The 57,671-nt window shown below is 46.1% G+C and carries 56 protein-coding genes, 3 tRNA genes and 1 other annotated feature (2 of these 60 running past the window's edge); of the genes, 7 read left to right on the forward strand and 52 right to left on the reverse strand.

Annotation, left to right across the window (positions count from 1 at the left end):
* Positions 1-274: the start of an iron ABC transporter permease gene (locus MHI55_RS21510; protein WP_036614761.1), read on the reverse strand. 782 nt of this gene lie to the left of the window's left edge; only the first 274 of its 1,056 coding nucleotides appear in the window; the start codon lies at positions 272-274; its stop codon lies beyond the left edge, outside the window.
* A 272-nt stretch (positions 275-546) separates the two neighbouring features.
* Positions 547-1,284, reverse strand: a complete 738-nt coding sequence (locus tag MHI55_RS21515) for a glycerophosphodiester phosphodiesterase (protein WP_340386852.1) — start codon at positions 1,282-1,284, stop codon at positions 547-549.
* Between the two features lie 231 nt (positions 1,285-1,515).
* Between MHI55_RS21515 and MHI55_RS21520 the strand changes: the two genes are divergently transcribed.
* The gene (locus tag MHI55_RS21520) at positions 1,516-1,782 is read left to right on the forward strand and encodes a hypothetical protein (protein ID WP_036674861.1); all 267 of its coding nucleotides are present in this window, start codon (positions 1,516-1,518) and stop codon (positions 1,780-1,782) included.
* 217 nt (positions 1,783-1,999) lie between these two features.
* Here the strand turns inward: MHI55_RS21520 and MHI55_RS21525 are convergent, their stop codons facing one another.
* From MHI55_RS21525 to MHI55_RS21545, 5 genes are all read right to left on the reverse strand, one after another.
* Positions 2,000-2,128 (reverse strand): hypothetical protein, encoded by a 129-nt coding sequence (locus tag MHI55_RS21525; protein ID WP_255319930.1) that lies wholly within the window; start codon positions 2,126-2,128, stop codon positions 2,000-2,002.
* A gap of 120 nt (positions 2,129-2,248) precedes the next feature.
* Positions 2,249-2,833, reverse strand: coding sequence for a TIGR00730 family Rossman fold protein (locus MHI55_RS21530; RefSeq protein WP_017687370.1), 585 nt, complete (start codon positions 2,831-2,833; stop codon positions 2,249-2,251).
* Between the two features lie 461 nt (positions 2,834-3,294).
* Positions 3,295-3,714 carry a hypothetical protein gene (locus MHI55_RS21535; protein ID WP_017687369.1) on the reverse strand — a complete coding sequence of 140 codons (420 nt, stop codon included), beginning with the start codon at positions 3,712-3,714 and terminating at the stop codon, positions 3,295-3,297.
* Positions 3,715-3,733: 19 nt separating this feature from the next.
* Complete coding sequence (gene ung / locus MHI55_RS21540; protein ID WP_017687368.1) at positions 3,734-4,402, reverse strand: uracil-DNA glycosylase; 669 nt, start codon at positions 4,400-4,402, stop codon at positions 3,734-3,736.
* Between the two features lie 241 nt (positions 4,403-4,643).
* Positions 4,644-5,864, reverse strand: coding sequence for a MalY/PatB family protein (locus MHI55_RS21545; RefSeq protein ID WP_340386854.1), 1,221 nt, complete (start codon positions 5,862-5,864; stop codon positions 4,644-4,646).
* A gap of 251 nt (positions 5,865-6,115) precedes the next feature.
* On the opposite strand from MHI55_RS21545, the gene MHI55_RS21550 reads away from it, so the two are divergent.
* Positions 6,116-6,823 (forward strand): helix-turn-helix transcriptional regulator, encoded by a 708-nt coding sequence (locus MHI55_RS21550; RefSeq protein ID WP_017687366.1) that lies wholly within the window; start codon positions 6,116-6,118, stop codon positions 6,821-6,823.
* Between the two features lie 150 nt (positions 6,824-6,973).
* On the opposite strand, the gene MHI55_RS21555 is transcribed toward MHI55_RS21550, so the two are convergent.
* The 3 genes from MHI55_RS21555 to MHI55_RS21565 all read right to left on the reverse strand — a co-directional run bounded on the left by MHI55_RS21555 (position 6,974) and on the right by MHI55_RS21565 (position 11,227).
* Complete coding sequence (locus MHI55_RS21555; protein ID WP_340386856.1) at positions 6,974-9,895, reverse strand: insulinase family protein; 2,922 nt, start codon at positions 9,893-9,895, stop codon at positions 6,974-6,976.
* 371 nt (positions 9,896-10,266) lie between these two features.
* A tRNA-Leu gene (locus MHI55_RS21560) sits at positions 10,267-10,352 on the reverse strand.
* A gap of 416 nt (positions 10,353-10,768) precedes the next feature.
* Positions 10,769-11,227: a general stress protein gene (locus MHI55_RS21565; protein ID WP_076250801.1), complete on the reverse strand. Its 459-nt coding sequence runs from the start codon at positions 11,225-11,227 to the stop codon at positions 10,769-10,771.
* A gap of 207 nt (positions 11,228-11,434) precedes the next feature.
* Here MHI55_RS21565 and MHI55_RS21570 point away from each other — a divergent pair, with 207 nt between their 5' ends.
* Positions 11,435-11,659 carry a hypothetical protein gene (locus MHI55_RS21570; RefSeq protein WP_017687353.1) on the forward strand — a complete coding sequence of 75 codons (225 nt, stop codon included), beginning with the start codon at positions 11,435-11,437 and terminating at the stop codon, positions 11,657-11,659.
* 194 nt (positions 11,660-11,853) lie between these two features.
* Here the strand turns inward: MHI55_RS21570 and MHI55_RS21575 are convergent, their stop codons facing one another.
* Positions 11,854-12,336 carry a NucA/NucB deoxyribonuclease domain-containing protein gene (locus MHI55_RS21575; protein ID WP_076250799.1) on the reverse strand — a complete coding sequence of 161 codons (483 nt, stop codon included), beginning with the start codon at positions 12,334-12,336 and terminating at the stop codon, positions 11,854-11,856.
* 109 nt (positions 12,337-12,445) lie between these two features.
* Entirely contained in the window at positions 12,446-13,594 is a 1,149-nt protein-coding gene (locus tag MHI55_RS21580) for an ATP-binding protein (protein ID WP_076250797.1), read from the reverse strand.
* A gap of 337 nt (positions 13,595-13,931) precedes the next feature.
* Here MHI55_RS21580 and MHI55_RS21585 point away from each other — a divergent pair, with 337 nt between their 5' ends.
* A complete protein-coding gene (locus tag MHI55_RS21585) occupies positions 13,932-14,096 on the forward strand; it encodes a hypothetical protein (RefSeq protein ID WP_340390624.1) in 165 nt (54 codons plus the stop codon).
* Between the two features lie 140 nt (positions 14,097-14,236).
* Complete coding sequence (locus MHI55_RS21590; protein WP_076250796.1) at positions 14,237-15,460, forward strand: MFS transporter; 1,224 nt, start codon at positions 14,237-14,239, stop codon at positions 15,458-15,460.
* Between the two features lie 41 nt (positions 15,461-15,501).
* Here the strand turns inward: MHI55_RS21590 and MHI55_RS21595 are convergent, their stop codons facing one another.
* The 22 genes from MHI55_RS21595 to pyrR form a co-directional block, all read right to left on the reverse strand.
* The gene (locus tag MHI55_RS21595) at positions 15,502-15,831 is read right to left on the reverse strand and encodes a DUF1904 family protein (protein ID WP_036614785.1); all 330 of its coding nucleotides are present in this window, start codon (positions 15,829-15,831) and stop codon (positions 15,502-15,504) included.
* A 159-nt stretch (positions 15,832-15,990) separates the two neighbouring features.
* Positions 15,991-16,104 carry a YjcZ family sporulation protein gene (locus tag MHI55_RS21600; RefSeq protein ID WP_081746033.1) on the reverse strand — a complete coding sequence of 38 codons (114 nt, stop codon included), beginning with the start codon at positions 16,102-16,104 and terminating at the stop codon, positions 15,991-15,993.
* Positions 16,105-16,220: 116 nt separating this feature from the next.
* Positions 16,221-16,895 carry a hypothetical protein gene (locus MHI55_RS21605; protein WP_340386858.1) on the reverse strand — a complete coding sequence of 225 codons (675 nt, stop codon included), beginning with the start codon at positions 16,893-16,895 and terminating at the stop codon, positions 16,221-16,223.
* A gap of 162 nt (positions 16,896-17,057) precedes the next feature.
* Positions 17,058-17,531, reverse strand: a complete 474-nt coding sequence (gene tnpA / locus MHI55_RS21610) for an IS200/IS605 family transposase (protein WP_340386860.1) — start codon at positions 17,529-17,531, stop codon at positions 17,058-17,060.
* Positions 17,532-17,811: 280 nt separating this feature from the next.
* Positions 17,812-17,979, reverse strand: a complete 168-nt coding sequence (locus MHI55_RS21615; RefSeq protein ID WP_340386862.1) for a hypothetical protein — start codon at positions 17,977-17,979, stop codon at positions 17,812-17,814.
* Between the two features lie 138 nt (positions 17,980-18,117).
* Positions 18,118-19,674 (reverse strand): tetratricopeptide repeat protein, encoded by a 1,557-nt coding sequence (locus MHI55_RS21620; RefSeq protein ID WP_340386864.1) that lies wholly within the window; start codon positions 19,672-19,674, stop codon positions 18,118-18,120.
* 236 nt (positions 19,675-19,910) lie between these two features.
* Positions 19,911-20,333 (reverse strand): hypothetical protein, encoded by a 423-nt coding sequence (locus tag MHI55_RS21625; protein WP_036614795.1) that lies wholly within the window; start codon positions 20,331-20,333, stop codon positions 19,911-19,913.
* A 181-nt stretch (positions 20,334-20,514) separates the two neighbouring features.
* A tRNA-Ile gene (locus MHI55_RS21630) sits at positions 20,515-20,588 on the reverse strand.
* A gap of 56 nt (positions 20,589-20,644) precedes the next feature.
* Positions 20,645-20,718: transfer RNA gene (locus MHI55_RS21635), tRNA-Met, on the reverse strand.
* A gap of 71 nt (positions 20,719-20,789) precedes the next feature.
* A complete protein-coding gene (locus tag MHI55_RS21640; RefSeq protein ID WP_017687342.1) occupies positions 20,790-20,954 on the reverse strand; it encodes a hypothetical protein in 165 nt (54 codons plus the stop codon).
* 133 nt (positions 20,955-21,087) lie between these two features.
* Positions 21,088-22,539 (reverse strand): extracellular solute-binding protein, encoded by a 1,452-nt coding sequence (locus MHI55_RS21645; RefSeq protein ID WP_047843731.1) that lies wholly within the window; start codon positions 22,537-22,539, stop codon positions 21,088-21,090.
* A gap of 20 nt (positions 22,540-22,559) precedes the next feature.
* Positions 22,560-23,423 carry an ABC transporter ATP-binding protein gene (locus tag MHI55_RS21650; protein WP_036614799.1) on the reverse strand — a complete coding sequence of 288 codons (864 nt, stop codon included), beginning with the start codon at positions 23,421-23,423 and terminating at the stop codon, positions 22,560-22,562.
* A gap of 2 nt (positions 23,424-23,425) precedes the next feature.
* Positions 23,426-26,344 (reverse strand): FtsX-like permease family protein, encoded by a 2,919-nt coding sequence (locus MHI55_RS21655; protein ID WP_340386866.1) that lies wholly within the window; start codon positions 26,342-26,344, stop codon positions 23,426-23,428.
* Complete coding sequence (locus MHI55_RS21660) at positions 26,344-27,453, reverse strand: efflux RND transporter periplasmic adaptor subunit (protein ID WP_047843733.1); 1,110 nt, start codon at positions 27,451-27,453, stop codon at positions 26,344-26,346. The genes MHI55_RS21655 and MHI55_RS21660 overlap by 1 nt, the downstream gene beginning before the upstream one ends.
* Entirely contained in the window at positions 27,416-28,363 is a 948-nt protein-coding gene (locus MHI55_RS21665) for an ABC transporter ATP-binding protein (protein ID WP_081746034.1), read from the reverse strand. Before MHI55_RS21665 ends, MHI55_RS21660 begins: the two co-directional genes overlap by 38 nt.
* Positions 28,364-28,635: 272 nt before the next feature.
* Positions 28,636-29,277, reverse strand: a complete 642-nt coding sequence (gene pyrE, locus MHI55_RS21670) for an orotate phosphoribosyltransferase (RefSeq protein WP_036614805.1) — start codon at positions 29,275-29,277, stop codon at positions 28,636-28,638.
* A complete protein-coding gene (pyrF, locus tag MHI55_RS21675; RefSeq protein WP_036614806.1) occupies positions 29,274-30,014 on the reverse strand; it encodes an orotidine-5'-phosphate decarboxylase in 741 nt (246 codons plus the stop codon). Before pyrF ends, pyrE begins: the two co-directional genes overlap by 4 nt.
* A 103-nt stretch (positions 30,015-30,117) precedes the next feature.
* Complete coding sequence (gene carB / locus MHI55_RS21680) at positions 30,118-33,336, reverse strand: carbamoyl-phosphate synthase large subunit (protein ID WP_047843734.1); 3,219 nt, start codon at positions 33,334-33,336, stop codon at positions 30,118-30,120.
* 1 nt (position 33,337) lies between these two features.
* Positions 33,338-34,480: a glutamine-hydrolyzing carbamoyl-phosphate synthase small subunit gene (carA, locus tag MHI55_RS21685; protein WP_047843735.1), complete on the reverse strand. Its 1,143-nt coding sequence runs from the start codon at positions 34,478-34,480 to the stop codon at positions 33,338-33,340.
* Between the two features lie 436 nt (positions 34,481-34,916).
* Positions 34,917-36,221, reverse strand: a complete 1,305-nt coding sequence (locus tag MHI55_RS21690; protein ID WP_036674849.1) for a dihydroorotase — start codon at positions 36,219-36,221, stop codon at positions 34,917-34,919.
* A gap of 126 nt (positions 36,222-36,347) precedes the next feature.
* Positions 36,348-37,262 (reverse strand): aspartate carbamoyltransferase catalytic subunit, encoded by a 915-nt coding sequence (locus tag MHI55_RS21695; RefSeq protein ID WP_276314456.1) that lies wholly within the window; start codon positions 37,260-37,262, stop codon positions 36,348-36,350.
* Positions 37,259-37,822: a bifunctional pyr operon transcriptional regulator/uracil phosphoribosyltransferase PyrR gene (pyrR, locus tag MHI55_RS21700; protein ID WP_017687330.1), complete on the reverse strand. Its 564-nt coding sequence runs from the start codon at positions 37,820-37,822 to the stop codon at positions 37,259-37,261. Before pyrR ends, MHI55_RS21695 begins: the two co-directional genes overlap by 4 nt.
* Positions 37,823-38,531: 709 nt before the next feature.
* On the opposite strand from pyrR, the gene MHI55_RS21705 reads away from it, so the two are divergent.
* Positions 38,532-41,207, forward strand: coding sequence for a YhgE/Pip domain-containing protein (locus tag MHI55_RS21705; RefSeq protein ID WP_340386868.1), 2,676 nt, complete (start codon positions 38,532-38,534; stop codon positions 41,205-41,207).
* 98 nt (positions 41,208-41,305) lie between these two features.
* Here the strand turns inward: MHI55_RS21705 and MHI55_RS21710 are convergent, their stop codons facing one another.
* From MHI55_RS21710 to lspA, 8 genes are all read right to left on the reverse strand, one after another.
* Positions 41,306-42,610 (reverse strand): DUF6080 domain-containing protein, encoded by a 1,305-nt coding sequence (locus MHI55_RS21710; RefSeq protein ID WP_340386870.1) that lies wholly within the window; start codon positions 42,608-42,610, stop codon positions 41,306-41,308.
* 31 nt (positions 42,611-42,641) lie between these two features.
* A complete protein-coding gene (locus MHI55_RS21715; protein ID WP_340386872.1) occupies positions 42,642-42,962 on the reverse strand; it encodes an EamA family transporter in 321 nt (106 codons plus the stop codon).
* Complete coding sequence (locus MHI55_RS21720) at positions 42,949-43,278, reverse strand: EamA family transporter (protein ID WP_017687326.1); 330 nt, start codon at positions 43,276-43,278, stop codon at positions 42,949-42,951. Before MHI55_RS21720 ends, MHI55_RS21715 begins: the two co-directional genes overlap by 14 nt.
* Positions 43,266-43,898: an HAD-IB family hydrolase gene (locus tag MHI55_RS21725; protein ID WP_340386874.1), complete on the reverse strand. Its 633-nt coding sequence runs from the start codon at positions 43,896-43,898 to the stop codon at positions 43,266-43,268. The genes MHI55_RS21720 and MHI55_RS21725 overlap by 13 nt, the downstream gene beginning before the upstream one ends.
* 18 nt (positions 43,899-43,916) lie before the next feature.
* On the reverse strand, positions 43,917-44,807 hold the full coding sequence (locus tag MHI55_RS21730) for a decaprenyl-phosphate phosphoribosyltransferase (protein ID WP_340390625.1): 891 nt from the start codon (positions 44,805-44,807) through the stop codon (positions 43,917-43,919).
* Between the two features lie 203 nt (positions 44,808-45,010).
* On the reverse strand, positions 45,011-46,264 hold the full coding sequence (locus tag MHI55_RS21735) for an LL-diaminopimelate aminotransferase (protein WP_036674844.1): 1,254 nt from the start codon (positions 46,262-46,264) through the stop codon (positions 45,011-45,013).
* A 110-nt stretch (positions 46,265-46,374) separates the two neighbouring features.
* Positions 46,375-47,346 (reverse strand): RluA family pseudouridine synthase, encoded by a 972-nt coding sequence (locus MHI55_RS21740; protein ID WP_047843741.1) that lies wholly within the window; start codon positions 47,344-47,346, stop codon positions 46,375-46,377.
* On the reverse strand, positions 47,330-47,824 hold the full coding sequence (lspA, locus tag MHI55_RS21745; RefSeq protein ID WP_017687321.1) for a signal peptidase II: 495 nt from the start codon (positions 47,822-47,824) through the stop codon (positions 47,330-47,332). The genes MHI55_RS21740 and lspA overlap by 17 nt, the downstream gene beginning before the upstream one ends.
* A 221-nt stretch (positions 47,825-48,045) precedes the next feature.
* On the opposite strand from lspA, the gene MHI55_RS21750 reads away from it, so the two are divergent.
* Positions 48,046-48,783: a TraR/DksA C4-type zinc finger protein gene (locus MHI55_RS21750; RefSeq protein WP_047843742.1), complete on the forward strand. Its 738-nt coding sequence runs from the start codon at positions 48,046-48,048 to the stop codon at positions 48,781-48,783.
* A gap of 38 nt (positions 48,784-48,821) precedes the next feature.
* On the opposite strand, the gene MHI55_RS21755 is transcribed toward MHI55_RS21750, so the two are convergent.
* From MHI55_RS21755 to sigG, 10 genes are all read right to left on the reverse strand, one after another.
* Positions 48,822-49,181: a DUF5665 domain-containing protein gene (locus MHI55_RS21755; protein WP_017687319.1), complete on the reverse strand. Its 360-nt coding sequence runs from the start codon at positions 49,179-49,181 to the stop codon at positions 48,822-48,824.
* Positions 49,182-49,346: 165 nt separating this feature from the next.
* On the reverse strand, positions 49,347-52,445 hold the full coding sequence (gene ileS / locus MHI55_RS21760; RefSeq protein WP_340386876.1) for an isoleucine--tRNA ligase: 3,099 nt from the start codon (positions 52,443-52,445) through the stop codon (positions 49,347-49,349).
* Between the two features lie 340 nt (positions 52,446-52,785).
* Positions 52,786-53,078 (reverse strand) — a binding site (T-box leader).
* Positions 53,079-53,135: 57 nt separating this feature from the next.
* The gene (locus MHI55_RS21765; RefSeq protein WP_017687316.1) at positions 53,136-53,645 is read right to left on the reverse strand and encodes a DivIVA domain-containing protein; all 510 of its coding nucleotides are present in this window, start codon (positions 53,643-53,645) and stop codon (positions 53,136-53,138) included.
* Between the two features lie 240 nt (positions 53,646-53,885).
* Positions 53,886-54,668: a YlmH/Sll1252 family protein gene (locus MHI55_RS21770; RefSeq protein WP_338706577.1), complete on the reverse strand. Its 783-nt coding sequence runs from the start codon at positions 54,666-54,668 to the stop codon at positions 53,886-53,888.
* Between the two features lie 15 nt (positions 54,669-54,683).
* Positions 54,684-54,953 carry a YggT family protein gene (locus MHI55_RS21775; RefSeq protein ID WP_036674839.1) on the reverse strand — a complete coding sequence of 90 codons (270 nt, stop codon included), beginning with the start codon at positions 54,951-54,953 and terminating at the stop codon, positions 54,684-54,686.
* 7 nt (positions 54,954-54,960) lie between these two features.
* On the reverse strand, positions 54,961-55,428 hold the full coding sequence (locus MHI55_RS21780; RefSeq protein ID WP_036614853.1) for a cell division protein SepF: 468 nt from the start codon (positions 55,426-55,428) through the stop codon (positions 54,961-54,963).
* On the reverse strand, positions 55,419-56,120 hold the full coding sequence (locus MHI55_RS21785; protein ID WP_036614854.1) for a YggS family pyridoxal phosphate-dependent enzyme: 702 nt from the start codon (positions 56,118-56,120) through the stop codon (positions 55,419-55,421). Before MHI55_RS21785 ends, MHI55_RS21780 begins: the two co-directional genes overlap by 10 nt.
* Positions 56,121-56,126: 6 nt before the next feature.
* Positions 56,127-57,026 (reverse strand): peptidoglycan editing factor PgeF, encoded by a 900-nt coding sequence (gene pgeF / locus MHI55_RS21790; protein ID WP_340386879.1) that lies wholly within the window; start codon positions 57,024-57,026, stop codon positions 56,127-56,129.
* 51 nt (positions 57,027-57,077) lie between these two features.
* Positions 57,078-57,470 (reverse strand): YlmC/YmxH family sporulation protein, encoded by a 393-nt coding sequence (locus MHI55_RS21795; RefSeq protein WP_017687310.1) that lies wholly within the window; start codon positions 57,468-57,470, stop codon positions 57,078-57,080.
* Positions 57,471-57,644: 174 nt separating this feature from the next.
* Positions 57,645-57,671: the 3' portion of an RNA polymerase sporulation sigma factor SigG gene (gene sigG, locus MHI55_RS21800; RefSeq protein ID WP_017687309.1), read on the reverse strand. It continues 756 nt past the right edge of the window; only the last 27 of its 783 coding nucleotides appear in the window; its start codon lies beyond the right edge, outside the window — the gene reads right to left on this strand; it ends in the stop codon at positions 57,645-57,647.

Below are 57,671 nucleotides of genomic sequence, written 5' to 3' on the forward strand. Positions count from 1 at the left end.
AACATGCACCTACCATTGCTCCTCCAAGAATACGTGGCAACCGAATCTCCCATATGATCTGATGTGGAGTCAGCTCAGGATTGAAGTCAAAGATGGCCTTCCAGACTACACTAAGCTTAATATCAGCAGCGCCAAATGAAATGGACAATGCCATACCCAGAGCGAGTAGCAAAACTCCCCCTGTAAGAATAAGTGTGGCTGCCCACGGACGAGTGTGTATCTTCGCTGTGGGTGAATCCGGATTATGTTTTTCTGGTGAAGCTTGTGAACTCATACGCGCCCACCCTCGTTATGAGTGGAGCTGCTCAAACCTATGTACATAACAATCACCTCTCTATAAATACCGAACTTTAATGATATTGATTCTCATTCCCATAGACCATTGTAAGTGAATCCACGGGCTCTGGCAATGGACAAATAGGACATGTTTATTGCATATATGAAGATTTGCACACAATTTTACACGCAAAAAGGCTGCACAGGAGCCAAAAAGCTCGAACACAGCCTTATCATTGCATATGTAGAACATGTAAAATACAGACTCGTTTAACGGGCATGTACCGTAATTAAGGATGCCAGGACATCCGGAACATCGGTAATGATCCCTTGCACACCCATGTCAATCATGGCCTGCATCTCGGCAGGATCATTCACCGTAAATGGATAGGTAACAATGCCATGTGCCAATGCAGCAGCAACATCTTCTTGTGTGACTGCCAGCTTGTAGGGATGAAGGCTGGAAGCTTCGAGTTTGGCGGCATAATCATAAGGTCGATATAACTTTTCCATATATAGAAGTGCTGTACGAATCTCCGGGGCAAGACGTTTACACCTCACGAGCGAAGCATGATTGAAGCTCGACAGCACGACCTGTTGCTCCAGATTCCAGTCCCGGATCGCTTGTATAACCTTCTCTTCCATCCCGTTATAACTCACAATACCATTTTTCAATTCCAGATTAAGCAGGGTTCCTTTCCCCTGTACCAGCTTGAATAACTCCTCCAGAGAAGGAATACGTTCCCCGGTAAAATCAGCATGGAACCAGGACCCCGCATCCCGTGTGCGCAATTGATCGTAAGTCGTATCTTTAACCCAGCCTTCTGCGCCGCCAGTTCGGCTTAACGTCTCATCATGAATCAGTACCAGTCTGCCATCACTCGTCATCTGCACATCGGTTTCAATGCCTGTCGCTCCAAGCTCCAGACTCCGTTCAAATGCGCTCATCGTATTCTCCGGGCATACGGCAGATGCACCGCGGTGGGCAATAATCTCCAAGTTCCTCATTCCAGCGCCTCCTGTGTTCAAGCTTCACTCTATGATCCTTACTATAAACACCGTTTGTTAGACCTGTATTAACAGAGCGTATAATGGGTTACCTGCTTCGCTGATACTAGCGAACGGGTTCAACATCTAACGGGCTGGGGATTCACTCATTTTTGCGAACTCAATCTGAAAATCGACATAACATAGTATGAACGATGGAAGCACTGAACTCCGTTATAAGGAGGTTGACTATTGAATCCCTCAAAGAAAAAATCGATACCTACGCGTCCTCACACATCCCAGTTACAGTCGGCTTCCAGGCTTTCCAGAACATCTGTCCATATCAAAAACAAATCCGGTAAGACGGCTAATCAGCGTTCTCTTAACTCCAGTTCACCCAACACACTGGATCAGCTGGCTATTGTTGCAGCAATACTCTCCTTAATTGCAGCCGCCATCGGGCTATATATCGCCTGGAAATCGTTAAGTAATCCGGATCAAACTGCTGTTGTGGTGTAAGCTGCTTGTTGTGCAGCTAATGGCTCAGGAGGCTCTCTCCTGCTTCTGACCTTATTCAGGGGCAGGTTTTTGCTTTTTCAATTACTCAACGTATGCTGGAAACGTCAAAAAACCGTTCCCCTGAAACGCCGGCATATACCGGCGTCTCTTTGGAAAGGTCATTTTTTATTCGGGCGCTGCCTCTGCAGCATGATCCCCGTCCCGGGATTTGACCGAATTACAGAATGAATGTGCGAGAGATAATAACCAACAGAATGAACAATACCAGAATTGCACCTGTTGATGTCCATGCTCCACCACCGAAGCCTCCGCAATATCCGTAACCTGTACCTTTGAGTTCGCTCATCAGTGACACTCCCCTCTTCATCGAAGTACACTATAGACTATGTCCGATAGCGCAACTTGCTTGGGCAGATCAAAAATTCTCCCGAGGAACGAGTAGGTTCAGGCCCGTCTTCTTATGCACTCATTTCCCGTTGAGTTGTGACCACTTCTGAGTCAGCTCTGCAGGAATATAGGATGACATTTGTTTGATCAGCTCAGCCGGATCAGCTTCCAGACTCCATAGACTGAGATGCGAAGTGTTGGAGAATCCTTCCTGTACGCTATGTTCTACCATCTTCATTAACGGTCCATAATATCCGTTGACATTTAATAAGCCAACAGGCTTACGATGAATACCGATCTGTGCCCAGCATAGTACCTCGAATAGTTCTTCAAATGTACCCATACCTCCGGGAAGTGCAATGAATCCATCGGATAATTCAGCCATCGTAGCCTTCCGTTCATGCATGGTTCCCACTTCAATCAGTTGTGTGAGTCCTCCATGAACAACCTCGCCTCGGAACAATCCGGTAGGCATAACCCCGATTACCTCTCCCCCTTGCTCAAGAGCAGCATCGGCTACTGCACCCATCAAGCCCATACAAGAACCACCATAGACCAGTGCATAACCACTATCAGCAATCTGTTTGCCCAGTTGAACAGCCTTCTCTGTATAATCGGGGTGATTTCCCGGATTGGAGCCTGCAAAAACAGCTATACGTTTCATTGGGTTTCACTCCTTCTCATAATCTTTTTAGATTGAACTAAAGAATATTTACACTTGCCACTTCGATGACAGAACAACCTTCCGATCGCTGTTATCCCCAGATTTTTTAATTCAATTTTACAAAGGTGAAAATCTGTTGATAGCGCATGCTTCCGATGTAGCTTTCTTTCAGAAAGCTTTTAGGCGAACGCTCCGCTTCTTCAGGTTATTTCTGCCCTCTACGTTCTCGTGTAAATGTTTAGTTCAATTTTCTATTTTAATAGTATACAACATGAATGTAATGGGTATGTACAACATGTTAACAGAACCCATGTACAAAAAAAATACCCGACCGTTTGCAGCCGGCCGGGCTCCCATTTCAATACACATCAATTTAGAAGGGGTTGTTACTACCTAATATACAGACCAAACATTAAATCCGTATGATCTTTGCATGAAATGAATATTAAATCTTCGTATAACTAACGTATCCCACGGCGTGAACGTACGACAAACATATGCTTGTCTTTACGAAGAACCCGACCATCTGCAAGTTCAACCTGATCCTCGTCATGACGCAGAATCGTCGTGGATAACGCTACAATTTTGGCCCGGCGCCAGATCATCACCTGCGACTTGAAATAGATCGCATTTTCGAACTGAATCGCCTTTTTCATCACATATCCAACCTTGTGCACTTCAGAACGTGCTTTCTTTAAGGGAAGACTCTCTTCGGGAAGAGGTCTGATCATTGCGATATTGTCAAACGATACCTTAATCCGTTTCGGTCCGATCCGTACACATTCCGCTTCTTCATCCCACTCGACCAGCGTTCCCTTTAATGGCTCCCGTATGCCTGTTGCACGATATACCGCTACTTTTCGTCCTATCCAATGTCGCAATGTTCTCACCTCCATCTGTCTAGTTTTCAGGTATCTTCCAATCGATCGGTTCAATACCTTTGGAGGTCAAGAAATCATTGGCTTTGGAAAAGGGACGACTGCCGAGGAATCCACGATGCGCAGCCAGCGGACTGGGATGTGTAGACTCCAGTACCAGGTGCTTGTCCCTGTTAATAAAAGCACCTTTCTTTTGGGCATGACTGCCCCATAGCATATATACCATTGGCTCTGAACGTTCATTCAGCGCGCGAATGACAGCATCCGTAAACGTCTGCCAGCCCAATGCCTGATGGGAGTTCGGCTGACCTTCACGGACCGTCAGAACAGCATTTAATAGCAGGACTCCCTGCTGCGCCCAATGAACCAGAGATCCATGATTCGGAATTGGCAGGTCCAGATCGGCATGAAGTTCCTTATATATATTTTTCAGTGAAGGCGGTACACGTACCCCCGGTCTAACCGAAAAACTTAACCCATGAGCCTGACCCGCTCCGTGATAAGGGTCCTGACCAATAATAACGGCCTTAACCTGATGGTATGGCGTCAGCTTCAGTGCGGAGAACAGGTCTTCTTTGGGCGGAAAGACCGTCTGCGTTTTGTACTCGGCGGCGAGAGTGTAACGAATCTTGTTAAAATATTCGGCTTCCGTCTCTTCCTGAAGCACCTTGTCCCAATCGTTTCCAAACATATGTATAGGCTCCTTTCCCCTGATGAGTGCAGTTTCGTTCAGCCCAACTACTGGGCTCTTCCTTCTGAGAGCCGCATGTCATGCAACTCATAGACTATCCACCATTTTAACATAACCGGGGACAGCAGACCAGAATTGCGCATCAGGGTATACGTTCACCTCGGAATAAACCGTGTTCTTGCTACATTCCGTATACTCATACAAAAAAGTCACCTCGCTATTGCGTGGTGACTTGATGACTTTATACTTGAACGGGCACCTCTTCGACTTCTTTCACAAGCACACTACTGATTCTTCGTAACCCTTCCTGAAGGACAGAACGGGGGCAAGCCAGATTCAACCGAATGCAACCCTCACCATTGGCTACAAACATATGACCATCTTCGAGCAATACACCCGCTTGCTCAGCGAAGAATAAAGGTAAACTTACATTTTGGGGAGCATATGCCGAAATATCAATCCAGGCCAGATATGTTGCTTCCGGAATGTGAAAAACAGCTAGTGGTAGATGCTGCTTCACATACTGTTCTACGCAGGCGAAATTGGCGTCGAGATAACCTTTTAATTGTTTCAGCCATTCATCACCCGTTTCGTAAGCCGCTTGAGTGGCAGCGATGCTCAGTGGGTTTTTGAAACCATAATGGCGTGCCTGCCAGATGTCTCGAAGTTCCTTATTCGGAATGATGACATTAGAGAACATCAGACCAGCCATGTTAAATGTTTTGCTCGGGGACATACATGTAATGATTCGATCCGTATTCGGGAACAGCTTTGCAAGTGGCGTATGTCTTTTGCCAGTTCGCAGCAGATCACAGTGAATTTCATCCGAAATGACCCATACGTTGTTCCGCAGGCAGATCTCACCCACACGTTGTAACTCTTCCGTTGTCCAGACACGTCCAGATGGATTATGCGGGTTGCAGAAAATACATACCCTTACCTTCTCATCCTTCGCCTTGGCTTCAAAATCCTCAAAATCAATCGAGTAACGCCCCTTCTCGTTGATCATATCCGAACATACCAGTTCAAGATTGTTATGCTCCGCAGCTGACTTGAAGAAACCATAAGATGGGGTAACAATCAGTACTTTCTCATCCGACTGACAGATATATTCCACCAGTTCATACAAAGCGGGAATGATCCCGTTCGAGGTCTCCAAATGTTCCTTTGGGAAGGACCAGTCATAGTATCTCTTCATCCAATTCGAAACAGCTTCATAGTATGCCGGATCGAACACCTGGGAGTAACCCATAATTCTACGGTCTAGACGCTCCTTAACTGCATCCAGAATCTCGGGAGGTGTGGCAAATTCCATATCTGCAATCCACATGCGAATAAATTCTTCATCTTTAAATGGAAAAGTCATGTCTTCACTGGCGTTAAAAATATATTGACGGAAACCATCCGTATTCATGGCATTTGTTCCTGTGCGATCAATAATCTCATCAAAGTTATATTTCATAGCTTCTGCTCCTCTATCTGCTTTACTTTTTCAATTGTCGTTTCATGTCGTATTACACCTATTATTTCATGACGCAGGAATTGCATCAAATGTAATACAATCTATTCTGACGAAACAAATGAAGTTTATTGTTTCTCCAAAATAGGTATTTCCGTGAAAAAGTGATATATTTCTCATATAACATCATTTTTATGAATGACTTTCATCATTTTCACGTACTCTCAAGAAACATTGCATAAGGAGAACCGGTTATGAACAATATCAATCAGGAAGTTGGCAAGAAAATACGAAACTTTCGGAAGTGGCGGGGACTGACCATTCAACAGCTTGCGGATCAGATCTTCAAAAGCAAAGGAACCCTGTCCAAATATGAGAGCGGAGATATTACACTTGATCTGGTCACGTTACATCATATTGCTAATGCACTCAACATCCAGGTGGAGCAACTCTTGTACCAAGAACCAAGGCATGCATCTCCCCTGATGAATGCGGTCCCGTCCAGCTTTTTCAAGAACTCCACACGTTTCTATTCCTACTTCTATGACGGGCGTAACAACAGTCTCATTCGTTGTGTCATTGACATGATGGCTCAATCGGATGCCAACCGTTATCGCACCGTGATGTATATGAATGTGAAGGATTTTGAGAACTACCAGGAGTGCGAGAATATGTATTGGGGCCACACCGAGCATTATGATACACTCACCACGCTGATTTTGAAAAATCAGGCCACGCCGCTGGAGAATCTATATATTAATATTCTGGCGTCTTTTCAGGAATCAGAGAAAAAGTGGGGACTGATGGCTGGTGTCTCCTTCAGACCTTTCATGCCTATCGCGCTCAAAATGTTATTCTCCAGAACCCCGCTGCCCGAGAATCAGGAGTTATATAATGAATTAAAAATCTCAAAGGAAGATCTGCGGACCCTGAAAATATACAACATGCTCGCCGTCACCTGAACAACGCAGAGCGTCACACATTCTCATATCATATGGGATGGAGACAGTCCCTCCCCATTAGAAAAGGCACTTCTATAAGCTGTTGGAACCAGCTCATAAAAGTGCCTTTCGCTTTGACGCTATTCGATCAGGGAATAAGCGAGACTACGCTTAGTTTTTAATTAAATCAAGCGTTTCGTCAAACATTTGTTTCTGTTCCTCAATCTTGTTCTCATTACCGATCACGCAGCGCTGTTGCTGTTCAAGTATGGCCGATAAAAGCTCAGCAAAACCGATAATGTCGCTTTCCTTCGTGCTTAACACTTCGTCACGTTCCTGTTGCAGATCCGCTTCAGTCACATTCGACAGATAACACTCCAGAGAGAAAGCTCCTTCGCCATAAGGCGTTCTCGGCGTATCGAGATCCTGAATGGCACCAATGATATAACGCGTCATTTCCCGCTCGTCTGCCCGGAACTCGTTCAAATATTGCGGTATTTCTTCATATACTTTGTACGTTTTATCGAGGTTCGGATCACGATACGATGCAACGTAGCTGTCTCCGTTTCGTCTGAAGCCTGACATACAGCCATAGGCTCCGCCTTTGGCGCGGATATTGGTCCACAAGTAATCCAGAGACAGAATTCCCTGCAAGACCCGTAGTGAACCGGTGTATTGATATCCTTTGTCAATATAATTGCCCGTTTGCACCACGTACTGCACCTCCGAAGGAGAACGGAATCCTTCCTTATGAATAGCCGGTGTGAATGTAAATTCTTCCTTGGCAACTTCATGTGTGAACAGCTTCGCTTTCAGGTCGGATACCTGTTGTTCCAGTCCTTCATATCCCTGCTCATCGGCAGTGTAACTAACAAGCAAATTCTCCGGTCTGAAAATATACCCCGTCAACTCTTGCAGACTGGAAGATAACTCTTCTTTTCTCGCCTCAAAGTTCGCCTGAAGATCCTCAAGCCACTGGTAAAAGGCAATGCCACTTACAGCTTCTCTGAAATCCGCGACCGCTGAATGTTTGGACGAAGACCGACCAATTCCTGCAGAGTGTCCGCTATTGATCAGATTACGTTGCAGGTTGCCTTTCATCTGGGAGGTGATTTCATATAACCGCTTCGAATTATCGAATTGGGAAGTGAACACGATTTCTTTGATCATATCAAAGGCAAATCCAAGCTTGTCATACAACACTTTTGCGTTAAACTCATAGGTAGCCTTGAATTCATTGTGCTTATGCGCGTTGGCATAAGATCCAATCCCGCTATGAATACCGCCTGAATGGATATGGATTTCATTGGACAGTTCATTGAACGAGTAGTTTTGAGTATCCACGTAACCCAGTACATTCTTGAGCAATCCTGCATACGGCAGAAGATGACGTGGCACTTCTTTGATATCAAACAACAGTCTCAGATAACCAATTCCGTTGGTGTAAAGGTTATGATGGAGAATGGTTGTGCCATCGACCTGGTTCACCGTTTGATGCAACGTAGAGGCCTTCGGTTCAATATCTTCAATCGATAACGTCGGAATGACCTGCTGCTGCTCTTTGGTTGAAGGTGTATTCTGATACTCGGCGAGTGCCTCCGTTTTCTGAATCAACGTCTGAACTTCTTCCTCACTAAGACCAGCCTGAATAGTTTTCAGACGTTCTTTCAACGCTTCCTCCTTGCGTGAGTTCAGCCCCTTATCCGGGGTAAGCGCCACAAAAGAAGTATGTGTGTTTTGCAAAATATATTTCTCAATCAGTTGCTCGAAGTAACCTTCGTTCATTTTTGTCCGCAGTTCAGCAAATACGTCATTGGCTTCCAAATGAGTGAAAGGTGCTTCTTCATCGTACAACCAGCTTTGCAGGGAGGAGAATCCGTAGATCAGGCCTTTCGGCATTCTGCCATAGTCCGCTTCCCTGTGATTGAACTCATACGAGTTAATTCCAGCAAGCAGCGCTTTTGGATCAAAGCCTTCTTTTACCACACGCTCAAGCACTTCTTTGATCGTTCCCAGGAAATCCTCTTTGCTCTCCAGGTTGCTCTTCTTCAGTCCAACGGTGAATACAGGCTGATACAGACTGTCATCATAGGAACCGTAGACGTCCTTCGCAATGCCCTTATCCAGCAACGCCTGTTTCAATACCGCTCCCGGAGCGTTCAACAGTGCGTATAACAAAATTTGGAAGGAAATGTTCAGTTCCTTGTCCAGACTTGTGCCGATCACTGCATTGTAGGTCAAAAAGCTGTTATCCACTTCCGATTCCGTACTTCCAGCAGAGTAAGTCTTAACTGTGTCTACCCGTTCTGCAAAGGCAGGTTGAAGTTGAATGGCCGAATCAATCTCGATTCGATCATATGCACTCAGGTAGTTTTCATCCAGCCATTGCAGCTTCTCTTCCATATCCATATCCCCGTAGAGATAGATGTAACTGTTGGAAGGATGATAGTATCTCGTGTGGAAATCCAGCAACCCCTGATACGTTAGATCCAGGATAGCTTCCGGGAACCCGCCAGACTCGGAGGAGTATGTGGTATCCGGGAAAAGGGAGTTCAGCACTTCTCTGCGCACCATTCGTTCCGGTGAAGAAAAGGCCCCCTTCATCTCATTATATACAACTCCGTTGTAGGTTAACTCATCGTCAGCAGAGGTCAGGTTGTAGTTCCAGCCCTCTTGTAGAAATATCTTTTCATTCTCATAAATATTTGTATTCAATACTGCATCCAGGTAAATATCCATCAGGTTATGGAAGTCATGATCATTACGACTCGCGATCGGATAGATCGTCTTATCGGGATACGTCATGGCGTTAAGGAATGTATTTAATGAACCTTTCAGCAACTCAACAAAAGAATCCTTGGCCGGAAATTTCTTGGACCCACAGAGCACGGAGTGTTCGAGAATATGGGCTACCCCTGTATCATCTTCCGGAGGTGTGCGGAAACCGATACTGAATACTTTGTTGTCGTCCTGATTGGATAAAAGTACAATTTTGGCTCCGGATTTCTGATGTTCCAACAGATACGCATCCGATTTCAGTTCTTCGATTCTGCGCTCCTGTAACACCTTGTATGGCTTAAGCTGTTTCAACATAAACTTGAGTCCTCCGTCCATAAGATTGTTTTATTGGTTTTGTGACTCTACATAAGTTCAAATATGTTTATTTACACGGGCACTCCGATGACAGAACAACATCTGTCCTCTCCGTTATCGTGTACATGTGTAGTTGAACCTATATCGTTCAGCAAGGTAAAGGTAATATATGCCTACGGATAGTATACACCATTGTTCTCTCTCTTCATAAAAGTCAGGTAAATGTCCCTTCTGATATGTATTATGCAGGGTTTATGTTTATGAGCTGCATGGTGATGTGGTCTGCAATGAAGTGACGATCATATTAAAGAACACAAAAAAAGATCGCATGCAGCTTGGTTAACAAGCGTCATACGATCTTCTTTTTAAGATGCCGAGGACCGGGATCGAACCGGTACGGTAGTCACCTACCGCAGGATTTTAAGTCCTGTGCGTCTGCCAATTCCGCCACCCCGGCAGGATTATGTATTTCTTGGCGACAAGAAATATCTTACCATGAACTAATTAACTTTGCAACACTTTTTTATAAAATAATCTAACTATATAAGTTTAACTAATGATTTACACGATAACGGAGAGGACAGAAAAAACTGAAAAAGCGAAGCGTTCGCCTTTATCACCGGATTTCCCCTTGAGAAGAGGGAATCGAAAAAATCTGGGGATAACAGCGATTAGAAGGTTATTCTGTCATCGGAGTGTCAGTGTAAATAATCTTTAGTTCAACTTAAAAAAATGAAACAGGCACTGCAAGCGTCAGCTCACAGTGCCTAGGAAGTCCGAGTTGCGGTCCCGGACTTCCGGTAAACCAATCTATATTAAGGGAGGTGTGAGATAAGAATACCTCCCCAACATTAAAGAAACCTAAAATCAGCCTTAAATTAAACTAAAAAGTAAAATAGGTCGAACACGAGCCGCTTCTTCCTCACTGCACTCCACGATAACCAAGATATGGTCCTTTAACAGCCAATCTTCGTAATACCGCGCATCCTCCTCCGAGATTCCCGCTTCAGTCAGTGTAAGCACCAAATCATCGGTCTCACTTCCAATCTCATTACCAGCGAGTCTACGCACTGCATTTCCGATCGACATCGTCTGATCCATTCGCTTCCCCAGACCAGCCAATATGCCTTTCAGAGCGCCAAAGGCACCATCTGTTCCGGCACCCTTCAAAGGTTTGGGTAGCCCCGTCTTTTCGCTCACCAGCTCCAGATTAAGCTGCTCCTTGGCCACCGCTCCTAAATTTTTCTCCTTGACGCCTTCCTCTTTCACCTTATTCAGCATAATTATAGCCTCGTTCTCGGTACGGGCCAGCCCAATAATCAATTGTGTCATTCCGTTCCCCTCCTTTTACCCTAATATAACCCCTTAATCCCCATTCAAAAACGGTTCGTCCACAGCTAAGACAAATCACCTAGAAGAATGTTGATTTCTCTTCTGGAAATCTATACCTAGTTCTGATAGACTAGATAAAGAAGACAAATTAACCATTGAAAACATTGACATATGGATTTAACATCTCATAATCAGGAGCAATGACTTATGAAAAAAGAGGTAGAAATTGCCATCCGGCGCAAGCAACAGATCATGGTTCGTAATACAAGCGGTCAGACGGTAACCGGATTTCCCGAGCGTACCGCTGATACATCCATTCTTTCCTTACGTACGGTCCACGGCAGTCTGTGGATACCGTTTGATGAGGTGGAACATGTTACGCGTCTGTTAAGCATCCGGTCTCATCATTTAAGCGGAATGCAACTCGTTTAGTCGGCTCTGTAATCCTAGAAACTCCAGTTCCCGTATAGATACGTTAACTAGATCTATTTATGCCAGCACTTTACACCAAAAAACCAGACGCATGCACGTCTGGTTTTTCTCTTCTACTTATCCTGTACCACGCTGCCACTGACCTCACAACAAAGGCCTTACAATCCTTATTTCTGCCCAACCATATCCTGTTGTTACTTCACTACAAACTTCACTCGTGTTCCATCCGGATATGTACTTAACTGATTCCCTACCCATGAACCTGCACCACGATTATCCTTCGGGGTAATGTACTGGATATCTGCACCTGTTCCTCCCTCAGCACACATCGCCATGGGCCACTCGTCACGATCCTTACCTTTTTTGACCGGAACACCCTTAAGTGATAGATCCCGATTGCCTTCCGCTCCATTACGATTAATGGTGCATACATCCGAATGCCCTGCCTTGATAGCAGCTTTAATATGGTTGGCTGTTTCGGGGTAACGCTCTGAAGGGAACGTAATGGTATGGTCTACACTCTTATTAGTCCCACCGAATGGATTAGGTATCTCCTCGGGCCATTCTCCCCCAGCCCAGGCGTAGAGGGCTACCAGCAGCATCGCTACCAGCGTCAGAACCTGCTTTTTGAAACCTTGTTTACCTTTACGCTTTCTTCTTGTGCGTCTCTTACTCATGCTGTGTCTCCCCCATTCAACACTTGCATTATAACAGAACGCCCGTTCGCAAAACAATCCAATATAATAAAAAAACAGCCGAGACCGCCCGGCTGTCCTGCTTGATTGATTATCCTACATTGGGAATGGCCTGTTGGCGCAGCAAGGGCAGTGTCACCTCAAACTGTGTACCTTTCCCCTCTGTACTCTCCACCGAAATCTGACCATTCATCAGTTCCAGCAGTTCTTTGCAGATGGTCAGACCAAGACCGCTTCCGCCAAATCGGCGCGCATGGGAGATGTCGGTCTGGGTAAATGCATCAAACAATGGTTCGATCTGATGCTGAGGAATGCCAATTCCCGTATCACGCACAGAAAATACCAATACAACGGTATCCATCAGTTGTTGTCTCACATCCACCTGTAACTGCACTTCACCTTGTTCCGTGAACTTAATTGCATTACTCAGCAAATTATCCAGTACCTGCCGAAGTCTTAGCGGATCACCGATAAGCACATCAGGAACATTCAGATCAGCATGACAGAGCAAACGAATTTGTTTATTCCGTGCCGCAGGTTCATGTGTCTTCACAATCTGTTGGATCAGCTTCAACGGCTGAAACTCAATGTTTTCAACATCCATTTTGCCTCTGCCCAGTTTCGCCATATCCAGGCTATTGTTAATGATGTTCAGCAGCGCCTCACCTGATTGACGTGCAAGCTCCAGATATTCTGTCTGCTCATCCGTAGTTTCACCCATACTGGCAAGTTCGATCATGCCCATAATGCCGTTAAGCGGGGTACGAAGCTCGTGATTCAGCTTGCCGATGAATTCCAATTGCCCTCTGCTGTTCATCTCAGCCATGGAAGTTGCAAACTTCAACTGCTGTTCGGCATACTTCCGTTCTGAAATATCGTATTGAATGCCTACAAAATATAAACACTCTCCGGATTCATTAAAGATCGGATCGATATTCAATTCGTTCCAGAACTTCTGACCACTTTTTGTATAATTTAAAATATCAATCTTAATGGATTGTTGTTTCTTTATTGCATCACGAATCTGCATTATCGTTTCCGGGTCTGTATCCTGCCCTTGCAAAAATCGGCAATTGTGTCCGACAGACTCTTCATACGTATATCCTGTCAGTTGGGTAAAGTGTTCGTTTACATACATGAGCGGAAGCTCAGGCAAGGTAGCATCGACCACCGTCACGGAGGATTTCACTTTCGAGATGATAAATTCCCATTGTAATGAGAGTTGATTATGTTGGCTCATGCCTTCCTCCTTCATCTCACACACATTAATGTTTATATATTCTGCAATCGTACATTATAAGGAGAGAAAACTAACCAGTCGGAATGTGTTGATATTAAATCAATATATTTTAATTGTAACATAGTTATTCAAGTCATGTGGTTTATGGGTAATAGTTGATAACTAACATTCCACAATAACCTAACTACTCACCAGGAGGAACATACATGAAATTTCTGTTAATTATCATCATTATTATTTTGATTGTAGTCTTTTTTACCAGACGCAAACGTTAAAATAAGATCCGTTATGTAAGTGAGAAAGGAAGATGGGTATGAGAACCCTCTTTTTTATATTCATGGTACTCTGTATCATCAATCTCTGTTTCCCAAAATTCGGCTGGTATCTGCGCTATGGCTGGATTTCCCGGGGCGAAGCCGAACCCAGCAGGCCTTATATGACTATGGTCAGAACGACCAGCCTGCTGATGTTGCTTATCGCCTTCACACTTGCTATGGCATGAACTATAGGCATTAGAAGATGACTGCCCTGTTGGGCAGTTTTTTTGTGATGAAATGACGGGAAAATGATAACTTTGTTTGTGGTGCAATGATGACAATGCCCGTAATATAGATATATCGTTTCGGAAAGGACATCATTGGCATGAACATCGCATTTTATCCGTACTGGGCCGCCAAGACGCTGCTCTCGCTTATTAATGTCATATATATCATGGTCATTACTACATTCATATACGGTCTCACTGGATCGGTACTCTCTGCTGCAATGTTTCCACTTATTCAGATCATTGCACGCATAATAGCCGGTCTCACTTTGCCATTACTTGTGAACCGTTTCCCATTCTCCAGACTATTGATCAGCATTTCCATAGCCAAAACATTAATCATGACCTGTATAGCCATTTCGTTGAATCACTTGATTTCACAACTGCCGCTTATATTGCTCGGAGTGATTGCATTATCCTTCTTGGACGGATGGGAAACTCCGTTACTGAAGACTTTAACGCCACGATTGGTTCAAGGTGAAGACCTTATAAAAGCAAATAGCCTACTATCTTTCTCCAATCAGACTGTAACCATTGTCGGTTACGCCATGACGGGATTCGCCGTGATGAACTGGGGGGCGTCACAGACCTTCTGGGCAGCTACAAGCCTGTCCTGGGCCGTTCTGATCTTCATGATTGCCATGGGCTCGCTCACACGGAATGTAGAACAACCTCAGAAATCTGCTGTATCGCGGAATGTATTGAGGGAAGGTTGGAGTATACTTTGGAAGAATCCATCATTACGGCTGATTACGCTTATGGGCATTGCCCAAGCACTTGCGGGTTCCATCTGGATCGGAGCTGTTACGCTGGCCTTTGCAAAAGAAGCTCTGGGACGAGGAGAAGGTTGGTGGGGACTCATGAACTCGAGTTACGCTGCTGGAACCATGCTTGGAGGTATTCTGGCTCTTGCACTAGCCAAACGTATTCAGAAGCATCTAATCGCTAGTATGACCATGGGTTCTCTTCTCTTCAGCCTGCTGACCGTCGTTTATGGTCTAAACAACCTGCCATGGCTCGCTCTGGTGTTATGCATACTGATGGGTCCAGTTCATCAGATTCGTGATGTGGCTCAGCAGACAGCGCTTCAGAACAGTGTACCTGTCGAATCCCTAACCAAGGTATACGCCACCCATGGCGTCCTGATATCCACGGTTATGAGTGTATCCATAGTTATCTTTGGTCTAGTCGCCGATCAACTGGGCGTTCGGTGGGTATACCTTATCGGTGGAGCCTTGTTTATTGTATCTGCGATATGCTCATTATCGTTGAGCAGAATTCACAGAAACCATCCCATTGCTAAACATACGAAAAATATGTAAATCAAAAGAGACGAGCAACATTCTGCTCGTCCCTCACAATCTCAATCCAATCGATAATCTGTAAGCGGCTTGCCTTTTTTATAATACAAAGTAGGTGACAATATATTGAAGAAAATGTGCACATCCGGCATATATGCTTCTTCCAAAATAGCTTGCACCGACGATGCAATCCGATTATGAATCTCCTGGTCACGTTGAAACATCAGAATCTCTATAGAAGCCGGAGAAGGTGTTAGCGCTTGTACATCATGACGCTCTGCCTTCATTCTCTCCCTTGGAATATGAGTAATTAGGGCCATCTGCTCTGTAATTTGGGGTACAACTTCCTCTAGCTGAGGACCTGTGAATCCTTTAAAGCGAATAAACGGCATTGCTATCCCTTCAATCTCTGTTAATAGTCTCTTATGTGATTTTAAGCACATTGTTTTCAGTTGTCAAATGTCATGGATGGCATATGTTGTTTCTTATAAACAGGAAAAGCCCCGCTGAAGTCTCAGCGGAGCCACTGTTTGCACGTTTCTACACGTGACTTACAGCCAGAAAGATTTTGTGATGATCACGAGCAGGATGAACAGCACGAGAATTGCACTTGTAGAAGTCCATCCGCCACCAGTATTACAACAACCGTATCCAACTTGACTCATTTGATTGGCCTCCTTTGAATTTCAAGGTATGCCATAACATATGCGTATTCCGTGCAAGTGACCGGGCGAATCGGCAAGTTCAACAGCCCATTCATCCGGGATTCATACCCGTTGATTTAACCGGATAGGGCTATGGAAATTTTCAGTTGTTTTTCTTGTGACTCCTGAGGTAAAGGGTCTGTATTTCCTCTGTCCAGAAGGATTGTACGAGTACGTGTATCACTTCGGGATGCCAGAACAACCTCTCCATCAGGTGTTATGCAATAGGCGATTGGAATGGAGATCTCGCTATCACGGTACGAACCATCCGCATGGCTTGTCCCCATGACAATACATTGATGCTTCAAGGCGATCTGTCGAGCCTCTTCTACCCACTCACTGTACTGCTCTTCACTGAACATGCCCACACCAATGGAATGCATCACAATGTCCACATTCCCTATATTCTCATTGCGAAATCCTTGCAAGACCAGCTCATCACACAACAAAGTGCTTATTACCCAACCCTGTTCCTCAACCCTCTCAGCAGGTGTATATTTAGCTTTCTCCAATACAACCTCTCCAGCCTTACTGATGATAATTGATCGGTCCTTTGGACGTTCGTCCAGTCTGCGATGACCTGAGACAATCATGGTCCCATATTCAGCCGCCAACCTGCAAGCTTCCTCAACATTTTGGTTCAGATAACCTTCAGGAAAAAACAACATATCCGCATCAGGGTGTTGCTTGAGTTCGGCTTCAAGCTGCAGCAAATGCTGTTCGAGCCTCGGTTGTCCAATGATAATTTTCATCTGGTATCCCCCATTCAATAATCAGGACCACCCGTCCAACGGGTGGTTTGCTCTTGGGGTATAACCCCCTGTTGCCAAACTGCGCCTAAAGACGCTAGCCTGACAGCAGGGCTGTTCAGGCTCAGTGTTATTTGTCACTTTCACTCACCAGTTAAACTGGTTTTACTTCTTTTTGCTCCGATGACTGCTGAATGGATCTTCGTATTCTTTTACGCTCAGCTTATCTAACGCTTGATCATGTGCTTCTTGTTCACGAATATACTTTCTTACCGTTGCTTCATTTAGACCCACTGTACTCACATAGTACCCTTCTGCCCAAAACTTTCGATTGCCGTATTTATACTTGAGCTGAGCATGCTTCTCGAATATCATTAGCGAACTTTTTCCCTTTAGATATCCCATGAACGTTGAGACAGCTATTTTCGGTGGAATCGCTACCAACATGTGAACATGATCGGGCATCATATGACCTTCTATAATTTCTACTCCCTTGTACTTACATAGACGTCTAAAAATTTCGATTAAGTCTTTTCTTACTTGATTATAGATTTCTTTCCGTCTATACTTCGGGGTGAATACAATGTGGTATTTGCACATCCACTTTGTGTGAGCTAGGCTATAGCTCTTGTTTGCCATCTAAGACCATTCCTTTCTTTGAGCCTGAACATCTCAATTTTATCGGAATGGTCTTGGTGGTCAAACCCTCGATCCCTCCACCCGCATAGCGGGTGGTTTTTTGTTTCGCGCGTTTCACGCACTCAACTGGCTAAAGCCATAATAAAAGCCGGTTCATACCTGAATAAGGCACGAAACCGGCTTAAAGGTTATACGGACAGAACTCCTGCTCATCGTACATCACTTCATGAGTAATTGTTTCTCATGTTATTGCTCGGTGAAACAGTTGAATGATATGTAGTTAGACATTTCTACGTTCAATACTATCATAGATGGCCTGCCCATCATAGCTTCGATCTGTAGCGATATCCTTCACCAATAGGACACTGTTTTCATTTCCAGATAAGATACTCAGTGCCCCCAGCACCCAAGCAAGTGGATATAATGCAACGGATAACATTTTCTTCATAGCGCTGTCTCCTTTATGTACTATAGAAATAATTGGTTGAATATCCCATTAATACGATTACAACCCAATTAGGTTTCAATTTTATATACAACCATCACTATTTCTAGACATATAGGAGACAAACTAAAATTGTTCCGTTCAGATCAACTCGAAACTCTGGAGCAACGCTGCTGCTTCTTCATGATCAGGTTCCAGAGCCAATACTTTATGCGTATATGACAGGGTTTCTTCTTCCAGTTCAAGTTCGTAACAGCACACAGCCAAATCGTACAAGACAGCTGGATTATGGTTACTCGGATCTGCAACCAATGATATCTCCAGAAACCGTTTTGCATCCTCATACATATACATCTCATATAATAGCTGCCCTGCCAGAAATGCGAGACCTCCTTGCTGCTCCATCACATAGTAGGACGACCACATCGTATGAATACCAGACTGAATATCGAGCATCTCCTCATCACTTGCATCAGGAAGAAGACTGGAAATGTGGGTAGCACTGTGAATCAAGAACTCCGCATCATACCCGCCCAGACGCCAAAACGGTAAAATATGCTTTAACTCCATACTCTCTATTCGAGAGTCTACCCATTGTTTCATGCTGAAAAAGTCATCTGGTCCAAACCGTTCAACAAATCGATGGTAGGCCAGACGTGTGTTCACATAACTGATGGGTTCGTCCACCATCAACATACACCCAACGTTCAGATCTTTGTAATGATGTGTTGTGAATCGAGTATGAGCGCCCTGTTGTTCAAGAACAAATTGAATCGCATGGTAGTTAGCCGTTAGAGAAAAACTCCCGTGAAGAACAAATTCTGGTGGCTCTGCGAACTTCCAGTTATCCAGGCGATGATCCCCTTTATCAGCGGTAATCAACACATAACCTGACTGTGACAGCTTGTTCAACCGTTCGAGACAGGACAACCCGATTGCAGGGAAAAGAATGTGCGAATCCTCCAGTTCCTCTTTGTACAATGTAATAAGCTCCTGATATGGATAGTTATCCGCACTGTATTCCGGCGCTCGGCGATACTCATAACTCAGTGTCATGTTCTTCAGCATCTCAGCGGGCTCAAGATCAAGACGACGATCCGGAGACTGTACAAGCAGATCACACTCATAGATCTCGCCATCCCCAATGTAGATTAATTCCTGTGGAATGCTGTCAAAAAAGTAATTAGCAATCAACAACAACGGTTGTTTCAGATCACCGGGCTGAATAACCGTGCCTGCAACGACCAAATTCAATTCCGTATCCGCTACAGCGTCAAAACGCGCAAAATCCACTATACCTTGTTGAATAAAGGATTGCATGGATGGATGCTCCTGCCAACCTAGCACATTCTCCGCTACGAGATCCGTCATCACATATCTGAAAGGCGGTAAAGGTATTCCAGCAAATTCCTTTAACTCAAGCAATTTCAGGAGAACTTGATGTGCCAAACGCCCTACACCCGCTCCAAGTTCAAGAATGGTTACGGTCTCGTTGATCTTTCCTTTGTTCGAAAGGTCCTGAAGAAAGCCAAAGATCATCTCTGCATACGCCGTGGCAATCATCGGATTACTCGTAATATATTGAGGGACTTGGTTCTCTGTCCAAGCTTGTAGCCCCTTCTGTTCATAATAAGCTCTCTGCCAATCCCATACCGGAGCTTCACTGTAACGAAAACGTTGACTTTCATTTGACGTCATTAAATGGAAACCTGCTTTCTATCACTAATTTCATACGTTTCTCAGATGTTCACGTATTATTCTATGTCCAATACCATTCAATCTCTGTAATGCATTATATCATAGAACCCTACCTACTCGATGAAGTTCAGTTTTCCCCTTCAACAGGAAAAAAACCTGCTTTTGAGGGCAGGTCCTTGAGGCCTTTCAATTAAGAAGACTATTGATCTAGTTTACTTAGGCAAGGACGCTCAACATTAGTCGGAATACACAGCTCCATCAAAGTTCTCAGGGCCTACACGGATCGTACCGAGCAAGTTGGAACTGATAAATGCAGTGTACGTCAATTGAGGTGTGATAGGCGGGTTGAAGTCATCTGCAGAGAACGTAATAATCTGAGGTGCAAGGACACTCAAGCTAAACGTAGACGTTGCGGAATAGATCACAGGGTCCGTAGCCAAAGTCCCCCTAACAATTGTAATGGTTACACCAACGAGTGCCAAAGGAAGTTGCACAGACACCGTACCTTTGAATTGTACCCGTGGGTTTGCCCCTGCTCCTGCTGTTTGCAGACCAATCTGGCCGAATAATTGTGGTGTATTAATAACCAGGATTGGTATTGCAATAGAGTTAGCCAAACTCGCATTCTGAGATGTTCTTGCATCAAGAAATTGACTCATGAAATCTACCTCCTATGGGTTGGGATAAGGTAGTATATGCGAGATTTGAGATATGGCATGGACATACATCGTGATTCGAAAAAAAGGGCATACTAGAAAGACACCATTACAAGATACCTTTTACTTCAAAGCTTACATGCAGACAGAAAAAAACCCTTGCTAGGCAAGGGTTTTAAGAGTATGGGCCCTACAGGACTCGAACCTGTGACCAATCGGTTATGAGCCGACCGCTCTAACCAACTGAGCTAAGGGCCCTAGACATAATGTATAACGTGCAGATGATGGCTGTGAATCATCCAAGTGAAACTAAATTGCGGGGGCAGGATTTGAACCTGCGGCCTTCGGGTTATGAGCCCGACGAGCTACCGGGCTGCTCCACCCCGCGTCAGTAAGAAATATTAAAACAGCGACTTAATTAATATACACCATTCTATCCCAATAAGTCAAGGGGTAATGTCAGGGAATAAAACGTACACCGTAACGTCCTTTACGTGATCGATAAACTTCCACTTCCGCTGGTTCATTATGACCGTAAATCCACCCATCCTGCTCCATACGTTTCGCCAGACATCCTGCCTGAAATTTGGTTGCATACAACTTGCTGAAATATACCCAGTGCATACCGCTCGTCCTTTCCGGAGTCGTCATTTATTCCTGCTTTTTGTAGAATACCCCATTTTCATAAAAATAGCCGCCAAAGATTAAAATCTTCAGCGGCTATCCTTAACTTATGATATGACTACTTCATCAAATCTCATTGAAACGTAGCTTTAGGATCCTTTTTCAATTTCTCCAGCATCTCGTTTCCTTTAGCTGCCCACTCACCAAGCGCTTCTTTTGGTGTCTTTTTGTTCTCTAGTACTTGGTTGAAATATTCCATACCTTTTTCATTGACTTGCCATAAGCCTGGGGATTTTTGATACATTTTATCCAGATTGGTATTTGTTGGAGGAATTGGCTTCAGCGCATAGAATGCTTGAATGTTATAATCCAGGCCGTCTTTGGGCTTAATGAAGCTCTTACGTGATACCATCTCATAGCTGCTACGTGCTTTGATCTTAGCCCAGTCCTCACTGTTCATGTACTTGATCAGTTCCCACGCATCATCCGGGTTCTGAGCCGCACTATTAATCGCCATGAGGTTGCTCAGGTAGATGCTACCTCCAATTTCAGGAGCTTCCGGGTGAACTGGAGGTGTTACCACATCCCAATCCACTTTCGTAAAGTCTTTCATTTTATCCGCATTTTTATTGGCATCAATTAATTGATTAATGTAACTGTAATCACCAATAACCATGGCTGACTTGCCACTCAGGAATAGGTCACCCTGTACTGGATCATAACGTCCATTCGGATTCTGATCCTGCGGTTCGTCGCCTTTAGGAATAACTTTGTCAATCGCAAGTTTGCTGATGGTGCTCCACACTTTCTCCCATTGAGGAGAATCTACGGTCATCTTCTCTGCTTTGTCATCAAACGTCTTCAGCTGCAACGAGCTGTAGTATTGTTGCATGGAGTAGTACGGCGAACCTCCCTGATATGTCGTGAAGGAGAAACCAAATACATGATCTTTACCTTCACCTTTCGTTAGACGGGTACCCAAATTGAAAATATCGTCCCATGTCATGTTGTCCGTTGGCGGTTCCACGCCTGCTTTTTCAAACATACCCTTGTTATAGAACAAAGCCGATGAGGAGAACGTTGGTGTCAATGCATAGATGCTCTGATCCCCAAGGTCCTTAATTCCCTCCAGTACACTAGGCACGATATCACTGGTATCAAACTTATCTTCCTGCATCAGTGGGTCCAGCTGTTTCACCAGATTCTCCTGAATTAATGATTTCACTGTGGCGGTATCGGCCACGATAACGTCAACCGGGTTATCCCCAGTCATAATCTTCTTCAGACTCTCCATTGTATCTGGAACTTCCGGCTGTTCTTCCGTGTTGCCATACCCATACATGCTGCTCTGATCAACAGCAGCTACAATTTCGATGGTTACATTGGGATGTGTCAATTCAAAAGCATCGGTAAATTGCTGACGGAAGTAACTGTCATCTTGTCCTCCCCACAACGTAGCCACACGTAATACACGCTGCTCCGTATCCTTGGCCTCACTTGCCGTACAGCCGGCAATCAGCGGCAGTGCTAGCGTCGCAGTAGCGATGACAGCCAGCACACGTTTTCCCCACATACTATTCTTCATTTCCCAGTTCCCCCTCTTAATTATCTTGGCGGTGTAATGACAATACGTTCACCGTCAAATTCCAATGTCGCCCGGTTATCAATGGATAAGGCCTCCAGATACTCTTTTGGCACCTGAAGTCGTCCTGCACGGTCTATAATGACAAATGCTTCATGGATGTCTGGCATACCCGCCTCGGACAAGTTATGCTCATCATCCAGATTCGGGTTGCGCTTCACAAACTCGGTACTGGTCAAGCCGTCCCGGATCGCTACGATCCGGTCTACCTTGCCAGCAAGCGTCAAGTCATGGGTAACGATGACAATCGTAACGCCGAGTTCCTTGTTCATTCTTCGGAAAATGCCCATGATTGTATCACATGTCTCAGAATCGACCGAACCGGTTGGTTCATCTGCAAGCAGAATTTTGGGACGATTGGATAATGAAATCGCTATCGCTACCCGTTGCTGCTCTCCTCCTGACAATTGATGCAATTTGTTATGCATCCGATCCTTAAGGCCTACCCATTCAAGCAACTGTTTCGCGTAAGCACGATCACGCTTGCCTCCCAGAATCATGGGAGTCTCCACATTTTCCAGTGCAGTGAGATAAGGCAGCAAGTTACGACCGTTATTTTGCCAGATAAAACCTACCGTATGACGTTTGTATTCGACCAATTGAGCATCTGTCATCTTGAGCAAATCCCAGTCTCCCACAACCGCGGTACCAGCCGTAGGGCGATCAAGTCCGCCCAGAATATTCAGCAGCGTGGATTTACCACTACCGCTGTTACCGATGATGGCCATCATTTCACCTTGATTGACAGTCAGGTTGAGACCCTGAAGGGCAACGACTTCCACATCGCTGGATTTAAAAATTTTGACAAGTCCTTCGCATTGGATCACGTTTACCTCTCCTCTCCCATTTTGACTGCCTGGTGAACCCGCAATCTGCGAATCTGCCAGAGCAACATCGTTGCACCAATGACCAGCATCACTACGGTGACCCCATACAGTTGCAACATATCTTGCTGTTCAAACACAATCCGGAACGGAGGTACCTGAGCAGATACATTATCCGTCGTTTGCAGGAATGGCAGGAATAAACGACTGGATACCTGACCAATCCCAATACCTAGCAGGATCGACAGCCCCGCTGTGAACACCTGTTCCAGCAACAGCATTCCGCTCAGTTGTGCACGGGATAAGCCCATGGCCCGCAATACCCCAAACTGTACAACACGTCCAGACAGGTTGAAGAACCAGTAAAGCACGTATCCGATCAATGAGATAATAACTGATACCAGGAACCCAAGGCTCAGAATTCCGAATACACCACCTCTTGATGGATGTTTCCCCTGAGATACCAATTCGGTACGTACGTCACGCACAGACGATAACTCAATGCCTTCTGCTGCAAGTTTCTCCATTAAAGGAGCCACTTTGGCATCCGGTTCCATTTTCAGCCAAACCTCATAAGGAATCAGAGGCACCTGATCATAGATGTAATCCAGATTCGCCACGAAGAATGGCATCTGATCTGGATACTGGGCTGGCCAGTAAGGAATGATCCCGAAGACTACGAATTCAATCGCCTGTCCCTGTACACCCATGGAGACGAGGTCTCCAGTTTTGAGTTTGAACTTGTCAGCAAATTTGGAGGAGATCAATACAGCCCCTTCATATTTACCAAGCAAGTCAAGGTACTTGTAGGGATGTGCCGGGAACAGATCGTTGCGGAACCATGCTACTTGAGCAAAGTCCACATTATCAATTCCGACCAGCATCCCCTGTCCGCCCGATTTACCAGAGACGATAATATTACCTTTAGTCTGCAGTACTCTTGCTGCATGTTCAACCCCGTCTAATCTGCGGAACACTTCGAATGGAGGTTCGGAGTAGATGACTTTGGATGGCTGCGAAGAACCGCCACCACCTGGAGCACCTCCACCGCCATTGCCTCCGCCGGAACCACCACCAGCAGAACCTCCTCCTCCATTGCCACCACCTTGTTGACCTCCACCAGTACCGCCATTCTGTCCGGAACCACCGGGTTTAACCTCAGGTGTTCCTTCCCACACAGTCTGCATAATCACATCAGAACCATAACGGTACAAGGTACGCTCAGTGGAATTCAGATCAATCGTCCGAGCCGCAGCCGAGTTGTACACCCCAAGTCCCAGTGTCAGTACAAGGAGGATCATCAGCGGATAATAGGAAGAAGATGATCGCGATAGCTGTGTTAATGTCAGATACAACGGGACCGGGAGAAACTTGCGACCGATCAACTGAATGAGCTTTAATATCCACGGGAACAAGCGCAGGAAGAATAGTCCAAGCGCAAAGATCGCGAGTGCGGGTACAAAGAATAGAAACGGCTGTACCTGCAACTGATCGGTTGTCATTCCCGTCTGGAAGGTCAACATTTGACGTTCATAGAACAGGTAGTATCCATATCCAGCCAGACCCAGCAACACAACGTCCAGGAACCAGCGCTGCCATACCGGAGCACGGTCTGTTCGTGCTTGCCGCCGTTTAGCAGATACAATGGTTGCCCTTGCATAGGTTATCGCAGGGATAAGTGATGCGATGATGGCAACAAGGACCGCTGCTACGCCCAGGAGAATAGCTTCTTTTGATACACCGATCGGAATAGACTTCCGATCTACGAACGAGAGAAAGCCACTTGCAGAACCGATACTCTTGGCCATAAACCAACCAAGCAACGGCCCAATAACCAGCGCAATAGCGCCCAGAAATATGCCTTCAAGTAGGTAAAGAGAGAAGATCTGTCGAGCTGAAGCTCCACGGCTGCGCAATACCGCAATATCACTCTCTTGCTTCTGTAATGACTGTCTGGCGTTCATCGCAATAAAATAAAAGACCATCGCAATCATCGGTGCTGCCAAGGTAAACAGCATCGTCTGCAATTGCAGACTCTGACTGCGGAACTGCTTGAGCAGATCACCAAAGGTGATGTCCACTTTTGTATCTTTCAGCCGCTGGTACAGATCGATATCCAGCCTTTCCAGCATGGAAGTCAGACCTGATAACTGGCTGGTTTGAATTTCTTTCAGATCAAAGGCATAATACCAACGTGAATTTTGAAGTGGAATCCCTTTTTCCTTCAGTAAAACATCATTAAAAACTGATTCATCCACATATAGTCCATTCATCATGCCGTCAAATCCTTGTACCCAGTAAGGGCTGTTCGGATCATCTGCCTTGAAGGAACCCGTAATCTTCACACGTAACGTGATATCAAGACCGCTATACACCGGATATTCCAGAATGTCACCGATATGCAGGTCGTTACGGTACATACCCTCTTCCAACATGACTGCCTCGATCGTGTCATCTTTGACCTGGTTTCCAGGTTTCACCCCGGCAGAGTAATTCACCTGTGCATCCAGTCCACTCATCGTGCCCAGACTCATACTGCGCGCCCTGCTGGCATCCACTTTGGTTGGATCTTCCGGGCTCACCTCTGTGCTGCGAATAGATCTTGAATTCACATACGTATGAAAAGGAAACCCGATGTCGCGCGGAACATCCTCACGAATATAACGATCTACTTCATCCAGACCCCGATTGTCTGTCTTCACGCCACCAGGTGCCTGATAACTCATAAGCAACGAACCGGCTGGCAACCCTTCACTGTTATCCTGCAGCGTTTGCGCGACGACCCGTTTCAACGCACCATCGGCATACATTGGAATACTGACGGTGAACGCTACCGCCACAATCAATCCGATCAGTGTGCTGAAGGTCATCCAGCGCGTGTTCCACATTTTGCGGAACAGCAGCCGAAGCAATGGCAGCCCCATTAGCGTCCCACTACTTTCTGACCTACGGTCAGACCTTTCAGAATCTCAACATCTGTCGATGTCTGCTGTCCAACTTCAACGTCCACTTCACGCTTGCTGCCATCACTCTCCACCACTTGTACATACGTTCTTGAACCGATGGAGCGTAAAGCGGATACAGGAATCACAATTGCGTTCTCGGTACGCTGCGTTACAATCGAGACCGATAGTGGTGTGCCACGTTCGACGCCTTTTGGCATTTTTGCAAGTGTAACGATAACATACTTATCCAGCGTTTCCTTGGTTGGAGGCGTACCGCCTTCCCCCGTCCCTTCGCCACTGCCGCTTCCCGATGCTTCCGCGATAGGCATAACTTTAATTTTGCCAGCGACTTTACCGGCTCCATTAATATCTACTTCTGCCTTCATACCAGCCGAGAACTTCTCCAGATCTTCCTTGGCAAAGGTAGCTGCCACAACCAGATTCGATGTATCCGCAATCGTAGCAATCGGATCATACGCTTTCACAGCTGCACCCTTCTCTACCTGCACAGCAATAACGGTACCGCCAAACGGAGCTGTCAACGTGGCTTTGCCCAGTTGTTCCTCCAGATCAGCGAGTTCCTGGCGTAGTTCTTCAAACGCAATCGTTGATTCTTCGAACTCTACCGGGTCCATCTCATCCTTCTTGCGGAGTGTTTCCTTCATTTGAACTTCGGATTTGCGAATAGCCAGTTTCTTGCCACGGATCTCCTTCTCTACACTCTCCACATCGAGGACAGCAAGAAGTTGACCCTTTTTCACTTTATCCCCTGGTTTAACATTTAACTCTTTGATATGCATGCCATCAAGCGTGAAGTACACCTTCTCTTCCCGTTGACTCATCATCTTGCCACTACCACTTACTTTTTTCTCCAACGTTTCCGTTCGGACTTCATATTCCGGTTTCTTGGAGATCGTTGGTGGTGTAATAGGCGGAAGTACTTCTTCCTCTGTTTCTGACGGCAGCAATGAGCAGCCGGACATCGTTGCAACCATTATCGCACCGAGTACAATAATCGCTGCGCGTTTCCCCCTCTTCGGAGCGGCCCCTTTACTTGATAAATCTGCCGTCCGCCATTTCATAAACATGGTCCGCAACCTCCAAAATTGTAGGATCGTGTGTAGTCATACATATCGTTACTTGTTCTACTTCAATAATATTGCGGAATACGGCCATGACCTGAGCGCCCATCTTGGAATCCAGTTCAGCTGTAGGTTCATCCGCAAGCAACAATCTGGGTCTATGGGCAATCGCCTTGGCTATAGCCACCCGCTGCTGCTCTCCCCCGGACATCTCGAAAGGTCGGTGCTTCACCCGTTTGGATAGTCCAACCAGATCCAGACAGTGACCAACCCTGTCCTTCCACTCCGCTCGCGGAACGTCCGCCATGCGCAGCGACAGTTCTACATTTTCCCAAGCAGATAATAAGGGCATGAGTGCATATGCCTGGAAAATAAAACCGATCTCTTTGCGCCGCAAAGCGGTCCGCCGCCGGTCTCCCCAATCCTGAAGAGGCTGACCAGAGAATAGAATGTCTCCACTTGAAGGCTGATCCAGTCCACCGAGCATATTCAGTAGTGTTGTTTTGCCTGAGCCCGATCGCCCCTTCAGCATGACCAGTTGTTGCGGATTCACTTCCATATCAATGCCTTTGAGCACATGGATAATGCGACTGCCTGTCTGGAAACTGCGATGCACGTTACGCACCTCCAGTACAGGTCCATCATATGGAGGCAGCATATCCTTCTTTGGTTTGATCTTCTTCTGGGGTTCATCAACAGTGATGACAGCAGCTGCAGCCACTTCATCTGAAGCGATTTCACTTTCAGGTAACGGAGGTTTACTCGTCGGGTAATCATGTTCATTGTTGTATGTATTTTCCCCCGACTCCGTCGATGCCTCCAACGGCGTTTCCCCCTGTTGATGTTCATCGCCTGACTGGCTCTTGGCAGGTCTTTTTCTGAGAAATAAATTCTTCATGCCAGCAATCACGCTCATCCTTTCTTAAAATCCCGTTCATTTCTTCAAAAAACCTAAAATTAGAAATCTGTTCCATCCTACACTGAATTATAAACGACCGATCCCAACTAAAAGTTACAAGCTTTTTACAACGGTAGAGGGAAAAAGTTAATATTTTGATGAACAAACAAAAAAAGCACCCCAAAGTGTGGGATGCCTCTTGCATATTCGATGGTTTTGCCGCTATGACGGCAATCATTACAATTTTGATACCGTTCAATCCTGAACATTTTTTCAAGGTATCAATGATATTATTTACCAAATGAAGAAGGATCTTCACGCCAGGATTTAAGCAACTCAAAGTCACTCTCCTGAATCGTTCCCTGAGCCAAAGCCACATCCATCAACGCCGTGTAATTAGACAACGTCTGAAGTGGAATTCCAGCATCTTCAAATGCTTTAACACCTTTATCCAGCTGGTAGCTGAAAATGGCAAGTACGGCGAGAGGTGTTGCGCCTGCTACACGTACGGCTTCGGCTGCTTTGATCGAGCTTCCACCTGTAGAGATCAGATCTTCGATGACAACCACTTTCTGTCCTTCGGTAATCAGACCTTCGATCAGGTTCTCCTTGCCGTGTCCTTTCGCTTTATCACGAATGTAGGCCATCGGCAGATCCAGCTTCTGAGCCACCCAGGCAGCATGCGGAATACCTGCGGTTGCTGTACCTGCGATGACTTCTGCATCCGGGTACTGGTTCCGAATGATTGTTGCAAATGCTTCAGCGATATCGTTGCGAATCTCCGGATAGGACATCGTTAAGCGGTTATCACAGTATATTGGTGATTTGATGCCGGATGTCCATGTAAATGGCTGCTGCGGACGTAACGCCACGGCTTTAATTTTCAAAAGTTGGGAAGCAATATGATTCGGAATCTCATTCAGTTCGATCATGCGTTCAACATCTCCTTCAAAATGGTTTCTACCGCTTCTCGCGGATTGGGAGCGCCTGTAATGGGTCTGCCTACAACAATGTAATGACTGCCTCTGGCGATGGCTTCACCTGGGGTCAAGACGCGTGTCTGATCTCCCAGACCACTACCCGCTGGACGAATTCCTGGAGTAACGGTGTGAAAAGCACTGCCACACGCTGCCCGAATTGCGGGCACTTCCAGTGGAGAAGCAACAACTCCATCCAGTCCGGCCTCTTGGGCTAGTCCTGCATAACGGACCACAGCAGCTTCCACACTTCCCGGGATGCCAATCTCGTTATTCATCGTTTCCAGACTTGTACTGGTGAGTTGGGTGACTGCAATGATCTCGGGCTTGCTAAGGGAAGGATCGGCAGCGATTGCTGCCTCAGCACCTTCACGTGCAGCACGCATCATAAGGGCTCCACCCGCTGCATGTACATTGAACATGTCTACGCCAAGACGTGTGATACTCTCAGCTCCGCCACGAACGGTGTTGGGAATGTCATGCATTTTCACATCCAGAAAAACGGAGTAACCTTTGGATTTCAGCTCCCGAATAAAGTCAGGTCCCGCTGCGTAGAACAGCTGCATACCCACCTTGAGATAACAGGGAATGCCCTCAAGAGCTTGTACCAATTCTTGAGCTTCTTCCGCTCCAGGATAATCCAGTGCCACCATCAGACGGCCAGCCATTTCATTGAAACTCGCTTGATTCATCACCAGCGCTCCCCTCCACTTGCTCATTTTTTCCGTTTTTGCCCGATATAAAGGACATCCCGCCAGCCCGCAGGCTGACTGATGTCCTTCATCAGAGAGTTATTTATTTTACAAAGACAGGCATTGCTTCCGAAGAGAAGTTGATCGTTTGCAGCATGATCAGCAGCGCACGAATCGTATCCAATGAAGTCATACATACAATGCCGTTTTCTACCGCTTCACGACGGATACGGAATCCATCACGCTGCGGTGTTTTGCCTTTGGTGAGTGTGTTGAAGACAAAGTTTGCTTCGCCGCTACGGATCATATCCAGAATGTTCGGCGAACCTTCACTTAATTTGTTCACAGTCGTTACCGGAATGTTCGCTGCTTCAAGCGCAGCTGCTGTTCCGCCGGTAGCCATGATTTTGTAACCCAGTCTGTAGAAACCTTCGAGCAAAGGAACCGCTTCGTCTTTGTCTTTGTCTGCTACAGTTACTACGATCGCTCCGGTTGCCGGAATTTTCATTCCTGCGCCGATGAGACCTTTGAACAACGCTTTAGCGTAATTCGGGTCACGACCCATAACCTCACCTGTAGACTTCATCTCAGGTCCGAGGGTTGGCTCTACACGACGCAGCTTCGCGAAGGAGAAGACCGGAACTTTAACAGATACATGATCCGATTCAGGCCACAGTCCATCGACATAACCAAGATCTTTCAGTTTCACACCCAGAATGGCTTGTGTTGCCAGGTTTGCCATCGGAATGTTGGTTACTTTACTCAGGAATGGTACGGTACGGGATGAACGTGGGTTCACCTCGATAATGTACACTTGGCCATCATGGATAACAAACTGGATGTTGACCAGACCAACCGTTTTCAGTTCTTTCGCAATTTTGATTGTAATCTCTACAATTTTCTCTTTCAAATCCTGGGACAGATGTTGAGGAGGATATACCGCGATGGAGTCACCAGAGTGAACCCCTGCACGTTCGATATGTTCCATGATTCCCGGAATCAATACCGTTTCACCATCACAGATGGCGTCAACCTCAACTTCTTTCCCCATCATGTAACGGTCGATCAGGACCGGATGCTCCGGATTGATTTTAACCGCCTGTTCCATGTATGTCAGCAATTCAGCATCGGAGTATACAATCTCCATCGCACGACCGCCGAGTACATAGGAAGGACGAACCAGTACCGGGTAGCCCAGACTTTGAGCTGTTTCTACCGCATCATCAACGGAAATGACTGTTTTACCTTTTGGCTGTGCAATCTCCAGACGGGAGAGCAGACGTTCGAACTTCTTACGGTCCTCCGCCTCATCGATGCTTTCCAGATCGGTTCCGAGAATCGTTACACCTGCATTACGCAATGGTGCTGCCAGGTTGATGGCTGTTTGACCACCGAACTGTACGATAACCCCTACTGGTTTCTCCTGTTCAATCACGTTCATGACATCTTCGAAGAAGAGCGGTTCAAAGTACAGGCGATCCGATGTATTAAAGTCCGTAGACACCGTCTCCGGGTTATTGTTGATAATGACTGCTTCATAGCCTGCTTTTTGCAATGCCCATACTGCGTGTACAGTTGAGTAGTCGAACTCGATCCCTTGACCGATCCGGATTGGTCCTGAACCCAGCACCACAACTTTTTTCTTGTCTGAAGGAATTACTTCATTTTCTGTCTCGTAAGTTGAGTAGTAATATGGCGTTGTTGCTTCGAACTCAGCTGCACATGTATCTACCATTTTGTACACTGGGCGCAGGTTCTCTGCTTCCCGACGAGTTCTAACTTCCGCTTCAGTTGTTAATGTGCCTCCTGGTTGACCTTGCGCACGCAGTTCAGCAATGGCACGGTCTGTGAATCCAAGGCGTTTCGCTTGATACAGAATGTCGGAAGACAATTCGGATTCTTCGCGAATGCGATCTTCAAATGCGATCAGACCTTCGATTTTGTCCAGGAACCACCAGTCAATCTTGGTCAGATCCTGTAGCTGTTGCAACGTATAACCTCTGCGGAATGCTTCGGCAATCAGGAAGATACGCTCATCATCTGCTTTAATCAGACGCTCGTTCAGGGTAGCTTCGTCCAGCGTTTCGGCATCCTTCAGGTAGAGGCGATGTACGCCAATTTCCAGGGAACGAACTGCTTTGTGAATCGACTCTTCGAATGTCCGGCCAATAGCCATTACTTCGCCTGTTGCTTTCATCTGAGTTCCCAGTTTACGGTTCGCCGAGATGAACTTGTCGAACGGCCAGCGTGGGATTTTGCTCACGATATAATCCAGTGTAGGCTCAAAGCAAGCATACGTTTGGCCTGTTACCGGGTTCACGATTTCATCCAACGTGTAACCCATCGCAATTTTGGCAGCCATTTTTGCAATCGGATAACCCGTTGCTTTGGAAGCCAGAGCTGATGAACGGCTTACCCGTGGGTTTACCTCGATAACATAGTATTGGAAGCTGTGTGGGTCCAGTGCAAACTGTACGTTACATCCACCTTCGATGTTCAGGGCACGGATGATTTTCAGGGAAGCTGAACGCAGCATTTGATATTCACGATCCGACAATGTTTGGCTTGGTGCTACAACGATACTGTCGCCTGTATGAACACCTACCGGGTCAAAGTTTTCCATGTTGCAGACAACGATACAGTTATCGTTTTTGTCTCGCATAACCTCATACTCGACTTCTTTCATGCCCGCAATGCTCTTCTCGACCAGACATTGCCCAATCGGGCTGTAACGAATTCCCGCTGCCACCGTCTCACGCAGCTCTTCTTCGTTCGCACAGATTCCGCCGCCTGTTCCGCCCAGTGTATAGGCTGGACGCACGATGATTGGATAACCAATCTCATTCGCAAATTCAAGTGATTCTTCAAGTGTCGTTACGATTACACTCTCTGGTACAGGTTGTTCCAATTCACGCATCAGGTCACGGAACAGATCGCGATCTTCCGCTTTTTCGATGGATGTCAGTTGCGTTCCGAGCAATTTCACATTTTCACGTTCCAGCACGCCTGCACGAGCCAGCTCTACCGCCATGTTCAGACCTGTCTGACCACCCAATGTTGGTAACAAGCCATCTGGACGCTCTTGACGAATGATTTGGGTCACAAAATCCAGTGTAATTGGCTCAATGTAGACTTTGTCAGCCATGTTTGTATCCGTCATAATGGTCGCCGGGTTGCTGTTGATAAGTACAACTTCCACGCCTTCTTCTTTCAGAGCCTGGCAAGCTTGTGTACCGGCATAGTCGAACTCAGCCGCTTGACCGATGACGATTGGACCGGAACCAATCACCAGGATTTTTTTGAGATCTTTGTTAATCGGCATGTTATTGTGCTCCTTTCACTGCGGCTGCCAATACGGCTTGACGCGGCTTTTGCGGGTTAGTGATCTTGTGCTCGCGAATCATCTCGATGAAGCGGTCGAACAGATAGCTGTTGTCGTACGGACCCGGGGCTGCTTCAGGGTGATATTGAACCGAGAATGCCGGGAATGATTTATGTTTCAGACCTTCAATGGTCTTATCGTTATTGTTGATATGTGTAACTTCCAGGTCTGTACTCTTCACAGACTCTTCGTTTACGGTAAATCCATGGTTCTGGGATGTGATGAAGCAACGTCCGCTCTCCAGTTCTTTCACCGGGTGGTTTCCTCCACGATGTCCGAACTTAAGTTTTTCGGTGTCTGCTCCTGCCGCAAGTGCGAACAACTGGTGACCCAGGCAGATACCGAAGATCGGGTATTCGCCAAGCAGTTCACTGATCATGTTAACTGCGTGAGGTACGTCTTTCGGGTCCCCAGGGCCGTTGGACAGTTGAATTCCGTCCGGGTTCAGGCGACGAATCTCGTCTGCTGTTACATCGTGTGGAACAACAACAACGTCACAGTTACGTTTGCTGAGTTCGCGCAAGATTCCTGTTTTAGCACCATAATCCACGAGCACAATACGCTCAGCCGTTCCCGGGCTGTTGTAGACATGCTCTGTAGAAGTCATTGGCACTTGGTTACGCAGCTCGGCAATGGTAGTGTCTCCCATCATTTCCAGCAGTTCTTCCACAGGCTTCGATCCTGTTGTGAGAATTCCCTTCATTGTGCCGTGGTGACGAATCCGGCGAGTCAACATGCGTGTATCAATTTCGCTGATTCCTACGATGCCGTATTCTTTGAGCAGATTGTCTACGCTGTATTCCGCACGCCAGTTGCTCGGCGTTGGCTCATGACGACGCACAACAAAACCGTGTACGTATGGACGAATCGACTCAAAGTCATCACGCGTAATGCCGTAGTTTCCGATCAGCGGATACGTCATGGTTACGATTTGACCGCAATAGGAAGGATCCGAAAGCACCTCTTGATAGCCTGTAATTCCCGTATTAAAAACGACCTCACCTGTAGTTTCACCTTCAGCACCAAATGCTTTCCCGGTGAACAGTGTGCCGTCTTCCAACAATAATCTTGCCTGTGCCTGCATCCCATTTCACTCCTCTGTGTTTATCAACGTTGAATGCATTGGGGTTGAACATGGGGGACGTTACGATTGTGCGGCTCCGCGTACAGAAAACCCTTTGATCGCTGTTATCACCGGATTACTTTTTATCATTTTTTAAATGATGTAATCCGGTGATAAAGGCGAACGCTTTGCTTCTTCGGGTCTTTTCTGTCCGCTCCGCAGTTACGTTGGTGTCCAAGTTCAAAATCATGACATTCAACTTTGCTTTGTTTCGTATGTTAGACTCTCGGCATGATTTGCCTCGAGTTAGTTGAAAAGATGTTACTGGTGTAAAAGTTGTAGATTAAGTTTTAGAGTTAAAAAGATTTGTTGTTTTAAAAAGTTAAGATTTACTGTTACTGATTTAAAGAGTTAAAGATATAGAGTTACTGATTTATTAATTTGCTAAGTTACCGTTTTACTGTTGTACCGTGTTATTCCACACGCTTTTGCCATCCACCCAAGTTTGTACGGCCCAGCCTTTCAGCTTCCAACCTGTGAATGGTGTGTTTCTTCCTTTGGTTGCAAACGTTGCAGGATCAACCGCTTTTTCCTCGTTCAGGTCAATCATCGTGATATCGGCTGGTGCTCCTTCTTCCAGTTTGCCTGTATCCAGTCGGAATACACGTGCCGGATCAGCTGTCATGCGTTTCACCAGGAATTCCAAGCTCCACAATCCTGTTTCCACAAACTTGGTGTACAGCAGCGGGAAGGCTGTTTCGAATCCTACGATTCCGAAAGGTGCCAGCTCCATGCCTTTGGCTTTCTCTTCTTCACTGTGTGGCGCGTGATCAGTTACGATCATATCCAGCGTGCCGTCTAGCAAACCTTCGATACAAGCCTGCACATCGCGTGGTGAGCGTAGCGGCGGGTTCATTTTCCAGTTGGCATCCATGCCTGGGATATCTTCATCCGACAACACCAGATGGTGCGGACATACCTCAGCAGTTACTTTAATGCCGATGGACTTCGCTAGACGAATCAAGCGTACCGATTGCTCTGTACTTACGTGACAGACATGGTAATGAACTCCCGTTGCTTCTGCCAGCAGGATATCACGTCCAACGTGGATGGCTTCGGATTCATTTGGAATCCCTTTGATGCCATGACGCTTCGAAAACTCACCTTCCGTCACATATCCACCAACAACCAGTGAGTCATCTTCACAGTGAGCGATCACTGGCATATCCATGCTTGCCGCGAGGCTCATGGCATCCTTCATCATTTGAGCGTTTTGTACGCCTACACCGTCATCTGTGAATCCAATAGCGCCTGCTTCTTTTAATGCGGCAAAATCGGTAAGTTCACGACCCAGTTCATTTTTTGTAATGGCTGCATAAGGCAACACTTTAACCAGATCAGCTTCTTTGGCTTTATCCAATACCAGCTTCACAACTTCCGCTGTATCTGTTACTGGTCTTGTGTTCGGCATGCAAGCGATTGTTGTAAAACCACCTTGTGCTGCTGAACGGGCACCTGTCTCGATCGTCTCTTTGTGTTCGAATCCAGGTTCACGCAGATGCACATGCATATCGATCAATCCCGGAATGACCAGTTTGCCTGATGCGTCTGTCACACTTTGCGCTGACTTTTCGGCATCCAGAACGGCTTGGTCTTCCAGACCAGCGATCTTTTTAATTTTACCTTCATCTATAATGATGGTTTTCCGTTCAAGTTCCCCTTGTTGGTTCAAGACGTTTGCGTTTTTTATAATCTGTAGCATAATTGCCCTCCGCTTCGGTTCTGTCCGGCTTACCAGGCAAGCCGGATGATTTTCTTTATCGTGTACTCTCTTATTGCTCTATAAGAACTACCGTACCGTCAGCCTATGACCCACAGCCAGACCCTGTTACAGTTTCATCGCACGTTCCATAACCGCCATGCGGATTGGAACGCCGTTTGCCATCTGCGGGAAGATCCGGGATGCTTCACTTTCCACAACCGCGTCATCTACCTCGACGTTGCGATTCACTGGAGCAGGGTGCATGATAATGGTGCTTGGTTTTAGGCGTGATGCCCGTTCTTCCGTCAATCCGTAGTGTTCGCGATAATCCTCAGCTGAAGTAATTAAGCCATGTTGATGACGTTCCAGTTGAACACGAAGCATCATGACTACATCTGCATCCAGCGCTTCTTCAAGACCGACATAAGGAGCATGCTCTGCGAGTTCCGGTGCCTGCATCGTTTGCGGAGCACAGAAGCGTACATCTGCACCAAACTTTTGCAGTGCCCACAGGTTCGAACGCGCTACACGGCTATGCAGGATGTCACCAATGATGGAGACACGCAAGCCCTTCAGTTCGCCAAATGCTTTCCTCATCGTGTAGAGATCCAGCAGTGCCTGTGTGGGATGCTCATTGTTGCCATCTCCGGCGTTCACGAGTGGTACATTCACTTTCTGAGCCAGTTGTTGCAGAACGCCTGCCGGTTTCAACCGGATCACGCCTGCATCAATGCCCATCGACTCAAGTGTTCGTACCGTATCGTAGATGGACTCTCCTTTTTCCACACTGGATGCGGCTGCCGTAAAGTTCAGTACTTGTGCGCCCAGGCGTTTCTCTGCCATTTCGAAGGAGAAGCGGGTACGTGTGCTGTTCTCGAAGAACATGTTCGCAACGAAGCGTGATTCCAGTACCGGAGCCAGTTTCTCTTTCTGCGCTTCCCAGTGAGCCGCTCGGTTAAGAATGGACTCGATTTCTCCTCGACTAAGTTCCTTCAGTCCAAGCAAGCTTCGGTCTCTCAATGCTGTCTGTGTAATCATTATGCTTGCTCCCCCCGGTTCTGAGTGATCTTGACTTCGTCCTGTCCGTCCGTTTCCATGAGTGCAACTTCGATCTCCTCTGATTTGGAAGTCGGCACATTCTTGCCGATAAAATCAGGTCGAATCGGAAGTTCCCGGTGTCCGCGGTCTGCGAGTACAGCCAGCTGAATGTTCTGCGGTCTTCCACAGTCCATCAGGGCATCCATCGCTGCGCGAATCGTCCGTCCGGTATAGAGCACATCATCGAACAAAATCACTTTTTTGTTATGGATCGAAAGTGATTCAGGTGTCATAATCAACATTTCCTTGCGATTCGCTTTATTTTCGTCCAAGCGGTCATCGCGGTAAGGAGTCACATCCAGCTCTCCCCAGGGGACTTTGGCGCCCTCGATTTCTTCAATCTTGGCGGCAATCCGTTCTGCAAGGTAAACCCCGCGTGTACGGATACCGACCAACACACAATCGTCGATTCCTTTGTTTTTCTCCAATATCTCATGGGCAATCCGTGTTAATGCGCGGCGGATCGCCGTCTCATCCATAATGACATGTGTCTCTGTGCTCATGCGTTCAGCCTCCTCAGGATTTCCCTTCAGCATCATGGCCCCGTGACGAGGAGAAAAAAAAAGACTCCTTGCCGTGTTTATTGGCAAGGAGTCTCCGAACTTCAGACCGCTCTGAAGAAAGTTTACTCTCGGGGATGCATCGCTTCATTTGCCGCAGCAAAAAAAACGATGTATCGTTCACGTTACCTTGCCAGTCTCACGGGACTGATTTAAAGGTGCTATTCATGTCGTTCATATTGCAGGACCTCACAGGGTTCTGTAATCAATATGTCCGTTTGTCTTCATGAATTATGACAGAAAGACAACCCCCTGTCAACACCTCACCATCGCAGGTGAAAACCCTCTGCTACGTTCTTCTTAGAATCAGCAGTTAGGCTGAAAAACATCCATGCACAATACATCTCATTGGTTATTCATAATTATACAACATTTCTGCATATTTATCCATAGGCAAATGAGAAATTTGATATAACCAAAATAAACCTCTTACTGTACTCAAAAGAGATAAAACACTTCTTTTTAGAACAGACAGTGAGTTTCATTTTACGCAATATATGAAGGCTCTGAATTAGTACCAAGTGAAATGGGTACAGTTTATAAACATGAACCCATTATTAGATACTGCAATAATCCGATATACATAAGATTCACAAATTTACGACATAGAAATAAGTTACGCCCTACATTTATGTACATTTAGGAGGAAGTCATGCGTCACATTTGGCACGTTTACAAAACAGACTGGTTGCATATTCTGAAGGTTCCCACAGGTATATTTCTAATTGTGGCTATTATTCTACTGCCCGGGGTGTATGACTGGGTCAACGTGAAGTCCGTCTGGGACCCATACAGTAATACCCAGGGGATCAAAATTGCGGTGACAACTGAGGACAAGGGTGCGACTGTTGAAGGAACCCATGTTAATATCGGAGATGAACTGGTATCCAGCCTCAAACACAACGAAAAGCTGGGCTGGACTTTTGTGGACCAGGCTGAGGCTAATCGGGGTGTGCAAACTGGAGAGTATTATGCAAGCCTGCTCATTCCGGGGGACTTTTCATCCAAAATTACAGGCATCGTTGATGGGAAGCTGGAGCGACCGGAAGTAATCTATACCGTCAATGAGAAGGTGAATGCCATTGCTCCTAAAATCACAGGCTCTGGTGTATCTGCCATAACAACGCAAATCAATGAAAATTTCACTGAAGCCGTCAGTGAGGCCGTTCTAACCAAGCTGAATGAAGCCGGGGTTGAGATTAATTCCCAGCTTCCAACATTACGCAAAATGGAGAAAGGCATTTTTACACTGGAGAAAAATCTTCCGGTTATTCAAGCCGCAGGTCAAAAGGTTCTGGAAGTAGAAAAAGCCATGCCCGAGATTGTAAAAGATGCTCAAAAGATCGTTGAAATCGAGAAAAAACTGCCTGAAATCAATGAAGCAGCACAGTATGTGCTCAAGGTGCAGGAGTATTGGCCACAAATTAATGAGGCGGCTTCCGAAGTGCTGGCTATTCAAGGGCGAATACCGGATATACAAAAAGCGGTAGATCGCATTCGAGAAGTGGATGAAAACTTTGGACAGGTATCAGATGTTATCCAAACGGCGCTGGATAAAACGAACAAAGCTCTGTCTATCGTAACGGCCGCAGAACAAGATTTGGACAAAGTATCACAAATCGCTGGCAACGGGATTGAGCTTGCAGAGGGATTAAATCAGTTCGTGGATTCCAGTGAAGAAGCGTTTCAGACAATTGGCCCGACGATCCGCCAAAATCTGCTGCTGGTGCAGCAGATTACTAACGCTGCAGGAGACGTATTTGCACAATTGCAAAATTCGGATCTTAATAACCTTCCTACAGTAGAAGATCTCGACCGGATTGCTTCACGTTTAGGGGTTGCGGTAAAACTCGTGGACAGTATGGCAGAACTACTGGGCAACATCAATAACTTGCTTCCAAGCCAACCACTTGCCGATAAAATCACACAACTGAACTCCATTTCAGATAAACTTCAGTTGCAGATCCGCTTGGCTGGCATCATCAGTGATGCCATGCGTCGTAATACAACTCCACCAACAGAGGTCATCGCTCAGTTAAATACTCTCTCGAAGGACATCAGCAGCGGGATAGGCAATATCTTAAACACCTATGAAAGTGAAATATCGCCTGCACTTGCAGCTGGTGCGGATAAGCTCAGGTCTACCCTCTCCACTTCAGCAGAAACTCTGCAAGGAGCAAAAGATCGTATTCCGGATATTGCGGACATTCTTGCATCAGCCAAAGAAGGAATTACGTTTGGGCAGGCCGAGTTGACAAAAATCCAGAGCGAACTGCCTCAAATACAATCTAAGATCCATGAGATATCAGAAACACTCGCGAACAAAAGTGAAGGTTTTATCCAAGCTCTGAACACAGTGTCTTCATTAATTCGAAACGATCTGCCCAAGCTGGGAAACAAACTGAACGAAGCAGCTGATTTTGTTCGTAATGATCTGCCTACTGCCGAGAAACAGATAGGCAAGGCATCCGATTTTGTACAGAATCAGCTGCCGGAGGTCGAAAAAGGAGTTCACCGTGTTGCCGCGCTTGTACGTGATGATCTGCCAGCATTGGAAAGTGCCATCAGCAAGGCTGCTGACAAACTTCGGGAAGTTGAAGGTAATAACCAGTTTGCCGAACTTGCCAAGCTTCTGCGCGGCGACATTGAGGAAGAGAGTGCTTTCCTTTCGAGTCCCGTGCAAATCAAAGAACAACAGCTTTATCCGATTCCGAATTATGGATCGGCCATGTCACCATTTTATGGCGTGTTGTCCTTGTGGGTTGGCTCAACACTGCTGATTTCTCTGCTTCGTGCCGAAGCTGAGAATCCAGGGGGAAAGTTCCGGGGATATGAATTGTATCTTGGACGTCTCGCTACTTTTCTGACCATTGGGTTACTTCAGGCGATATGTGTCACCCTGGGAGATATTTTAATCCTGGGTACCTATGTCGCAGATAAACTGTGGTTTGTCCTGTTTGCCATGCTGGTGAGTACCGTATTTGTCACCATAACGTACACCCTGCTATCTGTATTTGGGAATATCGGAAAAGGGATCGCCATTATCTTCATGGTGTTCCAGTTCTCCAGCTCCGGCGGTACGTTCCCAATCAGTATGACATCACCCTTTTTCCAAGCATTGAATCCGTTCATGCCCTTCACGTATGCGATCAGTCTGCTGCGTGAGTCGGTCGGCGGCATATTGTGGTCTATTGCCATCAAGGATATTCTGTGGTTATGTATGTTCATCGCGCTGAGTCTCATTGTTGCTCTCGCTTTGAAACGTCCACTCAGCAGTCTCACCAAACGTTCAGCCGAGAATGCCAAGAAGACCAAAATTATTGCTTAACTCATTTGCTCAACACTAAATAAGAAAAGGCCATTGGACTTTCCATCCAATGGCCTTTTCTCGTTTCATTATATGAATCGATACATTTAACTATTTGACTATTTCACTGAGCGTTCCTGTTCCAACTGATTATAGGATTGTTTGATTGTTGTTAATGTTTCTACATGGCGATAGATGTTGTTACTTGCCGTAACGATAACACATAACATGATCAAGCCTATAACCACTTTTTTCCCCAATCCCGGACGAAGGCTGATGCCGAAACCTCCACCCAACAGGAAAAACGCAAATAGATAATGCCCCGCATACAGGTACATATCATATTGAAATACAGCCAGGCCAAAGCCCACGACGACATGAAGCAAAAAGGCAAACAGAATATATGGCACAAGGGTCCACACTTCACGTTCACGAATGCCCTTAATGAAGCCCATAAATGCCAGTAGTAAAATAAAGATACCTGTCATCTGCACATAGATTGGATTGGAACGAGATAGATCCGTAACAAAGGCTGCCATGCCCGGGTCCAGTAAATGCATCTTCGGTGTCAGCATCGGATTTATCGTTAGCATGTTCAATGCTTTCCAATGAACAGCGAACTGGAATGGCGTTGCATAGCTGGTTCCACCATTTTGAATGCCCAACAGCCAGTTACTAACCCAGCTGCGACCTCCAAAAGCAACATACTGAATGCCAGTTAATACGACGATGATCAGAACCGCCAATGCCATGATACCGATGTATTTTTTCAAATTCGCCTTATTGCGCCATGCATGCATATTGAAGAATGTGGCAGCAGCAAATGGTACGATATTGGTCGAGGTTAGTCCAAAGTTAATCGATGCAAGCAATGCATTGGGTACATAACGTACGTCCTGACGCTCACGAGTATACTGCATGTAAATTACCGACAACAGAATAACAAACTGTACATAAGGATACGAATCCGGAATCAACGCGGTATACATCAGGTAGGAACTGAAACCAAACAGTAAAGCAAACAACAGCGGTACGATGGTCGGTTTATCTTCTTTTTGACTCAGGAACAGATAGGCCATCACCACTGAACCCGCATTTATCATCGATTGCAGGATTAGAAAGAACCAATTGCCTCCCAGAAGTTTCGCTACAGCCGCAAGGGTGACTGCGAGAAAGGAAATCAGCGGATGGATCACGGAAGAACTGTTGTCCCCATAATACATTGAAGGATCAAAGTTGAATAAATTGATTGGAAACAGCGTTGTATTAAATGGGGTATATGCCCCAAGCATCTCTGCATTATTTTCAATGTACAGAACATACGAGCCGTTCATTAAACCATAGAACAAAGCAAATCCCGCAAACAGGTAAAAGGCTGTCCAGTTGGCTCTGCGATTATAAAATAAGTAATCTAAAAAGTTCATGCTTTCATTTCACATCCTGATTAATTAAGTTCTAAAATACCAATAAACATAGGCCACCCATAATACATGCCACACCTATCCAGCGTAAAGGGCCCACTGTCTCTTTAAATACCAGTCGCGCTATGATGAGAGTCCACACATATGTTAATGCGTTCGCAGGCAACACTACAGTTAATGGAAGAAACTTCAGCAATACAATATTCAGCAACGCACCCGTTCCGTAGAATCCAAGTCCCATGAATACATGCAGACGATTGCGACTGGAAGCATAAGCTTTCAGTCCGGCCCCGCCCAGTGCACCACACAACGTCATGACAATTAATACGGCAACCATCCAGCTATCGATCAACACTGGTTAATGTCACCCCGATTCCAAGCAACACAACTGCTGCCAGCTTTTGCACCGTAATTTCTTCCCCAAGCAAAAAATACCCATAGATTAAGGCAAATACGTAGCTGGCACACATCAGAGGATAAGCAACTGAGAGTTTTTCCAGAGCAAAAGCTTTAATCATCAAAATCGCTCCAAGTCCATAACACAGAAAACCTACACCCAGGTAAATCCACTCGGTTAGTCCCCATTTCCAAAACAATTGACCCGTTGCTGTCAGAAAAGCGGAAACGAGCATCAACCATTTACCAGTATGACGCGATTTTATTTCCCCCACGTTAATGCCTCCATGTCCGGAACACGCTTGTTAATAAAGTATCGTTGACTTACAAGTTTCATGACTGGAAGGTCGGATAAGGAGTCCGAGTAGGAACATGACTGGTCATAATCAATGACCATATTCTTCTCACTCAGATAAGCCTGAATTCGGCGTACCTTCTCTTCCCCTTTGCAATTGCTGCCATCAACTCTGCATGTGTAACCATTCTCATGACGGACAAGTTCAGTTCCAATTACATGATCCACCCAGGGAAAATTATTAAAGTATTTCATATAGGCATGCGGAGATGCAGTTACTAGCAAGACATGATACCCTGCTTCTTTACGATGTTGCATCTCTACACTGGCCTCGGCAAAAATGGACGTACGCAAGCGAGTATCAAAGAAATGTTCGAGATCTTTTTCAGACATACGCTCAATTTCTTGAAAGTAGGATCGTTTGACTTGTTCAACCGTCATGAAACCTGCCTTGAATAACACGGTATGTAATGCAATGACAGGTAATCTCCATACCTGCCACGGGTAACGGCGAACACCGTAATGCACAAATTGAAACATGGAATCACTGCGTATGATCGTTTTATCAATATCAAAAATGGCGACTTTCGTGCTTTTCACCCTGATCCCCCTCAGCCTTTATTCAAAGATTGCAAAGATTGTAATAACACTTATCACATACAACATAACCGTAATTAATATGGGCTTGTCCTCAAACAGCACACGATCGGGCGAACCTCCCTGGTTCTTCATGTGGATCAGATACAGGTAACGGAACATGCCGTAAATGACCAATGGAATCGTCCACATGAGATGAATGGTTCGATCTGAAGTGAATGTGAACAGGGAATAACTGATAATCGTAGCTGTCGTCACAATTGTATTGAATTGATCCAATAATGTAATGGAGTAGTTATCCAAAACCTTACGATGTGATCCCGTATTTCCCTCAAGCAACGTGAGTTCATTTCTGCGTTTTCCAATGGCCAAAAACAACGACAACAGCATGGTACAGATCAAAAACCACGGCGTGAATGGCACATGGATCAGCACACCACCTGCAATGGCACGAAGTACAAAGCCGGCTGCAATGGTCATCATATCCAGGATAACGAGATGTTTCAGCACAAATGAATACGATACATTCAACAGGAAATAGACGATACATAACACCCCGAATAGAGGGTTCATCATGAAGGCCGTTCCTACGGAAAGGATTAATAGAATAATGCCAAACAACAAAGCATGACTCGGATTCACCTGCCCAGAAGCCATAGGACGATACCTTTTCACCGGATGCTGTCGATCCCTGTCTCGGTCTACAAAGTCATTTAAAATATACACACAGCCTGCAACGAGGCTAAATAGAATAAAACCAAGCAACGTCGCAAGAATGGTTTCAGTCCGAATCTCCTCAAAAGAAAATAGTAACGCAGCAAATAACAGCAGATTTTTAGTCCACTGTTTGGGTCTTAACAATCTGAATAATCCTGACACTGTACTGCCTGTTCCTGTAGCCGGTGAGGACACCGTACTTGTTCGTGATGATAACAATTGTAATAACTCCCTTCAACAACAACTTCTGTATATAACAAATAACGTAAAGATCTAATCATATGTTGCTTGTATAATTTTGTAAAGGGAGTAAATGAAAAAATTCTAATATGGGCATAAAAAAAGAGACCGTTTCCGGTCTCTTCGTTAGTACATGATTTAACTATTGGGTGATGCGATTAAAATTCAAATTGTACGTCGCTCAGACGACGTTTGATCTCAGCAATAACACGTTTCTCTTCCTCTTCACCCTTCGCTTCAAAGGTTACGGAGAAACGAACAAAGTTACCGGCATCATCCCAAGGTACGGATGAGATCAGTTTCTCACGGATCAGGAATTGGGAGAAATCTTCGCCGGATTCAAAGCGACGTCCGCCAACCACACCTTTTGGTGCTTCTACATACAGGAAGAATGAACCTTTAGGTTTTTCAGCCTGGAAGCCCAGTTCGTTCAATGCGGCAACGAGCATGTCGTGACGGCGAGAATATTTCTCTGCAATTTTTTCCGTAATTTCAGGGTGATTCAATCCATAAGCAGCAGCCTTTTGAATCGCGATGAACTGACCGGAGTCATTGTTGTCCTTCACATCACTGAATGCTTTGACTACAAGCGGGTTACCCGCTACAAATCCGATTCTCCAACCTGTCATGTTGTAGGACTTGGACAGAGAGTGCAGCTCTACGCCGACATCCTTCGCACCAGGTACCGATAGGAAGCTGAACGGTTTTTTGCCATCATACGTCAATGCTGCATATGGAGCATCATGTACAACCACAACATTGTATTTCTTAGCCCACTCCACAACTTCAGTGAAGAACTCCACCGTCGCGCTTGCGCCTGTTGGGTTGTTCGGATAGTTCAGGTAGAGCAACTTCGCACGTTTTGCGATATCTTCCGGGATAGCCGTCAGATCAGGCAAGAAGTTATTCTCTTTCGTCAATTGGATGTTGAACACTTCTCCACCCAGATACTTCGTATGTGTACCCATAACCGGGTATCCTGGAACGGTCATGATCGTCACATCACCCGGATTGATGAAGCATGAAGGCATCATCGCCAAAGCCGGTTTTGAACCAATGGAGTGTACGATCTCAGTATCTGCATCGATACCTTCTACGTTGAATACGTTTTTCAGGTAGGAAGCAGCAGCAGCTTTGAATTCAGGAATACCATTGTCAGCATAACCACGATTCTCAGGTCTGGAAGCTTCTTCTGCAAGTGCAGCCACAATGCCTGCATCAGCCATTTCGTCCGGTTCACCTACACCAAGGTCAATCAGTTCCACATCGGGAAAATCTTTTTTGGCCGAAGCTTTGGCACGTTTGATTTTCTCGAATTTATAAATGTTCGTGTCTTTACCATAGTTGGAGCCACCGATACGGTCGGCAAAATTAGTCTGAATGTAAGTTTCTTGGTATTTATCGATACTCATAACGTTGTTCATCTCCTCATTTGACGCAAATTTCTACACTTTAATATGAAGCATTTGCGTGATCAAAGCCATGGACAAAGTATCCGAACATTTGTACTTTCTTGGAGCTGTTAACGACTGCGTAGCGAGGCGAGCACGTCTTCCATATCTTGCGGAATCGGAGCTGAAAATTCAAGGTATTCTCCCGTTGTTGGATGCACAAATCCAAGAATGGCCGCATGAAGAGCCTGTCCTTGCATTTTGATGCCTTTATTCCGTCCATAAGTTGGATCTCCTACAAGCGGGTGACCAATAAATTTCATGTGAACCCGAATCTGGTGAGTACGTCCTGTCTCCAGTTTCAATTCCAACAAGGTGTAATCATTAATCCGCTCAGTAACGGTAAAATGCGTAACGGCATGTTTACTGTTACGTTCCGTGACCGTATACATTTTGCGGTCATTGGTATCCCGTCCAATCGGTGCATCAATGGTCCCTTGATCATGGTTAAGATGACCATGAACGAGCGCAATATACCGTCTATTCACCGTATGTTCCTTCAACTGAGCAGCCAGTGATGCATGCGCACGATCGTTCTTGGCAGCCATGATCAGGCCGGATGTATCCTTATCAATACGATGCACAATACCAGGACGCAACTCCCCATTAATACCCGAGAGGTCTTTGCAGTGATGCATAAGTGCATTAACGAGGGTACCCGATGTGTGTCCTGGTGCCGGATGCACCACAAGACCACGCTGTTTGTTGATCACGATCAGGTCGCTGTCTTCATATACCACTTCCAGCGGAATATCTTCGGCAACGATCTCCACAGCAGCTGGTTCTGGAATCTGTAACTCAACCAGATCCCCTTCGGATAACTTGGCATTGGCTTTGACTACAGCACCATTTACCGTAACCATTCCGTCTCCGATCCACAATTGAACTTGGGAGCGAGATACGTTATCTACGGCTTCCGTAATATATTTATCAATTCGTTCTTTTTTATGTTCAGCGGCAACGGTCCATTCCATACGTTCATTGCCATTCATTAGTTCTTCGTCGTTAATCTGTTCCTTATTCGGATTACTCATGATGTTCATTCCCTTCAATCTTCGCGGCTGCTTTTTCGCGCCGTCCTTCAAGCAATGTCTCCACTATGATCAACCCTACACCGATGCAGATTGCCGAATCGGCGATGTTAAAAATGGGAAACGTATAACTTCCAAAATTAAGTTGTACAAAATCTACAACTTCTCCGGTCAAGGCCCGGTCAAGGAAGTTGCCAATTGCTCCACCAAGCACCAAACTAAGCGCCACAGGCAGCAATTTGTGCGGGGTATCTTTTACCTTTTGCAAATACCAAATCAAGGCAACGACCACAATCAACGTAACCACGATAAAGAACCAACGCTGGTCTTGCAGAATGCCAAATGCTGCACCTGAATTACGATGTGATGTGATGACAAAGAAATTGCCGATGACCGGAATTTCTTCTCTGAGTTCCATCCGGGTTGCAATCAGATACTTGGTTCCCTGATCCAATAAAAATACGATAAAAGCGAGGATATAATACACCACGTTTGTTTGTCACTCCGTTCTTGTCTTTTCCAAACGATACCAGGCTTACGCCAGACTTGTTTATTGTAGCACAGCTGTTTGGAAATCGTCCACGACGTGCTACATCGCAACGCTTATGGCAAAAACGATAACATTTCCCTTCTGTAATCTTGCCCTCAATGGCACATCCTACAATAGAGTCAAAATCCGGATTCCAGCATGAAAGCAGAAAGGGGAAAATCATGTCACATTTTACTAACAAACAACTGCAATTTCTACGTTCCCAACTGATGTCCGATAAGCGCGATATTGAACATAGACTTTCGGAAAACGAGCATTATGGACTTGGAGACTCCCTTAAACTACAGACAGGTGAATTATCACCAATTGATAACCATCCTGGCGACATAGCCACGGAGGTGTATGAACGCGAGAAAGATATTTCCCTGCTGGAACATGATGAATTTCAATTGGAACGAATCGATTCTGCACTGCACTCCATTGAAGAAGGACATTACGGTACGTGTGCGGTCTGTCAGCAACCCATCCCTTATGAACGCATGGAAGCTGTCCCCTACACAAAATACTGCAAAAAACATCAACCAGAAACCGTTGTCTCTGAGAACCGCCCTGTAGAGGAAGAATTCCTTGCCCCGGCATTTGGTCGAACCAGTCTGGACGAGCGTGATGATCAAAATGGCTTCGATGGTGAAGACACTTGGCAGATTGTTGAAAGTTGGGGCACATCGAACTCACCAGCCATGGCTGAAGGACGCGATATCGACAGCTATGATGTTATGGCGATTGAAGCTACCGATGAAGTGGAAGGCTGCGTTGAAGCGTACGAAAGTTTTGTTGCCACGGACATCTATGGTCATGACGTCTCCATCGTGCGCAATAGGCAATATCGTCAGTACCTGGAGAACCGTGAGGGCGAGGGTCTGTTAGAACCGGATATGGAGACGGATGACATTTACTAAATGTACTTTGATATCTTTCACCTTTAATTACTAATCGCTTAGTAAGTGTTCATATCAAGCTGACGCTGGACAATGCGCACAATATCAGCGATGTAATCTCCAACAATGGGAAGATTGAGCGCCCCAAGTAGCTGCAAAACGTAAATGATCGTTGCTGCGAAAAAGGTAAACCCAATCGCAATCCCCACACCTCGTGCGGCTCCTGACAACAGGTTAAGTCCAATCAATTTCCATGGCCTGTTCAGCAATTCTGTGTATTGCGCAATTCGTGAACGTTCCAGTTCATTCGCCAGACGGTTTGTCAGGGTATGTAACTCTTCAATTTTGTCATGGGAATTCAGATTATCTGATGTTGATTGTTGTGAAGTGGATGCGGTTTGCTTGTCATGTTCGCTCATGTTTTGGTCAGTTCCTTTGATCAATATAGATTGACTGCACTATAGAATCATTGCCTTATTGCCTAAAAAACAAACGAGCCCAGATACAGGGAATATGTCCCTGCCACTGCGGCTCGTTTGTTTATACTCTATATTCTGTCCTAATTGAATGGGACATGCTCCGAATTACGCTTCGATGTAAATACCGATCGATTTGCCTCCGGCTTCAACACGTTCCATGGACTCATTTGGGCCAAATGTCACTTCGGTTACGAGAACATTTTCACGCAAGACATCATCAAACGCCTGAATAGCTTCCTGAAGGGATGCATCCACATCCAGTGTCAAACGTACTCTTTTCTCAATTGGGAGGTCCAGTCGTTTCCGGGTATCCTGCACAGCACGAACCACTTCACGAACCCAGCCTTCCTGTTCCAATGCTGGCGTGATTTCGGTATTGAGCGCAACCGTCAGACCGTAACCTGATGCTGAAGCAAAGCCTGATTTGGCCTGTTTATCAACCAATAATTCTTCGCTCGTCACTTGCAGCTCTTCACCTTCCGGTGAAACGATGTTCAGTACACCTTCCGAAACCACTTTACGCGTCTCATCGGCTGACATTCCTTTGAAGAAGTTTTGCAGGAACCCTACGTTTTTACCGTATTTCTTACCTGCGACCTTCAGGTTCAGCTTCAATGTAAAGTCAACGAATTCCGCATCATTATGCTCAGTACGGATTCCTTTTACATTGATCTCTTCTTTGATGATCTCTTCATAACTTGTCAGGTCAAAGCCTTTATCCAGGGAAACGATCAATTCGGACAGTGGCTGACGTGTCTTAATGCCTGTTTCGTTACGAACGTTACGGGCAAGTTCAACCACGCGGCGAGCCGTCTCCATATCCTGTTCCAGTCCTGCATCAATCAGCGCTTCATTAGCTACCGGATAGTCTTCCATGTGCACACTCTCACCTGTTGCAAGGTTCAGATAGATGTCTTCTGCCAGCATCGGTGTGAACGGAGCAACCAACTTCGCAGTAGTCACCAGTACCTCAGTCAATGTGCGGTAAGCGTCCAATTTATCGTCTGTCAGGCCACTTCCCCAGAAACGGTCGCGGGAACGACGGATGTACCAGTTACTCAACTCATCAACAAATGCTTCAATCGCTTTGGAAGAGTTCAGATAGTCGTTAACCAGCAGCGCTTTTTCTACAACCAGGATCAGGCTGTTCAGTCTCGACAGAATCCAGCGATCCAGCTTGTGTGCGGACAGTTGGAACGGGTGCTCCTGTGGATCAAATCCATCAATGGTAGCATAAAGCGTCAGAAATGCATGGGTGTTAACCAGCGTATCCACCATTTTGGATTTGGCTTCCCCTACGATACCTTTGGAGAAACGTTTGCTGTTCCACGGTGCACTGTCAGACAACAAAGCCCAGCGGAATGCATCTGTACCGTATTCTTCAATTACTTCCCAAGGATCGATAACGTTACCTTTGGATTTGGACATCTTCTGTCCGTTCTCGTCAAGAACGTGTCCTGTAGCCATAACCGCTTTGTAAGGCGCTTTGCCTGTCAAAAGGGTGGAAACCGCCAGCAAGCTGTAGAACCAGCCACGTGTCTGGTCAATTCCCTCACAGATCATATCCGCAGGATACTGCTGTTCGAATACTTCTTTATTTTCAAATGGATAGTGCTGCTGGGCAAACGGCATGGAGCCGCTGTCGAACCAGACATCGATCACTTCCGGTGTACGTTTCATCTCATATTTGCCACAAGAGCTCATGACTTTAACGTCATCCACATATGGTTTATGCAATTCAAGATTCTCTGGCACATCACCTACCGCACGAGCACGCAATTCTGCAATGCTGTGTGGTGCAAATTGTTCGCCAGTCTCCTCACACACCCAGATGTTCAGCGGAGTTCCCCAATAACGATCACGGCTGATATTCCAATCCACCAGATCCTCAAGGAATTTCCCGAAGCGACCTTCACGAACGTGACCGGGGTACCAATCCACTTCACTGTTGTTGGCAATCAATTGGTCCTTGATGGCTGTTGTTTGGATAAACCAACTGTCCATTGCATAGTACAGAAGCGGTGTATCACAACGCCAGCAGAACGGATAGCTGTGCTCATATTTTTCTTTGCTGAACAAACGTCCATGCTCAGACAGATATCTTACGATATCAATATCACAATCCTTCACGAAACGTCCGGCAAAGTCAGTAACCTCAGCAACAAATTTACCTTCCAAGTCCACCATGTTCACAAAGCTGATCCCATTCTCACGGCATACACGGTAGTCATCTTCACCATGGGCAGGAGCCATGTGTACGATACCCGTACCACTTGCATCCGTTACAAAGCTTGCACCCAGAATGATGTTGGCTTTCTCAGCCTGTACGTAGTTGAACGGAGGATCATACGTTTTGCCAACCAGATCGGCACCTTTCAGTGCACCGATGATCTCATACTCACCCTTGGCATCTTTCATCACTTTTTCAACCAGATTGGTTGCCATGATGTACACTTCATCACCTTGACGAACACGGGAGTAGTCCATATCCGGATTCACGGCAAGTGCAACGTGTGAAGGCAGTGTCCAAGGTGTTGTCGTCCAAGCCAGTACAAATTCTCCGCTGTCATTCAGTTTGAATTTCGCTGTAGCACTCAGATCTTTGACGTCTTTGTACCCTTGTGCAACTTCATGGGAACTCAGTGTTGTCTGACAAGAAGGACAATACGGGCTCACACGGTGACCACGATACAACAGGCCTTTCTCATGGATTGTCGCCAGGATGTTCCATACACTCTCGATGTAGTTGTTATCAAGGGTAATATACGGGTTATCCATATCCGTCCAATATCCGATACCTTCTGTCAGATCACGCCATTGTTGCTCGTATTCGAATACGCTCGCTTTACATTCATTAATGAATTTCTCCACGCCGTAATCTTCGATTTCCCACTTGTGGGAGATACCAAGCTTTTTCTGTACACCCAGTTCTACAGGCAGACCATGTGTATCCCAACCTGCTTTACGAACAACACGGTAACCCTTCATCGTGTTATACCGTCCAACAAAATCCTTGATTACCCGTCCCAGTACGTGACCGATATGCGGTTTACCGTTTGCTGTAGGCGGCCCTTCATAAAATACGAAGTTTGGCTTGCCCTCCCGGTTTTCGATGGATCTTTTAAATGTATTCTCCGTTTTCCATTTATCTAACACGCGTAATTCTCTGGCACGTGCCTTCTCTTTGACGTCAACTCGTTGCATGATGATTATCTTCCCTTTCTTTGGTTGGATTGTGGACCGTCCACAAAAAGCGTTTCAATCCCCCTAAATCCCCCTTGCCAAGGGGGACCCCATAGGCGCTCCGCCCTCTGGACACCCGGGATGGGTTGTCGGTGGGGGATCGGTTGCGCTTATGGGCGAGGGGTGGATGTGCGTAGTGGCGGCCATTTTGCGGCTGTTCCCTGCGTGAACGCCGCATGGCCTTACCGCGAGGCGGGCGTTGCCGGGTGCTTCGCTTTCCCGGCGGGCGGCTCTCTCCTTGAGGTCCCTTCGGGCCTCATGGACGTTCGCCTTTTTTGGACACAAAAAAGCCCCGTCCCTGGAAAGGGACGAGGCTATACTCGCGTTACCACCCTAATTCTGTTCATCACAAACCACATCCAGGCAAGCCTGGGTATGCTCTGTCATCAACAGCGCTTATGCCCTGCTAAACTACCGCAGGGTGCCGTTATAACGTACGGCTTACGGTTCGGCTTACACACGGAAATCAAGATCACCGCTTCAGCGTCACTTCTCCGGGGAGATATTCGGCTATAACTCATCCATTGGTTTGCACCAACCACCAACTCTCTGAGGGATGAGATCATAACGTACTGAACCCGTCATGGAATCACTATTCATTATGAATATAGTTATAGCCTCTTTGCAGACAAAAGTCAACCAGGCGACAGACTAATAAATTTCTTTCATCTCCCGCTCACGGTCACGCACTTCCTGCTCCCGGCTCTCCAGCACTTCCCAACCATCCTGAGTCAACAGTTCAAGCTGCGCTTCAACAAGCGTGCGGAAACGGGCACGATAAATCGAGGCCTGCTTTTTCAGTTCTTCCACTTCCAAAGCAATTTTGCGAGATTTGCCCAACGATTCGTTCACGATCCGGTCTGCATTTTTCTCTGCTTCCTTCACGATCAACTGCGCTTCTTTCTTCGCATTACCCTTCACATCATCAGCAGCTTCCTGCGCAATGATAATCGTTTTGCTAAGCGTCTCTTCAATTGTAGAAAAATGATCCAGTTTCTCCTGAACGGACAGCAACTGATTGCTCAGCTCTTTGTTCTCGCGAATGACGCCTTCGTAATCTTTGATGACTTGATCCAGGAATTCATTGACTTCATCCTCGTCATACCCGCGCAAACGTCGGGAAAATTCCTTGTTGTGTATGTCCAGCGGCGTTAATGGCATGCTGTCCACCTCCTGTTAAAGTTCCTTCCCGTCCAGAGAAGGTTTGCAGCATATGGGTACCACCCAAGGGGCCGTATCGTTGATGCCTAACCTTGGCAACGTATACGGAATGCAGGATCAGAATTGCATCCTCCAACGTTCATGTAAAGCTTTGACTTAATGTTTATCGGATACACCGCGTATTTTCTACACCTTTATGATAAACATTTCGACAAGAAAGCGGATTTTCCTGCAACAGACTCAGGCAAATTTGCCGATTTTCACTCGGCAACGCCCTTTTTTGGTCATCCCATCCTGTTCCATAACCTTGAAGCGGCCAAATCCCTGAATGGATACAACATCACCCGCTTTTAGCGATTTGGAGGGATCTTCCTCAACTTTCCAGTTCACACGGCAGCGACCAGCTTTGATCGGCGCCAGCACTTTACTGCGACTAAGCCGATACACATCTGCGCAGATTCCATCCAAACGAAGAGAAGCGACCGTGATGTCCATCGTCTCCAGTTTACTCTCTGACCATCGCATCTGATTCAAAGGAAGTAACTCTGTGAACACATGTAACCGATGCACCTGATTCAGTTGAAGCGATAAAAAAGCGCCGGTTTCCGCCGCCACCACTGTATGGCAACCGTCCTCCAGCACTTGGATATCCCCGATCTTTCCACGTTTCATCCCAAGCCCGAGCAGGGAACCCATATAGTCCCCATGCTCCAGCTCCGAGATTTTCTGATCATCAGACGTAATACTGAGCACCTGCATACCCATATCCTCATCATCCAGATACATATAATCAGGTGCAACCAGCGCACGCTTGCGTTCAGCAGCCTCGTAACCACCATCCAGACGAATCTGAACGTCGTTACGGCGATTGGCAAGAGTCTGTAATATAAAAACCTGTCTTGGATCAAGAAAGTCAGTTAGCTTCATGTCATGATACTTACCCGCCTGCTCAACCCAATCCGAAGCCTTATCTACAAAATCCCGCTCATCATGGCTAAAATGTTCGTAAATTTCACCGCTCATCTATGTCACCCTACCCTAATATGCAAAATACCGAAGTATGGAGATCAGCCCATTAAGCGCAAGTTGCAGAACGATCAGCGCCACAATCGGGGAAATATCCAGCACACCGAACAAAGGCGGTATAAATCGGCGAAACGGTCTTAGATATGGTTCCACTAATTTGCCCAGCCATTCACCGATGAAGCTTTCCCGCGCATTGGGAAGCCAAGACATCAATATGTAGACAATGACCATGTAAAAGTAAATCTGGTATAACGTGTACAACACGCTTTCAATCTGATACAAAAGTGGCTCACCTCATTCTGTTATAATCTTGCTCGCTGTCAGCCAGTATTTCCGTAATTGATCCCTGAATTTCAACCGTATCTGGCGTACAGAGAAAAATGTTTCCGCCGATTTTGGAAATACCGCCACCCAATGCATATACCGTGCCACTCAAAAAATCTATAACGCGCAGCGCTTGGTCCTGGCGAATTCGTTGCAAGTTCACCACAACGGTACGATGCGAACGCAGATGGTCGGCAATTTCCTGAGCCTCGTCATAAGAACGCGGTTCATACAGGACAACTTTAACATTTTTCTGGGAATGAATGCTCACCACATTATTCCCCCTTTGGTTTCTACGTTTATCGAGACTGGAGGTTTCAGCTTCCTGATGTTCAGCCTCATTTTCCTCCTGCGCAGCCATTCGTTCACGTTCCACAATCTCTTCCTCTTCCTGAAGTCCGAGGAAATTCATAAATTTATTCATTACGCCCATCGTGAACCCTCCTCTTTTCCTACGAGAATCGATCCTAGCCGTACCCAGGTTGCACCTTCTTCAATGGCCACTTCAAAATCATTGGACATCCCCATCGACAGTTCAGTCAATGGTTCTGCTGTAAGGGCTTGTCCATTCAGTTGATCTCTCAGCTCACGCAATCCACGAAATACGGGACGCGTCAGCTCCGGATCTTCCTCATGAGGTGCCATGGTCATCAGGCCAACGACCTTGAGATTGTTGAACGAACGAATATCACGCAAAAAAGAACTTGCCTGTTCAGGCTGTAAGCCATACTTGCTCTCTTCACCCGAAATATTCACCTGCAAAAACGTTTCCACTTGGATGCCAAGTGAAGCTGCTTTTTTATCCAACTCCTTCGCCAATGACAAACGATCCAGTGAATGTATGTAACGAAACTTGCCAATCACGTCTTTCACCTTGTTTGTCTGCAAATGACCGATAAAGTGCCAGGTCCCCTGCTGACCAAAAGCTTCCCATTTGGCCTGTGCATCCTGCCACCGGTTTTCTCCAATATGCTCAAGACCATGATCCAGCACCGATCCCGTTGTTTCAAGTGAGACATATTTCGTGACCGCAATCACATTCACATCATCACGATGACGGTTACTGCGCCGACATGCGTCCTCGATCTTCTGATTTACCTGTTGAATACGCTCCTCCAATGACACAGAGGGTCACCTCTCTTCCAGCCCAATCCAGCTCGCCATCCGCCCCGTAACACCATTTTCCTTCCGATAGGAGAAAAATAGTTCGGGATGACAACTTGTACACCATGTTGTACATTCGATATGATCCGGCATTATTCCTGCTTTCATCATAATGTGTCGATTACATTCTTTCAAGTTTAACATCGTTTTACCGTTATTCACGGCTCGATATGCTTGTTTAGAAGCAGAATCCTTGTATTTATCATTAACCGGGGAATCATCAAACCAAACCCGTACATGCTGCATGACCGCCTCATCCACTTCATAACAGCAATCCCCAATCGACGGACCGATTGCAGCTCGAATGTCCTGCCTACGGCTGCCATACTCCCGTTCCATCGTCTCCACCATGGATACAGCGATACCCGCGACTGTACCTTTCCAGCCGGCATGAGCAAGACCTACCGCCTGCTGCACAGGGTCATGGAAATAAAGCGGAACACAGTCTGCGTAGAAAGAAGTCAGCAGCACACCAGGCACATTCGTGACCAATCCATCCGTATCCTGCAACGCAGATTGACGATCAAGTAATCCTCTGCTCCGATCTTCAGCGGTAATTACAGCTACATGTTTGCCATGCACCTGCTCTCCACAGGTCCATGCTTCTGCTGCAAAACCAAGCTTCTCGGTTACAAGCCTACGGTTGTTAAGTACAACTTCAGGGTCATCCCCCACATGATAAGCACAATTGAGCGTAGCATACGGAACTTTTCCAACTCCACCATGCCTCGTCGTAAACCCGACTGACAGCTGTTCAAATTGCTGTGTCCAGGGCTCAACATATAATAATAACGGATCAGGACCGAAATCTGAATTTGGGTTCTTGGTCCGTTCAAGTAATTCTTTATCCAATACAAAGGGTTCCATTATCTCACCTCACCACTTCCAGTGTACCAAATGAGCCACATTCTGTCTCATTTATATCGTTCGACGCTGATTACGTTCCGACCGTTCAATGCGTTCCACTCGCTCTGTGCGGTTATGCTGCTGTTCATCATACAGGCGCGCTTCGCGATCACGCTCGTCATACGTATTTTCCTTCACCTCATCCATCTTCACCAGTATCACATCTGAACCAATCTTCACAATGTTTCTCCAGGGAATCACCAGATCCGTTCCCCCGCCAAAAAGACCCATAAAACGGCTGTACCCCGGCACAACAATCGCTTCAATTCGTCCCTGCTTCAGATCCAGCTCCAAATCACTGATCTGACCGAGGCGTTTACCATCCGTAATGTTAATGACATCCTTTGTCTGAAAGTCCGAGATTTTCATGCCTCGTGCCGCTACTTCGCTCGTATTTACTTTCATTCATTCCCGCCCCCTGTTATTCCTCTTCTGCCCGTTCTTCACGCTTCTATACAATATATGTTTCAGGGGCGAAAAATGTCCTGTTTTTCATCAAATGTGGAAACGGTCCAAAACAAAAAGACGACCAACGGTATACACTGCCCCGATTGATCGTCCTTCTGCCTTTGCATCGTGTTATGACTTTACATGTTTTTGCATCTG

The organism is Paenibacillus sp. FSL E2-0151 (assembly GCF_037993015.1).
GTDB lineage: Bacteria > Bacillota > Bacilli > Paenibacillales > Paenibacillaceae > Paenibacillus > Paenibacillus amylolyticus.

What these genes read in the sequence shown, in the direction of transcription:
- MHI55_RS21515 (WP_340386852.1), bottom strand. Translation starts at nt 1,284, where the DNA reads ATGAGGAACTTGGAGATTATTGCCCACCGCGGTGCATCTGCCGTATGC.
- MHI55_RS21525 (WP_255319930.1), bottom strand. Translation starts at nt 2,128, where the DNA reads ATGAGCGAACTCAAAGGTACAGGTTACGGATATTGCGGAGGCTTCGGT.
- MHI55_RS21530 (WP_017687370.1), bottom strand. Translation starts at nt 2,833, where the DNA reads ATGAAACGTATAGCTGTTTTTGCAGGCTCCAATCCGGGAAATCACCCC.
- ung (WP_017687368.1), bottom strand. Translation starts at nt 4,402, where the DNA reads ATGTTTGGAAACGATTGGGACAAGGTGCTTCAGGAAGAGACGGAAGCC.
- MHI55_RS21545 (WP_340386854.1), bottom strand. Translation starts at nt 5,864, where the DNA reads ATGAAATATAACTTTGATGAGATTATTGATCGCACAGGAACAAATGCC.
- MHI55_RS21550 (WP_017687366.1), top strand. Translation starts at nt 6,116, where the DNA reads ATGAACAATATCAATCAGGAAGTTGGCAAGAAAATACGAAACTTTCGG.
- MHI55_RS21555 (WP_340386856.1), bottom strand. Translation starts at nt 9,895, where the DNA reads ATGTTGAAACAGCTTAAGCCATACAAGGTGTTACAGGAGCGCAGAATC.
- MHI55_RS21565 (WP_076250801.1), bottom strand. Translation starts at nt 11,227, where the DNA reads ATGACACAATTGATTATTGGGCTGGCCCGTACCGAGAACGAGGCTATA.
- MHI55_RS21570 (WP_017687353.1), top strand. Translation starts at nt 11,435, where the DNA reads ATGAAAAAAGAGGTAGAAATTGCCATCCGGCGCAAGCAACAGATCATG.
- MHI55_RS21575 (WP_076250799.1), bottom strand. Translation starts at nt 12,336, where the DNA reads ATGAGTAAGAGACGCACAAGAAGAAAGCGTAAAGGTAAACAAGGTTTC.
- MHI55_RS21580 (WP_076250797.1), bottom strand. Translation starts at nt 13,594, where the DNA reads ATGAGCCAACATAATCAACTCTCATTACAATGGGAATTTATCATCTCG.
- MHI55_RS21585 (WP_340390624.1), top strand. Translation starts at nt 13,932, where the DNA reads ATGGTACTCTGTATCATCAATCTCTGTTTCCCAAAATTCGGCTGGTAT.
- MHI55_RS21590 (WP_076250796.1), top strand. Translation starts at nt 14,237, where the DNA reads ATGAACATCGCATTTTATCCGTACTGGGCCGCCAAGACGCTGCTCTCG.
- MHI55_RS21595 (WP_036614785.1), bottom strand. Translation starts at nt 15,831, where the DNA reads ATGCCGTTTATTCGCTTTAAAGGATTCACAGGTCCTCAGCTAGAGGAA.
- MHI55_RS21600 (WP_081746033.1), bottom strand. Translation starts at nt 16,104, where the DNA reads ATGAGTCAAGTTGGATACGGTTGTTGTAATACTGGTGGCGGATGGACT.
- MHI55_RS21605 (WP_340386858.1), bottom strand. Translation starts at nt 16,895, where the DNA reads ATGAAAATTATCATTGGACAACCGAGGCTCGAACAGCATTTGCTGCAG.
- tnpA (WP_340386860.1), bottom strand. Translation starts at nt 17,531, where the DNA reads ATGGCAAACAAGAGCTATAGCCTAGCTCACACAAAGTGGATGTGCAAA.
- MHI55_RS21615 (WP_340386862.1), bottom strand. Translation starts at nt 17,979, where the DNA reads ATGAAGAAAATGTTATCCGTTGCATTATATCCACTTGCTTGGGTGCTG.
- MHI55_RS21620 (WP_340386864.1), bottom strand. Translation starts at nt 19,674, where the DNA reads ATGACGTCAAATGAAAGTCAACGTTTTCGTTACAGTGAAGCTCCGGTA.
- MHI55_RS21625 (WP_036614795.1), bottom strand. Translation starts at nt 20,333, where the DNA reads ATGAGTCAATTTCTTGATGCAAGAACATCTCAGAATGCGAGTTTGGCT.
- MHI55_RS21640 (WP_017687342.1), bottom strand. Translation starts at nt 20,954, where the DNA reads ATGCACTGGGTATATTTCAGCAAGTTGTATGCAACCAAATTTCAGGCA.
- MHI55_RS21645 (WP_047843731.1), bottom strand. Translation starts at nt 22,539, where the DNA reads ATGAAGAATAGTATGTGGGGAAAACGTGTGCTGGCTGTCATCGCTACT.
- MHI55_RS21655 (WP_340386866.1), bottom strand. Translation starts at nt 26,344, where the DNA reads ATGGGGCTGCCATTGCTTCGGCTGCTGTTCCGCAAAATGTGGAACACG.
- MHI55_RS21660 (WP_047843733.1), bottom strand. Translation starts at nt 27,453, where the DNA reads ATGTTTATGAAATGGCGGACGGCAGATTTATCAAGTAAAGGGGCCGCT.
- MHI55_RS21665 (WP_081746034.1), bottom strand. Translation starts at nt 28,363, where the DNA reads ATGAGCGTGATTGCTGGCATGAAGAATTTATTTCTCAGAAAAAGACCT.
- pyrE (WP_036614805.1), bottom strand. Translation starts at nt 29,277, where the DNA reads ATGATCGAACTGAATGAGATTCCGAATCATATTGCTTCCCAACTTTTG.
- pyrF (WP_036614806.1), bottom strand. Translation starts at nt 30,014, where the DNA reads ATGAATCAAGCGAGTTTCAATGAAATGGCTGGCCGTCTGATGGTGGCA.
- carB (WP_047843734.1), bottom strand. Translation starts at nt 33,336, where the DNA reads ATGCCGATTAACAAAGATCTCAAAAAAATCCTGGTGATTGGTTCCGGT.
- carA (WP_047843735.1), bottom strand. Translation starts at nt 34,480, where the DNA reads ATGCAGGCACAGGCAAGATTATTGTTGGAAGACGGCACACTGTTCACC.
- MHI55_RS21690 (WP_036674849.1), bottom strand. Translation starts at nt 36,221, where the DNA reads ATGCTACAGATTATAAAAAACGCAAACGTCTTGAACCAACAAGGGGAA.
- pyrR (WP_017687330.1), bottom strand. Translation starts at nt 37,822, where the DNA reads ATGAGCACAGAGACACATGTCATTATGGATGAGACGGCGATCCGCCGC.
- MHI55_RS21705 (WP_340386868.1), top strand. Translation starts at nt 38,532, where the DNA reads ATGCGTCACATTTGGCACGTTTACAAAACAGACTGGTTGCATATTCTG.
- MHI55_RS21710 (WP_340386870.1), bottom strand. Translation starts at nt 42,610, where the DNA reads ATGAACTTTTTAGATTACTTATTTTATAATCGCAGAGCCAACTGGACA.
- MHI55_RS21735 (WP_036674844.1), bottom strand. Translation starts at nt 46,264, where the DNA reads ATGAGTATCGATAAATACCAAGAAACTTACATTCAGACTAATTTTGCC.
- MHI55_RS21740 (WP_047843741.1), bottom strand. Translation starts at nt 47,346, where the DNA reads ATGAACATCATGAGTAATCCGAATAAGGAACAGATTAACGACGAAGAA.
- MHI55_RS21750 (WP_047843742.1), top strand. Translation starts at nt 48,046, where the DNA reads ATGTCACATTTTACTAACAAACAACTGCAATTTCTACGTTCCCAACTG.
- MHI55_RS21755 (WP_017687319.1), bottom strand. Translation starts at nt 49,181, where the DNA reads ATGAGCGAACATGACAAGCAAACCGCATCCACTTCACAACAATCAACA.
- ileS (WP_340386876.1), bottom strand. Translation starts at nt 52,445, where the DNA reads ATGCAACGAGTTGACGTCAAAGAGAAGGCACGTGCCAGAGAATTACGC.
- MHI55_RS21765 (WP_017687316.1), bottom strand. Translation starts at nt 53,645, where the DNA reads ATGCCATTAACGCCGCTGGACATACACAACAAGGAATTTTCCCGACGT.
- MHI55_RS21770 (WP_338706577.1), bottom strand. Translation starts at nt 54,668, where the DNA reads ATGAGCGGTGAAATTTACGAACATTTTAGCCATGATGAGCGGGATTTT.
- MHI55_RS21780 (WP_036614853.1), bottom strand. Translation starts at nt 55,428, where the DNA reads ATGGGCGTAATGAATAAATTTATGAATTTCCTCGGACTTCAGGAAGAG.
- pgeF (WP_340386879.1), bottom strand. Translation starts at nt 57,026, where the DNA reads ATGGAACCCTTTGTATTGGATAAAGAATTACTTGAACGGACCAAGAAC.
- MHI55_RS21795 (WP_017687310.1), bottom strand. Translation starts at nt 57,470, where the DNA reads ATGAAAGTAAATACGAGCGAAGTAGCGGCACGAGGCATGAAAATCTCG.